Raw genomic sequence first — 54,162 nt, 5'->3', positions numbered from 1 at the left:
AGTATGGGAACTTATAGACTCATACCGTAAGATAACCTTGATTGGAGATAAAGGCTATATAGGAAATAAACTTGCTGCAGAGTTAGAGTATGAAAAAGAAATAACTCTTTTACCAGTTAAAAAGAACAATAGCAAGGTACAATTTCCTACCATACTAAGACAGACTATCTTCAAACTAAGGCGCAGGATAGAGACTACAGCCTCACAACTTACAGGACAACTCAATATTGAGAGGGTATTAGCAAAGTCATATTGGGGTCTTTTATCCAGGATAAAAACCAAGCTTTTAGCTTACAATCTTTGTTATTATATCAATATGCTTATGGGTAAAGACATTGATATAGCAAAGATAAAAGAACTCGTATTTGGATAATTAAACCAGATACTCATTTTAACAGGGATACTATGATTATCTTGATTACCATAATATTCCTTAATACCCTAAATAATCAGTTAGCACAACAGATTATATTATTACTGGATAAGCTCAATCGACGGCATAGGCACAAGGAGAATAACAGATATAATAAGATGCTTCGGCAGCGTATATAACGCATGGAATGCACAAATGTCCGATTTTAAAAAAATCGAAGGTATTTCTGATACTCTGGCAAGAAATATAATAGAAAGGCGCAATGAGAAAAAATTAGCATCGGAGATAGAAAATATTCTATCCAAGGGGATAAAGATAATATCGATTGACGATAAAAGTTATCCTGAAAAGTTAAAGCAGATATATGATCCGCCATATGTCCTTTATGTTAGGGGCAATATGGAGAAATATGAGAAAAATGTCGCAGTCGTAGGATCAAGAAGATGTACGATGTACGGAAGAAATGCCGCTAAAAAATTATCGTTTATGCTTAGCAAATACAATATAGGTGTAATAAGCGGCATGGCAAGGGGAATAGATACACAGGCCCATATGGGTGCCATAGAGAATGGCGGCTATACCTGCGCGGTCCTCGGATGCGGCTGCGATATAGTATATCCGCCTGAAAATAAAAAACTCATGGATGAAATAATAGAGCACGGATCTGTCGTATCTGAATATCCTCCCGGCGTCATGCCGCTTTCCGGAAATTTTCCGGCCAGGAACAGGATAATAAGCGGTATGTCCGATGGAGTGCTGGTCGTTGAAGCCGGTGAAAAAAGCGGAGCACTCATAACTGCTGATTTCGCATTGGAGCAGGGAAGAGATGTTTATGCGATTCCAGGAAGTATATTTTCCAACATGAGCAAGGGTACAAATTTCCTTATAAAGCAAGGCGCAAAGCCTGTAACTGATATATGCGACATACTTGAGGAACTTGGAGTTGACTATCAGGTGCAAAACAATGATAATATTACTTGTCAGCTTACGGCAAAAGAGAAAATATTAATGGATAATATAGAGTGTTCGCCATTGTATATAGATGATCTGGCAAAAAGATGCTCTCTTAAAATAAATGAAATAAATTCTCTTTTAACTATGCTTGAATTAAAAGGCCTGGTAAAGATTATTCCCGGCAGATATGTTTGCAAATTTAGCTGAATTTTAACAATAATAGTTTGATTCAAAAGCTGTTAAAAATTTACCTTTTTTGGTATAATACATAAAAGATAAATTGATGCCGTTAAATAAATTGATTTTGCATATTGAAGCAAATTTCAGCCATTAAATAAATGCTCAAGATATTTTATGTTAGCATCGATATTTAAATCAGCGCAATAAACTATATTTGAACATAACTATTTGGAGGTGGAGCGGTTGACTCAAACCCTTGTTATAGTTGAATCACCGGCAAAAGCCAAGACGATAGGCAAATTCCTTGGCAAAAATTATACTGTTCAGGCTTCCATGGGACATGTGAGGGATCTTCCCAAAAGCCAGATGGGTGTTGATATTGAAAATAATTATAAACCAAAGTACATCAATATAAGGGGAAAGGGAAGCCTTATTGAGAGCATAAAAAAGCAGGCCAAAAAAAGCGATAAAGTGCTGCTTGCCACAGACCCCGACAGAGAGGGGGAAGCTATATCATGGCATCTTTCATATTTATTGAACATCGATGAAAGTACTCCATGCAGGATCGAATTTCATGAGATAACTAAAAATGCGATAAAGGATTCTATAAAGCATCCGAGGGCAATCAATAATAATCTGGTAAATGCCCAGCAGGCAAGAAGGATTTTGGATAGACTGGTCGGATATCAGATTAGCCCGATTTTGTGGAAAAAAGTAAAATGGGGATTGAGTGCAGGCAGGGTGCAATCCGTGGCTGTTAAGCTTATATGCGACAGGGAAAAAGAAATTGACGATTTTGTTCCCAAAGAATACTGGACTATTTCTGTAACACTTGCAAAGAAAGACTCTATTCAAACATTCGAGGCTAATTTTTATGGAGATGCCAAAGGCAAAATAGAGCTAACCGATTCGGAGCAATGCGATAAGATTATTGGGACGGTAAAAAAGGGAAACTTCATTGTAAAAAAAGTTAAAAGAGGCCAGAAAAAGAAGTATCCTTCCCCTCCTTTTATTACAAGCACACTGCAGCAGGAAGCCTATAAAAAATTAGGATTTTCAACCAAAAAAACCATGGCAGTGGCACAGCAGTTGTACGAAGGCATAGATATTAAAGGTGAAGGTACTTTAGGACTTATAACATATATGAGAACTGACTCTACAAGAATCGCAAATGAAGCTATTGCAGAAGCAAGAGAATATATAAGCAGTTCTTATGATGATAAGTATTTACCTGATTCACCGAGAATATATAAAACGAATAAAAATGCTCAGGATGCTCATGAAGCTATACGCCCCACATCATCTAAAAGAAGCCCTGAGACCATAAAGAGTTCTTTAAGCAGCGACCAGTATAAACTATATAAGCTCATCTGGAATAAATTTATTGCAAGCCAGATGACCGCAGCTGTTTTTGACACAGTTATGGTTGATATAGAAAACAACGGGTATATATTCAAGTCAAGCGGAAACAAAATAAAATTTCCCGGATTTATGATAATTTATTCGATAGATGAAGATGATAAAGCTGAAGGCTCAGACATACCTGACATTCATGAAAATGAAATACTGGATGAGAAAAAGATACAGCCAAAGCAGCATTTTACCCAATCGCCGTCGCGTTATACAGAGGCCACACTCGTTAAAATGCTTGAAGAGAATGGAATAGGAAGGCCAAGTACTTATGCCCCTATAATATCGACCATACTTGAAAGAAATTATGTGGAAAAAGAGAAGAAATTTTTAAAACCGACAGAATTGGGGAAAATAGTTAATGATATCGTAAGCCAGTATTTTAAGAGAATAGTAAACGTAGAGTTCACAGCGAATATGGAAAAACAATTTGATGATATCGAAGAAGGGATGAAAGACTGGGTAAGCGTAATCGATGAGTTCTATAAATCTTTTCAACCTGAGCTTAAGCATGCCGAGGATGAGATAAGCAAAATTAAAATTGAAGAAAAGGTTGAAGTTACCGATATAAAATGCGAAAAGTGCGGGAGAAACATGGTGATAAAAAATGGACGCTATGGGAAATTTCTTGCATGTCCCGGATATCCAGAATGTAAAAATACAAAACCATATACTGTAGAGTTAGATGTACCCTGCCCGAAATGCGGGGGAAAATTGATACTCAGGAAGACAAAAAAAGGCAGGAAGTTTTATGGATGCAAAAATTATCCATTATGCAACTTTATGACATGGTATGAACCGACAAATGAAAAATGCCCGAAATGCGGAAGCATGATGGTAAAAAAATATTCAAAAGGCAAGGGCAGCATACTTTCCTGTATCAATGAAAATTGTAATTATAAAAAAGATGTTATGAATAGTACGGATGGTGGCAATAATGGATAATAAAGTAAAAATAATAGGTGCCGGGCTTGCAGGAAGCGAAGCTGCATACCAGCTTGCAAAACGCGGTGTAAAAGTCGACCTTTATGAAATGAGGCCGGTCAAGTATACGCCCGCCCACCATACAGGCTATTTTGCAGAACTTGTATGCAGCAATTCCTTAAGGTCCAATCGATTGGAAAATGCAGTGGGACTATTAAAAGAAGAAATGCGCATGCTCGATTCCATAATAATAAGATATGCCGACAGGTATAGAGTCCCTGCAGGAGGCGCTCTTGCGGTTGACAGGGAGAAATTTTCCGATGGGATAACATGTGAGCTTCAGGAAAACAGAAACATAAATATCATAAGGGGTGAAGTTACAAATATAGACGCAAACGAATATACTATCATTGCGACCGGCCCCTTAACATCTGAAAAATTGTCGCAATCCATAAGGAGACTTATAGAGAATGATTATTTATATTTTTATGATGCCGCCGCGCCGATAGTTACTTATGATTCAATCGATAAGACAAAGGTTTTCAGAGCTTCGAGGTATGGTAAGGGCGAAGATGATTATTTGAATTGTCCGATGTCAAAGGAAGAATATGAGAACTTCTGGCACGAAATTGTGAATGCAGAAACGGCTGAGTTGAAGAGCTTTGAAAAGCAGATAGTATTTGAAGGATGCATGCCCGTTGAGAGCATGGCAAAAAGGGGAAAAGAAACTCTATTATACGGACCCTTGAAACCAGTCGGTTTAATCGATCCAAAGACGGGGAAAAGACCTTATGCCGTTGTTCAGCTTCGTCAGGATAATGCTGCGGGTACACTATATAATATTGTAGGCTTTCAAACGCATTTGAAATGGAATGAGCAAAAAAGGGTTTTCGGATTGATACCCGGCCTTGAAAATGCGGAATTTTTAAGATTTGGGGTGATGCACAGAAATACATATATAAATTCTCCCAAGGTTCTTTTACCTACGCTGCAGTTGAAAAATAATAAAAACATAATGTTTGCAGGCCAGATATCAGGAGTTGAAGGATATGTGGAGTCGGCATCCATGGGGTTGATTTCTGGAATAAATATGAGCCGCATTATAGCAGGTGAAAAAGCTTTAGTGTTTCCTGAATGCACTGCCATAGGTTCTCTGTCTTCTTATATTTCAAATGAAAATGTAAAACATTTTCAGCCGATGAATGTCAATTTTGGACTTATTCCCAAAATTGACGAAAAAATAAAAGAGAAAAGAACAAAGAATATTAAAATTTCTGAAAATTCATTGAAAACTTTAAAAAGTTTTATAAATAATAACATAATTAACATTGTATAAATTTGCATATTATGTTATTATAGCATAAATAATAACTTATTATTTGTATATTGGCTGGATGGAGGTGGCAGAGTGTTTAAAGCAACTACAATTGCGGCGTGTAAAATAGGGAAAAAAGCTGCGATTGCAGGCGATGGTCAGGTAACATTTGGAGATAACACCATAATGAAGCATACCGCCAAAAAAATTAGACGCATATATAAGGATAAAGTGCTGATTGGTTTTGCAGGAGCAGTCGCCGACGCTTTTACTTTATCTGAAAAATTTGAGGAAAAATTAGAGCAGCATAGCGGCGATCTAAGAAGGGCAGCAGTTGAACTTGCTCAGGAGTGGAGGTCAGATAAAGCCATACGCAAGTTAGAAGCTTTGATGATTGCCGTGGATGCAGATGATCTTTTAATTATCTCGGGAAGCGGCGAGGTGATTGATCCGGATGACGGCATAGCCTCTATCGGATCCGGCGGAATGTATGCTCTTGCAGCGGCAAAGGCTTTAAAGGAAAATACGAGTTTGGAACCTAGGGATATAGTTGAGAAGGCCTTGAAGATAGCCTCTTCGATATGTGTGTTTACAAATGACAACATAATCGTAGAAGAGTTGTAAAGGAGTGTTATAATGGAAGAGTTGACTCCTCGCAAAATCGTTGAAGAACTCGATAAATATATAATAGGTCAGGCTGATGCCAAAAAAAGCGTTGCAATTGCGTTAAGAAACAGGTACAGAAGAAGCAAGCTCCCCATGGAATTTCAGGATGACATACTCCCTAAAAATATCTTGATGATAGGTCCGACAGGGGTCGGTAAAACCGAGATAGCAAGGCGATTGGCCAGGTTGGTAAAAGCGCCTTTTATCAAAGTTGAAGCTACAAAATTTACCGAGGTTGGATATGTGGGAAGAGATGTCGAGTCTATGATAAGGGATCTGGTTGAGGATTCCATAAGGATGGTAAAAAATGAAAAGATAAATGATGTGGCCGATAGAGCAACTTCTCTTGCTGAAGAAAGAATTATAGATATATTGCTTCCATCTGAAGATAAATCATCCGATTTTAAAAATCCTTTTGAATTTCTCCTTAATCCCAAGCAGGAAAATGAAGATGAAGATAAAGATGCGGTCGATATCGAAAAACGTGAGAAGATGAGAATAGAAAGGGAAGATTTAAGAAATAAGCTGAAGAACAAAGAGATCGAAGATATGTATATCGATATCGAAGTAGAAGAAAAAAATTATTCTACGATTGAGATGATTGGTCTGGGCAATGAAGAAATGAATGTAAATATGCAGGACATGTTCGGAGGTATTTTCCCGAAAAAGAAAAAGAACAAAAAAGTCAAGATTGAAAATGCAAGGCGCATATTCAAGCAGGAAGAGGCGCAAAAACTGATCGATATGGATGATGTTACCGAGGAGGCTATTAAGAGAGCGGAACAAAACGGTATAGTATTTATTGATGAAATAGATAAGATCGCAGGTAAAAATTATACGGCAGGTCCGGATGTATCAAGAGAGGGTGTTCAAAGGGATATCCTGCCAATCGTTGAAGGAAGCACCGTGATAACTAAATATGGTCCGGTAAAGACAGATCATATGCTTTTTATTTCGGCAGGAGCTTTCCATGTATCAAAAGTTACGGATCTTATACCTGAACTTCAGGGAAGATTCCCTGTAAAAGTCGAACTGGGAAGCCTTACAAAAGATGATTTTAAAAGGATATTGACTGAGCCTAAGAACGCAATGTTAAAACAGTATTCGATGCTGCTTAAAACCGAGGGAGTAAACATTATATTTAGCGATGATGCAGTTGACGAGATAGCAGATACAGCTTATTATATAAATGAGCAGACTGAAAATATTGGCGCAAGAAGGCTGTATACCGTCCTTGAAAAACTTTTAGAAGATATATCCTTCGATGTTCCTGAAGTTTCACAGAAAGAATTTGTCATAAACAAGGAATATGTTATAAATAAGCTTTCAAAAAGCATGAAAAATAAAGATTTATCTAAATATATCATTTAGAAACGATAGGAGGAAATAAAAAATGGCTACACTTCTTGAGAAGACAAGAATGTTAAATAAGATATTACAAAAATCAGCGACAGAACCCGTATCTTTTAATGAGATATGCAATATTTTAACGGAAGTATTGAAATGCAATGTTTACATCGTAAGCAAGAAAGGCAAAATATTAGGTTATAATTTTTCTGAGGGTTTTGAATGTGAGATAGTTCAAGACAATGTTATCAAAGAGATGAAATTCCCTGATGAATTTAACAATGTATTGCTTCATATAGATGAAACAAAAGCAAATACTGTTGTTGAAGGCGAATGCGTTTTTGTAAAGGATGTTAAATGCACAAAGGCTAATAAATTTTCAACTGTAGTACCTATTGTAGGAAACAGGGAAAGATTGGGGACTATGGTTGTCGCAAGATACAACGATCCCTTTGACGAAGACGATTTAGTGTTTGCAGAATATGCTGCAACCATACTGGGAATGGAAATAATACGTTCAAAAAGCGTTGAATCAGAGGAAGAGGAGAGAAAGAGAGCCGTTGTACAGCTTGCCATAGGAACGCTGTCTTATTCCGAATTAGAGGCTGTTGAACATATATTTGATGAACTTAAAGGCAACGAGGGATTGCTTGTCGCAAGCAAAATAGCCGATAAGGTAGGAATAACGAGATCCGTCATCGTTAACGCCCTTAGGAAATTCGAAAGCGCAGGAGTTATTGAATCTCGTTCGCTTGGCATGAAGGGAACGCATATTAAGATATTAAACGATAAATTATTGGAAGAGCTAAAAAAGCTCAAATAGGTGTTGTAAGCCCTAAGCCAAACAAATTTTTAGGGCTTTTTTATTTTGTCCCGGTTAATCCATGATGATTTGGTTATAATACAGATGATATTCTTTGAATATAAATAACATAAGCTCATATTGCGAATCGCACCTCAAAAATAAAGTTGAAGTAAAAAAGCAAATATGATATACTACAAAAGTGGATTTATTACACACGCCCATAATCCTTGAGTTGGTGCCATGTTGTTTGGTCTTTCAAGGAAATGAATGGTGCGGAGGAAAAAACCAGGAGGCGAATATTAAATGAGTATTATTTCAATGAAACAATTGCTTGAAGCAGGGGTACATTTTGGCCATCAAACAAGAAGATGGAATCCTAAAATGGCTGAGTACATCTTTACGGAAAGGAACGGCATATACATTATTGATCTTCAGAAGACGGTAAAGAAGATTGAAGAGGCTTATGAATTTATAAAATCCGTTGTTGCCGATGATAAAGACGTGCTGTTTGTAGGGACGAAAAAGCAAGCACAGGAATCCATACAGGAAGAAGCTTTAAGGTGCAATATGTTCTATGTAAACCAGAGATGGCTGGGTGGCATGCTTACAAATTTCAAGACTATAAAGACAAGAATAGAAAGGCTTAAGAACCTTGAGACTATGGAGCAGGAAGGCACTTTTGACTTGCTTCCCAAAAAAGAGGTAATCAAGCTAAAGGCAGAAAAGGAAAAGCTCCAGAAAAATCTTGGCGGTATTAAAGAAATGAAAAGGCTTCCCGGAGTGTTGTTTATAGTTGATCCGAGGAAAGAAAGAAATGCTATCCAGGAGGCAAAGATACTTGGTATTCCCATTGTTGCAATAGTTGATACAAATTGCGATCCGGATGAGGTCGATTACGTAATACCCGGCAATGATGATGCAATAAGAGCTGTTAAATTGATAACTTCAAAAATAGCTGATGCTGTTTTAGAAGGTCGACAGGGAGAACAAACTGCTGCTGAATAATATTTAAAGGGGTAAGGGTCACAGGCATAGGGGGATTTTCCCTTACCGAAAACTCTTACCCTTATTATTTGCAAATAGAATTTATAAATATATGTGTGAACACTCATGATTTTAGGAATGAAAGGTTCAACATAAAAAATAGTTTTGCTTTGATGTAAACATAGAAAATATTTGGAGGGAAATATATGATAACAGCTGATATGGTTAAAAAACTGAGAGAGAGAACCGGCGCAGGCATGATGAATTGCAAGAGGGCTCTTACTGACGCAAATGGTGATATCGACAAGGCGATAGAAATATTGAGGGAAAAAGGATTGGCTGCTGCTGCCAAGAAAGCCGGGAGGATAGCATCAGAAGGACTTGTTGAAACATATTTATCGCCTGATGGTATTTATGGATCTATTGTTGAGGTTAATTGTGAAACTGACTTTGTAGCCAAAAATGATGATTTTATATCGTTCACAAAGGGAATAGCAAAACAAGCTGCATATTCAAAGGCTAGCAACGTCGATGAACTATTAAATGAAAAATATGCAGAAGGGGAAGGAACTGTAAAGGATGCTCTAACCGGACTTATTTCAAAACTAGGTGAAAATATGAACCTGAGGAGATTTCAGAGGTTTGCAAAAGAGGATAATGAAATCTTAAAAGATTACATACACGGCGGTGGAAGAATAGGTGTCCTTGTTCAATTAGCATGCAAGAATACGGAAGGGCTGGACAATGTGGCAAAAGAAATAGCTCTTCAGGTTGCAGCCGCAAGTCCCCAGTATATCACCAAGGATCAGGTAACTTCCGATGTAATAGAGAAAGAGAAAGAAATATATAAAGCGCAGGCAATAAATTCAGGCAAGAGCGAAGCTATCGCCGAAAAGATGGTAAATGGAAGGCTGCAGAAATACTTTAAGGAAGTGTGCTTGATAGAGCAGCTCTGGATAAGGGACCAGGATTTAACTATAAAGGAATATTTAGATCAAAAGTCCAAAGAGATGGGTGCGCCGATAAGCATAAAAAGGTTTGTAAGGTTTGAAAAAGGCGAGGGCATTGAAAAGAAAGCAGAAGATTTTGCAGCAGAAGTTCAGGCTCAAATAAATAAAGCTTAAGGATTACTTAAAAAAAGAGCACAATATTTTTGTGTTCTTTTTTTAAGACATAATACAAATGGATATTGTAGGAATAACATCTGTGGAGGTATAATAATATATGCAGGTTAAATATAAAAGGATAATGTTAAAATTAAGCGGTGAAGCATTGGCAGGCAAAAAAGGCATAGGCATAGATTTTGATACTGTCAACGAAATTGCATCACAGATAAAGAAAGTAGTTCATTTGGGCGTTGAAGTCGGTATAGTTGTCGGGGGTGGAAATATATGGCGCGGTCGAAATGGAAATAATATGGACAGGGCCTCTGCTGATTATATGGGTATGCTGGCAACTGTCATAAATGGTCTTGCGCTCCAGGATTCCCTCGAAAATATAGACGTCACTACCAGACTTCAGACTGCAATTGAAATGCGAGAAGTTGCGGAGCCATTTATCAGACGTAAAGCCATGAGGCATCTTGAAAAAGGCCGTGTTGTAATATTTGGAGCTGGAACCGGTAACCCGTTTTTTTCAACCGATACTACCGCTGCATTGAGGGCTGCTGAAATCGAGGCCGAAGTGATATTGCTCGCCAAAAAAGTAGATGGCGTTTACGACTCTGATCCTCAAATAAATCCGAATGCAAAAAAATATGATAAATTAAGTTATATGGATGTACTCGACAAGGGTCTCGGTGTAATGGATTCCACAGCGACATCTTTGTGCATGGATAATAATATACCAATACTGGTATTTGGACTTGACAAGCCTGATAATATTATAAAGGTTCTGATGGGCGAAGCTATTGGTACTTATGTAGGTAATTTATAAAATAAGGTGAGAACAATCGTGACTTTAAGTCATAAGAGGTTCGAAAAGTATTATTGGGGGGTAGAGATGTATGTTAGATGAAATGAATAAAGCATCTGAAGAAAAGATGAAGAAAACATTAGTGGCTTTAAAAAAGGAACTTTCATCTTTAAAAGCGGGAAGGGCAAATCCGTCAATACTTGAAAAAATATCTGTGATGTATTATGGCGCATTGACTCCGATAAGCCAGCTTGCTAATATCGCTGCACCGGAACCCCGTCTGCTTACTATTCAGCCATGGGATCCTAAATTGCTAAAGGAAATCGAAAAGGAAATATTGAAGTCGGATCTTGGATTGAATCCTATGAATGATGGAAAGATAATAAGGCTATCCATACCGGAGCTCACCGAAGAGACCAGAAGAAACGTCGTTAAAGTAATCAAAAAGCATGGGGAAGAAGCTAGGATTGCCATACGTTCTATCAGGCGCGAATCGAATGACAAAATAAAAGTCATGAAAAAAGATGGTACGATTACCGAGGACCAGGAGAGGGATGAAGTGGAAAGCATTCAGAAGCTTACGGATAAGTATATAAGGGATATTGACAAAGCTGTTGAAACGAAAGAAAAAGAGGTAATGGAGATATAAATGCTGCCTGACGTTATAGGTTTGAGGCTAAATGACGGTATTATAAAATTGAATAAATCAGGTATCCTGGATAAAAATATAGAGATAATAAATTATGATGAACCCGGAAATAAAAGGATAGGGAATGAAGTTCGAATTATCAGGCTTGATAAGCATTCAGAGAAGATAAAGTTAATCGTCGGCTATTTTTAAACATTGAATAACTTAGCAATAATCCTGATCGCTTTGGGATCAGGATTATTGCTAAGTTATATATAAGTTTACTTAATTATAGCTGCCATGGAGTGATAATATGCATTTGTTTTTTGAAAAAAATAAAACTGAGAATGAGATAGATCTGTATAAACAGATAGATAAAAATAATATACCTGCCCATATAGCTATCATTATGGATGGGAATGGCAGATGGGCAAAGAAAAGAAATCTTCCAAGAGCCATGGGGCATAAGGCCGGCGTAGAAACTATCAGAGAAATAGTCAAGGCATGCTCTAAAATAGGCGTCAAGGTACTGACGTTATATGCTTTTTCTACAGAAAATTGGAAAAGGCCCCCTGACGAAATCAAAACGCTTATGAGTTTGCTGGTACAGTATCTGAGAAACGAAGTCGATGAATTAAACAGAAACAATGTAGTTATAAGGACAATAGGCGATATTTCCAAACTGCCTTTAATATGCCAGCAAGAATTGGACAAAGCCATTGAAACAACAGGAAAAAATAACGGGCTTATTTTAAACCTTGCATTGAATTATGGAGGACGGGCAGATATAATCAATGCGGTTAAAAAGATCGCGGCTCTTATAGCTGATGGCAAACTAAATGCCCGTGATATTGATGAAAGGACTTTCCCTAAATATTTATATACGGGAAATCTGCCGGACCCTGATTTAATAATAAGACCAAGCGGGGAATACAGAATAAGCAATTTTTTGCTCTGGCAGTGTGCATATTCTGAATTATGGTTTTCTGAATCCGATATATACTGGCCTGATTTTAATAAGAAATATCTGTATAAAGCCATCTTGGATTATCAGAAAAGAGATAGAAGGTTTGGTGCAATCAAATAATTTGAAAGAGGGGCATAAAATGCTGAAAAAAAGGGTTATCACTGCTATTATCGCACTTCCTTTGCTATTTGCGGCTGTCATTATAAACAAATATATATTTTTTTGTGCTTTATGCTTGATAAGCATTATAGGCCTATATGAATATTATTCGGCGGCAGGAAAAACCGGTGTGAAACCCATGATTGGCCTTGGAGTTGTATCCGGATTGGTGCTTTTGCTTTTGACTCTGTTTGGTGGCAATATCAATTATATGACGCTTTTTATAGCGATAATCATGCTCATCGTATTATCCGTTCCCATTTTTAACAACAGATATAATTTTTTGAGCTCGGCTGTAACGATAATAGGGGTATTATATTTACCGTTTTTGTTCAGATACCTGTACCTCATAAGGGCTATACAAAATACAGGTGTTTATTTGATATGGTTTGTATTTATTGTCGCATGGATGTCCGATACATTCGCTTATTTTACAGGCAGGGCTTTTGGAAGGAATAAATTATGCCCTGCAATCAGCCCTAAAAAAACCGTGGAAGGTTCCATAGGCGGAATTATAGGGAGCACCGTAGGCTGTATCATCTATGGGCTTTTATTGGCAAAATACAATATAATAGATATTCATGTTATCGATTTGCTGATAATTGGAATTTCGGGAAGTATTATTTCTCAGATAGGCGATCTTGCAGCTTCAGCCATCAAAAGGAATGCAGGGATTAAGGATTATGGCAATATTATGCCGGGACATGGAGGTATTCTCGATAGATTTGATAGCATACTTTTTGCTGCTCCTTTAGTATATTATTATATAGCATATATTATAAGGTGACTTAAATTTGCATATAAAGGCCATGCTTAAAGCTGTAATTTTATGTATCGTAATATTTTTGCTGCTTAAATATCTGGCTCCGCTGTTTTCGCCATTCATAACAGCTGTATTCATAAGCATAATTTTAGAGCCTGTAATAAAGATCCTCATGGATAAGCTATCTTTAAGCCGCAAATTTTCCATAACTATAGCATTGTTATTTTTTTGCATTATTTTTTTTGCAATTATCTATTTTTTAATTCATAATATTTATAAAGAGACCCTGTCGATATTAAAAGACATCCCGAACTTTTATGAAAAGATCAATTACTTTTTGCAGAAATACAATGTATTGATTAATAAATATTTTCATATTAATGAAGATGGGCAGAATATAACTGCCATTGACACAATGAAAGTAATAAATATCTTCATAAACTCCATAGCTAAATTAAAAGATGGGATAATCAAGTCTATACTGGCACTGCCTGATATATTCATGTACATAACATTTAGTTCCGCCGCAGCATTTTTTATTTTGAAGGACAGAAAAATTATAATCGACATATTTAAAAGGAATGTTCCACAAAATATATTTAAAATAACATTAAAAATAAATAGATCGATAATCAATATAATAAAAACCGAGTGTATGCTGATTGTCATAAGTACGCTGCAAACTATAACCGGCTTCTTTATTTTAAATGTAAAATATGCACTGCTGATAGGAATATTTTCAGGTATACTCGATATATTGCCTCTAATCGGACCGGCGCTTATTTTCATTCCGTGGGCATTATATAGTATAATATGTGGTGATGTCATTTTTGCTGTTTCTCTTATTTGCCTCTATATCATAATTGGAATCACGAGGCAGATGCTCGAGACGAAATTTATAAGCGGTAAGCTTGATTTGCATCCGCTTATAATATTGTTGTCCATATATATAGGTCTTAAATTTTTTGGATTTTTAGGTGCCATATTCGGCCCGCTGTTTGCATTGATTATTAAAATGATATATGAAGAAAGCATAAATCAAAAGCAGGTGAATATATGAAAAACATATCTATACTTGGTTCTACAGGTTCCATTGGAACACAGGCGCTGGATGTAATAAAGAACAACCGCGACAAGTTCAGGATTGTTGCTCTTGGTGCAAATAAAAATATCGATTTGCTGTATAAGCAAATACTACTGTTTAATCCGTCTGCCGTATCGGTTGGAGATTATGAAGGCGCAAAAAAACTTAAAAATATGCTCGGTCACACTAAAACTGAAATTTTTTATGGAGTTGAAGGATTAAATACTATTGCACAGATGGACGATTCAGATGTTGTACTTACGGCTGTGGTAGGTATTGCAGGGCTTGTTCCGACGCTGAAAGCAATAGAAAAGAATAAAATAATCGCCCTCGCAAATAAAGAAACACTTGTTGCAGGAGGAGCATTGATTAAAAATGTATTAAAAAAGTCGAAATCGGAGATCATTCCAGTAGACAGCGAACACAGCGCCATATTTCAGTGCTTGAAATCTTCAAATAATTTGAATGAAGTGGAAAAAATAATATTGACGGCATCGGGGGGACCTTTCAGGGGCAGAAAAGTAAGGGATCTAAGCAGCGTCAGTCCGCAGGATGCGATTAAGCATCCAAGATGGAATATGGGTAAAAAAATTTCTGTTGATTCAGCTACTCTGATGAACAAGGGATTTGAGATTATTGAAGCTCATTGGCTTTTTGATATTGGTTTTGATAAAATAGATGTGATAATCCATCCTCAGAGTATAATACATTCGATGGTGGAATATCGGGATGGTTCGATAATAGCGCAGCTTGGTGCGCCGGACATGAGAAACCCGATTCTATATGCCCTCGGATATCCAAAAAGGCTGATTTGCTCAGGGAAAAGGCTTGATCTTTTAGAGATCCATGAAGGCCTGACATTTGAAGAACCGGACATTGAAACTTTCAGAAGTCTGAAGTTGGCATACGATGCCGGATTAGAGGGAGGAACGATGCCGGTGGTTTTAAATGCTGCAAACGAAGCTTGTGTGAACTTATTTCTAAAGAATGTTATAGGGTTTTTAGATATACCGAGGATAGTTGAAAATATGATGGATAAACATAATAAAATAAATAATCCATCCCTGGAGGAAATATTGGAGACGGATAGACGTGTAAAAAGTGAAATTTATAAAAAGTATAAGGTGGTGTTCTAATGACAACATTATTAGCCGTAATATTTGTTTTCGGGCTGCTTATTTTAGGCCATGAGTTCGGACATTTTATGCTCGCAAAGTTAACCGGTATAAAGGTAAATGAATTTTCATTCGGCATGGGACCAAGGCTTTTAAAATTCGGGAAAGGTGAAACTGAATATTCATGGAGGATATTTCCCATAGGCGGTTTTGTAAAGATGCTTGGAGAAGATGAACAGGTGGATAACCCGAAATCCTTCAGCAGCAAATCCACCCCTGCCAGGATATCCGTTATCGCTGCAGGGCCTATAATGAATATAATAATACCGATAATCATTTTTGCCGGCATAGCCATGTTCTCAGGTTATGCAAAGCCTGTAGTCAAGGATTATGCGAAGCCTCTCAGCGGTTCAAACATCACATATCCGGCTAAAAGTGCCGGCATCATGGCAGGAGATAGAATAACCCACGTAAACGGCAAAAAGATATTGGTTTACGATGATTTTAGAATGTTTATGTATCAGAATAAGGGAAAACCCTTCGACGTAACGGTAAACAGGGGCGGCAAGTCGGTAAATTTGCATATCGTACCCGTTTTTGACAAGAATTATAATTCATATATGGTAGGGATTGAGCCATATTTCGGGAGGGCCAGTCTGCCTGAAGGGATACAGTATGGATATTTAAACACGGTATCCATTATAAAACAAATGGGTGGATATCTTAAAGGTGTCGTCATGGGCAAAGCATCTGTAAACGATATAAGCGGCCCTGTGGGAATAATAAAATATACGGGTGAAGCTGCAAAGGCAGGTTTTAGCACTCTGCTGTTCTTTACAGCGCTTTTGAGCATAAATCTTGCTATTATCAACCTTATCCCGTTTCCGGCTCTTGACGGAGGATGGCTGATCATTTTGATAATTGAGGGGATTACCAGAAAGAAACTGGATGCCGATAAAGTTGGCATTGCCAATTTTGTAGGATTTGCATTTCTTATGGTACTTACGATACTTATAACTTTCAAAGATATTTTCAAATTCAGTGGTTTTTAGCTGGTGAAAAAATGGCAAGGAAAATAACGAAAAAAATTAAAATAGGGAATATATATATAGGCGGAGATAGCAAGATTACGGTTCAATCCATGACAAATACCGATACAAAAGATGTCAAGGCAACTGTGAAGCAGATAAAAGAATTGGAAAGGGCCGGTTGCGACATAATAAGGGTAGCGGTCCCCGACATGGAAGCGGCGAAGGCCGTGGCTGCGATTAAAAAAAATATTTCGATACCCCTCGTTGCAGATATACATTTTGACTACAGGCTTGCCATTGCGGCGATTGAAAACGGTGTCGATGCATTAAGGATTAATCCGGGTAATATAGGAAATGCGGATAGGGTCGCACAGGTGGTGAATGCGGCAAAAGATAAAAATATTCCTATAAGGATCGGGGTCAATTCAGGCTCTTTAGAGAAGGACCTTTTGCAAAAGTATGGGAAGGTATGCGCAAAAGCTTTAGTCGAAAGCACCCAAAAGCATATAGATATTCTTGAAAAATTGAACTTTTTCAATACAGTTATATCTATAAAATCGTCGGATGTTCCGATGATGATTGAATCATACAGGCTTATATCCGAAAATACCGATTATCCCCTCCACCTTGGAGTAACGGAGGCGGGTACTATTAAAATGGGTACAATCAAGTCCGCAATCGGCATCGGAACATTGCTGGCAGAAGGCATAGGCGATACCATAAGGGTATCTCTGACAGGTGATCCCATATTGGAAGTAAATGTCGGCAGGCAAATTTTAAAATCCCTTGACATCTTAAATGAGGGAATAGATATAGTATCCTGCCCCACATGCGGAAGGACTAAAATAAACATTATAAAAATTGCAGAAGAAACCGAAAGAAGACTTAAGGGTATCAATAAAAACATCAAAGTTGCAATAATGGGTTGTGTGGTTAATGGGCCTGGAGAGGCCAAAGAGGCCGATATCGGCATAGCAGGCGGCATAGGGGAAGGCTTGATATTCAAACACGGTAAAATTATAAAAAAAGTCCCTGAAGAAAAGCTGGTGGATGAACTTATTGAACAAATCGAAAAAATGTAAATGGTAAAATAGAACAGATGACTGCTGTTCTATTTTTATGAAAATGCGCAGGGTGAATTCTTCATATTTGAAGAATAGTCTTGATGTACCCAATGCGCGGCAAATGAACTTTACTGGAGGGTTTAAAATGTCCAAGAGGATGATAGATGTATTATCCGGCATAAATATGAATAAAGATATCATGGATATATTAAGCGATATGGATATAACCAAGGTAGGAGTCAATTTGGAAAGCAGGCGATGGGATGTTTACATAAATACCGAAAAAAACATCGATGATAAAATTTCAGATGAGATTGCAAACATGATAAAAAATAAATATAAAATCGCCTATGATATCAATATACTATATCCACACCCACAAAAAGCAGCTCAGAGTATCGACCTATATAAAATCGATCATGACGGCATAGGTGAAATAATAGATTATATATCCAAAAAGATACCTTTTGCAAACGGCTGGATTAAAAATGCTGCAAGAAGCATAGACGGCAGCAAGTACATATTTAAGGTCGAAAACAAATTCGGATATGAATTTTTACTGTCCAAAAACTGTGATAAATTGATAGAGGAATTTATATTAAACAGGTTTAATCTGAAAGTCAATGTAAAAATACAGCTTATGCAGGAAAAATCCGATGTAGAAGATTATTACAAAAAGAAAAAAACCGAAGATGACATGATAATATCCAAGGCAATTAGCGATGCGCGGAAAAATAATAATACGGCGCCCAAAAGGGAAGCTGAAGATACAAAAAAAGCTGTCATACTGGGCAAAAGAATAAGTGACGATCCTGTTCCCATTAAATCAATAAACGAGTCGTCAGGGAAAGTTTGCATTGAAGGCGACATATTCGATTTGAAAATAATAGAAACAAAAAGCGGTAGGACTATTATAAGCTTTAATATTACCGATTATGGCAGTTCCATTACAGTCAAGGTTTTTACAAGCGACAAAAACAGTACTGTTCTAAAAGACAGGATAAAGATAGGACTTCACTTAAAGGTTAAGGGCGATGCTTCTTTCGATAAATATGCCAGAGAGGTTGTAATGCTTGCATCGGATTTGCAGGAGACATCTGCCCCGAAGCGTTTGGACACTGCGCCCCAAAAAAGGGTTGAACTGCATCTGCATACTCAGATGAGCGCCATGGACGGTTTAAACTCCGCATCAGACCTTATAGCGCAGGCGGCTTCGTGGGGGCATAAGGCTATTGCCATAACCGATCATGGAGTAGTGCAGGCCTTTCCCGAAGCCGCACAGGCAGCTAAAAAAAATAACATTAAAGTCATTTATGGCGTTGAGTCGTACCTCGTATATGATAGCGCTCCCATTGTACTTAATGCAAACGACATGGACATTGATGGGGAATACGTGGCATTGGATATTGAAACTACCGGCTTGAACTCATCAACGGATAAAATAATTGAAATAGGCGCTGCAAAGATAATAGGCGGCAAAATAACAAAAGAGTTCAACGAACTTATAGATCCTGAAATAAATATACCACAGAATATTACCGAGCTCACAGGAATCAAAAACGATATGGTAAAGGGCAAGAGAAAAGTAAACGAAGTGCTGAAGGATCTGTATAAATTTATAGGCAATGCCGTAATAGTTGCGCATAATGCTAAATTTGACATGGGATTTATCAAAAAAAGAGCAGAAAAAATCGGTATCCATATAGATAACCCTGTAATCGATACTTTGACTCTTTCAAAGCTCCTATTTCCGAAGTTTAAAAAATATAAACTCGATATAGTGGCAAAACATCTTAACATAACACTGGAAAACCATCACAGGGCATCCGATGATGCAATATGTGCCGGTATGATACTTTTAAAATGCAATGATATTTTGAAGGAAAAGGGAGCTCGTACTATTTCGGATATCAACAGAATCTTTACAGGCAAACAGGATTACAAGAAAATGCAGACTTACCATACTGTTATACTTGTTAAAAATTACGAGGGTCTTAGAAACCTGTATAAATTGATTTCAATTTCACACCTCAAATATTTTTACAGAAAACCGAGAATATTAAAAAGCGTTCTCGATCAGTACCGCGATGGATTGATAATAGGTTCGGGATGTGAAGCCGGGCTGCTTTACCGGGAAGTTTTAAGAGGCGCCTCGGATGAGGAGCTATTGCCTATAGTCAAGTTTTACGACTATTTGGAGATACAACCTCTTGCAAACAACGAGTTTATGATAAGGGAAAATAAAGTAAGAGATGAAGACGAGCTTAAATCTATAAATAAAAGGATAGTAAATCTTGGCATAAAATATAAAAAGCCTGTTGTGGCAACAGGGGATGTACATTTTTTAAATTCATATGATGCGGTTTTCAGAAAAATTCTGATGCACGGACAAGGCTATGAAGATGCCGACAGGCAGGCACCGCTATATTTTAAGACGACGGATGAAATGCTTGAGGAATTCTCATACCTTGGCGATAAGATTGCAAATGATGTCGTAATAAAAAATCCGAATATCATCGCCGACATGGTCGATACGATACTTCCCATACCTGATGAGACATTCCCTCCCAAAATAGAAGGCGCCGAAGAAGATATTAAAAGCATGGTTTTAAAAAGGGCTCATGAAATATATGGCGAGGTCTTTCCGGATATAGTACAAAAAAGGCTGGACAAGGAATTGAATTCTATAATAAGCCACGGATATGCGGTTCTTTATCTGATCGCTCAGAAATTAGTTTCAAAATCCAGAAGCGATGGATATCTTGTGGGTTCAAGAGGATCCGTAGGGTCTTCATTTGTCGCTACGATGTCCGGTATTACAGAGGTAAATCCGCTTCCTCCCCATTATGTATGCCCGAAATGCAAGCATTCGGAGTTTGTTACAGATGGTTCATATGGCTGCGGCGCCGATATGCCCGATAAGGTGTGCCCAAAGTGCGGTACAATGATGAACAAGGATGGCCATGACATACCCTTTGAGGTATTTTTGGGCTTTGAAGGCGATAAGGAGCCTGATATAGATTTGAATTTTTCAGGCGAATATCAGCCTGTCGCACATAAATATACGGAAGTATTGTTCGGAAAGGGACACGTATTCAGGGCAGGTACAATTGGAACAATTGCCGATAAGACTGCATATGGGTTTGTGAAAAACTATCTTCAGGATAAAAATATATATGCGCCTCAAGCCGAAATCGACAGGCTTACTAAGGGATGCACCGGCGTCAAGAGGACTACTGGGCAGCATCCCGGAGGAGTTATGGTTGTTCCCAGGGATAACGAAATATATCAGTTTACTCCTATACAGCATCCTGCGGATGATGTTAATTCGGATGTCATTACCACACATTTCGATTACCATTCTATAAGCGGCAGGCTTTTAAAACTGGATATACTCGGCCATGATGATCCGACCGTAATCAGGATGCTCCAGGACTTATCCGGCATAAATCCTACAACCATTCCTCTGGCGGATAAAAATGTGCTTAGGCTATTTACATCTCCTGAGCCTCTTGGCGTAACGAGTTCGGATATTAACTGCGAGGTAGGCACATTGGGTTTACCTGAATTCGGTACCAAATTCGTGAGGCAGATGCTCGTCGATACAAAGCCTAAGACATTCTCGGATCTCGTAAGGATAAGCGGACTTTCCCACGGCACCGATGTATGGCTGAACAATGCGCAGGAGCTTATAAGGAACGGAACTGCTACGCTGAAGGAAGTGATATCTACAAGGGACGATATCATGCTCTATTTGCTTAAAAAAGGTATGAAGCCAAAGAGCGCATTTACCATAATGGAAAGAGTAAGAAAAGGAAAGGGCCTGAGAGATGAGGACATACAGGAAATGAAGGACTGCGGTGTTCCCGAATGGTATATCGGTTCATGTAAAAAAATCAAATATATGTTTCCAAAAGGCCATGCTGTCGCATATGTCATGATGGCTATAAGGATTGCATATTTTAAAGTATACATGCCTTTATATTTTTACGCCGCTTATTTTACGATCAGAGCGGATGAGTTCGATGCAGATATAATCGTAAACGGTGAGGAATCTGTGAAAGAAAATATCAAAAGAATAGAAGATATAGGAAATGAAGCTTCCCAAAAAGAGAAAGGTCTTCTTACAATACTTGAAATCGCACTGGAAATGTATAAAAGGGGATTGAAATTTTACCATGTAGATATATATAAATCCGATGCCGTCAAGTTTTTAGTAATCGATAAAGGACTTCTTCCACCTTTGAACTCTCTTCAAGGGCTTGGTGAAACAGCGGCAAAAAGCATCACAGAGGAGAGAAAGAAGGGAAAGTATATATCAATAGAAGACTTAAGAAATAGAGCCGGTGTATCGAAAACGGTAATAGAAATACTGAAAAAACACGGATGCCTTGAAGGCATGCCCGAAACAAATCAGCTGACTTTATTTTAGTACAGGAATGTCGCAGCAAGATTTATTTTTTCAGTATTGAAACACGTATAATTTCGTGTTATACTTATACTGTATTTTTAGCATAATAGATTGTTGAGCATAAGAGTGGGTTTTCCCACTCTTTAATATTGTAAGGGATGTATATAAAAAGCGCTTAATAGGAAAGTATAAATATAATGTAATATTAAGGATTTTGAGGTGTATTATGATCAGAAAAAAGATGGACCGTTATATTGAGGACATTGTAAAGCCCATAACAGATAAGCTTGGCATAGTACTTATAGATGTTGAATATAAAAAAGAGGGAAATAATTATGTGCTAAGGCTGGTGATCGATAGTAAAAACGGTGTTACGATAGATGATTGTGAAAACGTCAGCAAGCTTGTAAGCGATAAACTGGATGAAGATGATCCTATCGAAAATAGCTATAGTTTGGAGGTACAGTCCCCTGGCGAAAGAGTACTGAAAAGTGACAGGGAGTTTGACTACTTCAAGGGCAGGAATGTGGAAGTAAAGCTTTACGAACAGATGCAGGGAAAGAAAATTTTTGACGGAAAACTTATAGGCCTTGAAAATGATTTGATAAAAATTGAAGATCATGATAAAATATATGAATTTCAAAAAAATAAAGTTTCCAGTGTCAGACTCAAAATTATTTTTTAAGGAGGGATATTATTATGAATGGGGAGTTTATTGAAGCGATAACACAGCTTGCAAGAGAAAAAAATATAAAACAGGAAGTATTGATTGAGGCATTGGAATCCGCACTTGTATCGGCATATAAGAAGAATTTCGGTTCGGCCCAGAATGTCAAGACTGCTATAAATCCCGAAACCGGCGATGTACATGTATATGCCCAAAAAACAGTAGTGGATGAAGTATACGATAAGCTTTTGGAGATCGATATAAATGATGCAAAGGCAATAGATAATAAATACAAGCTTGGTGATGTCGTTGATATCGAAGTTACGCCAAGAAAATTCGGCAGGATAGCTGCCCAGACGGCGAAGCAGGTGGTCGTACAAAAGATCAGGGAAGCTGAAAGAGGTATATTGTATGAAGAATTCTCCAATAAGGAAAATGATTTGATAATAGGTACGGTTTTAAGGAAGGATAAGCAAAACGTATATATCGATCTCGGAAAAATAGAAGCTTCTTTAGGGCCTGGAGAACAAATGCCAGGCGAAGAATATAATTTCGGTGACAAGTTAAAACTCTATATAGTAGAGGTAAAGAAAACAAACAAAGGACCGCAGGTTATCGTTTCAAGGACTCATCCAGGTCTGGTAAAAAGGCTTTTCGAGCAGGAAGTGCCGGAAATATTTGAAGGTATTGTTGAGATAAAAGGTATTGCAAGGGAGGCAGGGTCAAGGACGAAAATCGCCGTATACTCTCACGATGAAAATATCGATCCTACCGGAGCTTGCATAGGCCAGAGGGGAACAAGGGTCCAAAACATAGTAGATGAATTAAAGGGAGAAAAGATAGATGTCATAAAGTGGAGCAAGGATCCAGAAGAATTTATCGCAAGTTCCTTAAGCCCAGCGAAGGTAATATCCGTAACACTGAACGAAAAAGAAAAATCTGCAAAGGTAGTCGTTGTAGATTATCAATTATCCCTTGCTATCGGAAAAGAAGGGCAAAATGCCAGACTGGCTGCTAAGCTGACAGGATGGAAGATCACATAAAGAGTCAGACGCAGATCAAGGAAGAAGTAGAGGAAAAAGAGGAAGAAGTGAGCAATAAAGAGTAGGGAGGTTATTGTATGTTGAAGAAAAAAAAAGTCCCTTTAAGGAAATGCCTGGGTTGTCAGGAGACCAAGCCTAAGAAGGAGCTTTTGAGAATCGTGCGGTCCGCGCATACTAATGAAATCAAAATCGACCTTACGGGCAAACTATCAGGAAGAGGTGCATATATCTGCAATAACCTTGACTGCCTTGAAAAGGCCTATAAGGCTAAAAGAATAGAAAGAGCACTTGAAAGCCCGATCTCCGATGATGTTTATAATGAACTGAGAAAGGAGATAACACCTGATGAATGATGCTAAGTTTTATTCATTCTTAGGTATAATAAAAAAATCAGGGAATTTATCTTCAGGATATAATACATGTGAGATTCAAATAAAAAAGGGGAAAGGGAAAATGGTTTTGGTTGCAGAAGATGCATCGCATGGCACGCAGGACAAATTTGTAAATATGTGCAAGGCTAATAACATACCTTTTATAATCCATGGAAACAAAGGAGATATAGGCAGCAGCATAGGTAAAATGCCAACATCGGTTATCGTAATAAATGATGAAAATATGTCAAAGGTGGTTTTAAATATGCTGAGATAATTATTACGGGGGTGAATAAGTATGGCTAAATTAAGAATATATGAGCTGGCGAAACAGCTCAATGTAGCTAGTAAGGATATAATAGAGATTTTAAAAGAGTATAATTTTAATATAAAAAATCATATGAGCGTCATAGACGATGATGCCCAGAAAATAGTAAAAGAATATTTTCAGGTAAGAGATGAAAAAAAGGAGCAGATTAAAGAAAATATAATCGATGAAAGCGCCGAAGACGGTGTAGCAAAGACTGCAAAAGTACAAAAAATAAAAAGCAGAGATACAAAGACGAAGAAAATAGATAGAAAAAGCCAGGAACTTAATAAGGATAAGGATAATGACACCCGTGAAAGGGTGAATAAGGAAGCAAAGAAAGAAGCCATAAAATCTAAGACGATAAAGATTCCTGATGCCATTACAGTAAAAGAGTTGTCTGAAAAAATGGGCAGGCAACCGTCCGAGGTAATAAAGACATTGATTGGATTAGGCATTATGGCTACTATAAACCAGGAGATAAATTTTGATGTCGTAAAAAAATTAGCTGAAAAGTTAAATATCAAAGTTGAGAAAGAGGAACAGAAAAACATAGAAGAAGAATTGATAAATGATGTTCCTGATAAACCTGAAGATTTAAAGATGAGACCTCCTGTAGTTACAATCATGGGCCATGTTGATCATGGAAAGACATCACTTTTGGATTGCATCAGGAAAACCCATGTCACACTCACTGAAGCAGGAGGCATAACACAGCATATTGGAGCATACACGGTAAATATAAAGGGAAACAAGATAACCTTTTTAGACACCCCCGGTCATGAAGCTTTTACGTCTATGAGAGCCAGAGGAGCAATGGCCACCGATGTAGCTGTTTTAGTCGTAGCTGCCGATGATGGCGTAATGCCTCAGACAGTTGAGGCCATAAACCACGCAAAAGCCGCTGATGTTCCTATAGTAGTTGCGATTAATAAAATAGATAAAAACAATGCAAATCCAGATAAAGTTAAACAGGAATTGACCGAGTATGGATTGGTTGCAGAAGATTGGGGCGGGGATACCATATGTGTTCCTGTATCCGCAAAAACAAAACAGGGAATCGATACGCTGCTTGAAATGATACTCCTTGTTGCCGAAATGCAGGAATTAAAAGCAAATCCCAATAGACCGGCAAAAGGTATAGTTATTGAATCAAAACTGGATAAGGGAAGGGGACCTGTTGCTACCGTCCTTGTAAAGAACGGTACATTAAAGGTTGGAGACCCGATGGTTGCGGGATTCACTTATGGAAAAGTCAGGGCTATGTTCAATGACAAGGGAAAAAGCGTCAGAGAAGCGGGCCCTTCGATACCTGTTGAAGTCTTGGGCTTTAATGAAATACCTGATGCAGGGGATATAATGTATGTAATAGGTGATGAAAAAGCCGCAAAGCAAATAGTTCAAAAAAGAGTCGACGAGAACAGAAATAAAATGATAAACGATACAAATAGAGTATCTTTGGAAAACTTGTTCAGTCAAATTGAAGAAGGAAAGGTTAAAGAATTAGATATTATTATAAAAGCCGATGTTCAGGGTTCTGTCGAAGCATTGGAGCAATCCCTTTTAAAACTTTCCAATGAAAATGTTAAAATAAAGGTAATTCATGGAGGTGTCGGGGCAATAACCGAATCTGATGTCATTTTGGCATCGGCATCGAATGCCGTAATCATCGGTTTCAGTGTCAGGCCTGAAACAAAGGCAAGAGAGCTTGCCGAAAAGGAAAAAGTCGATATCAAGACTTACAGGATTATATACGAGGCTATAAATGATGTTGAAGCCGCTATGAAGGGAATGCTTGAGCCTGAGTATAAGGAAGTTGTTGTTGGAAGGGCCGAAGTGAGAGCCCTGTTCAAGGTTTCAAATATCGGTACCATAGCTGGATGCTATGTCACGGAAGGCAAAATAGCAAGAAGCAGCCAGATAAGAGTGATAAGGAACGGAATAGTGGTTCACGAAGGAACTTTAGCATCATTGAAGAGATTCAAAGATGATGTGAAAGAAGTAGCCATGGGCTTTGAATGCGGCCTCAATATCGACAAATTCAATGATATCAAAGAAGGGGACATTTTAGAAGCATTTGAAATGCAGCAAATAAAAAAAGAATTATAAATACCGGAAAGGTGGTATTTTGATGGGATTCGAAAGAACAGACAGGATTGCAGAGGAATATAAAAGAGAGGTAAGCAGCATTATAAGAGATGAAATTCGCGATCCAAGGGTTGCTGAATTTACAAGCATTACATCCGTAAGCATAACGAGAGATTTGAGATATGCAAAAATCTATGTAAGCGTTTTGGGCGATGAAAAACAGCAAGGCGATACCATTACGGGCTTAAAAAGCGCAGCAGGATATATAAGGCGGGAAATGGGCAAAAGGGTTAAGCTCAGGTATACGCCTGAAATAATATTTGAGCTTGATAAATCGATAGAACACGGCATATATATTTCAAACCTCATAAAGAAAGCCAACAAAGCGGGTGATGATGCAAAATGACGGCAGCTAAAATAGCCGAAATACTTAAGGAAAAGAGCAATTTTGCGATTACTTTTCATGTAATGCCCGACGGTGACAGCGTAGGATCTTCTTTGGCTCTTTATAATGTATTGAAGCGTTTGAATAAAAATGTCGATGTTTTCAGCAGCGACAAGGTGCCTGATGTTTTCTCATATCTTCCAGGATATGATTCAATTAAAGACTGCAGCTTGATAGGCAAAAATGCTTATGATGCATTGATTATAATCGATTCGGGAGATTATGAAAGAATAGGGAAATGCGCGGATATTAAAGCAAATATCACCGTAAATATCGACCATCATGCGACAAACGACCTTTATGCCGATATAAACTTCGTAGATATGAATTCGGCTGCTGCAGGCGAGCTCATATATCAGATCATAAAACTGATGGAACCTGAAATACAAAAGGATGAAGCGGCTTGCCTGTATACTGCTATTCTTACAGATACTGGGGGGTTCAGGTATTCAAATACCACGCCCTTGACGCATCTGATTGCGGGAAAGCTTATTTCAACAGGCATAGCCTTTAGCGGCATACATGACATTATATACAGAAATTTTGAATATGATTCGATTAAACTGCTGGGAAAAGCATTGGAAAGCATTGAATTGCACTACAGAGGCAGAATAGCTTTTATGAAACTTTTAAAGAGCGATATAGGCAATATCGATATAAGCAATATATCGACTACGGATTTTATTAATTACGGAAGGGATATAAAATCTGTTGAATGCGCTGCTTTTATTAAGGAAACGGGAGCCGGCGAGTTTAAAGTAAGCTTGAGGTCCAAAAATTATGTCGATGTCAAATCCGTCTGCGAAAAATTCGGAGGCGGCGGACATATAAGGGCTGCAGGATGTACAATAAAGGGAAATTTTGAGAATGCTAAAAAAAGTATTCTCGACGAACTGGCTAAAGCTTTAAAGGAATGATAAAATTTGGATGGCATAATCAATATATTAAAACCCCCCAATATGACATCTCAGGATGTCGTATCTTACGTAAAAAAAATATTGAATGTTAAAAAGGCCGGACATACCGGCACCCTTGATCCCGGTGCTGCAGGGGTACTTCCGGTATGCATCGGAAAAGCCACGCGGATATCCGAATACCTTATGAATGATAAAAAGACTTACAGGACGGAAATGTCCATAGGTTTTAAAAGCAATACACTGGATAAGTATGGGGATATAGAAAAAGTACCCTATAGTCCTGAGGATAAGGATAAAATATATGATGCATTTAATAATTTTAGGGGGAAAATAGAACAGATACCTCCTATGTTTTCAGCAGTCAAGGTAAAAGGAAAGAAATTATATGAACTGGCAAGATCCGGAATAACTATAGACAGAGCACCGCGATCGATATTCATATACAGCATCGATATCATAAATGTGGAAGGCAATAATATCCTTTTTGACGTTACATGTTCAAAAGGTACCTATATAAGGACGTTATGCAGCGATATAGGCAAACTTTTATCAAGCGATGCAATAATGACTTTTCTTTTGAGATGCCGGACAGGCCCCTTTACTTTAGACAATTCCGTGACATTATTTGAACTTGAACAATATGTACATGAAAATAACGTTGAAGCAGTATTATTTCCGGTGGAAAGCGCCCTTCCTGATTGCAGCAGGGTATATATAGACGACGCATTATTTTGCAAGGTTAAAAATGGCGTCGGATTTCATATAAACGAGGCACTCAGATATGAAAAGAGAAAAAGAGAAGATATCATCCTCATATTTAACCGGTGCAATAAATTTGCTGCTGTAGGAGCCATAGACGCCGAAGGACACGTTAAAGTAAAAAAAGTTTTCTTAAGGTGAGATAATCATGAACATAATAATGGGCGATATTGATGACAGAGCATTTTCAAATATACATACTGCCTGCGCTTTAGGCTTTTTTGACGGTGTCCATATCGGGCATCAAAATTTAATAAGAGTTTTAAAAGATATGGCTTTCAGGCAAAACCAGAAAACCGTGGTATTTACATTTGAAAAACATCCTATGACAATTTTAAATAAGGGTAAAGCCCCGGAGCTTATTACATCCAATTCTGAAAAAGCGCGCATAATAGGCGGGCTGGGCATAGATATATTGTATTTTACCAAAGTTGACGAGGGTTTTTTAAATATGCAGCCTGAGGATTTTATAAATGATATCTTGATAAAAAAGTTTAATGTATCGACAATAGTTACAGGCTTCAATTTCAGGTTTGGAAAAAACGGCAGGGGAGATTGCGGTTTTCTTATGAAGTTTTGCAAAGAAAGAAATATACGGTTTAAAGTTGTTGAGCCTGTTTCTATCGATGGCATGATTGTAAGCAGCACATTGATAAGGGAACTTATCAAAAACGGAAATATAAAAACCGCCAATAAGCTTTTAGGAAGGCATTATCTGATGGAGGGCAGGGTTATCCACGGGAAGAGGAGAGGCCATCTGCTCGGGTTTCCGACTGCAAATATAGATATAGATAAAGGAATGATTGCTCCTAAAAACGGGGTATACATTACAAAAACGGAAATAGACGGTACTCTTAAGGCAGGCATAACTAATATAGGATACAACCCTACGTTCGGAAACAAAAAAATATCTGTGGAAACTAACATAATGGGCTTTGATTCGGATATTTACGGAAAATATATCAGGTTATATTTTTATGACATGATAAGGGAAGAGATTAAGTTTAATAACATATCTGAACTTAAAAATCAAATAAGCCATGATAAGGATATCGCATTAAAATATTCTGAATAGAACTAATTTTCATTCAAAATTTTGTGTCACTGTTAACAGGGAGATGATATAATAGTATAAGAAAGGCAGGTGAAAATCCTGTGACTCTCCACATTATGCAATCAATGCAAAGTTTTAAAGAACGAGAAGCAAAATTGTCTGAATCCAAGAATCGGGATGTTTAATGGAAAGAAAGCCATAATTTATCCGAGATTATCGGCGTTAATTTATCGGTATATATAAGTGGAAGTCAATTGGAAAATATATCAGATCAAGAATTAAGCAGTATTCAATCTAATATCGCTTATTTAATTTACAGGGATGACTGCAATAAATATATAACTGTATCCAACGTGAGTTTTAGGAAATAAAAACATATCAAAATATTTAATCTAATACTGCAAACAAACCACATAAAAAAATAAGAAAGGTCCTGCATCAATATGATAAGCCGGGTAACAACAGGAAACGATCATATTAACCGTTTGTTTAAAGGCAATGTAAAGCCTATTCTTTCAGAAGACATGCCGATCGCTGAGAATCCCCTTGTCAAACTTGAAAGAGTCACGTATCGATATTCCGGAAACGGTGGAATCAGCGACGTATCTTTTGAAATCAATAAAGGTGACATCGTCATAATAAATGGGCAAAACGGTTTGAAAAGTTTATTTCTATTGCTGAAGATGCAGTAATGCCATTTCATGATGCCCATACATTTATATATCGGATGAATAGTGGTTCCAGGATTAAAGCGATCCCGTTAGAATTTTTATGGCTTGAAGATGGAATGATAATTAGCGATAATACAGGCATGTCAGCAGAAACAAGAATTTAAGCAGTGAAAAGTTCGGGAAGGAACTTGAACCCAAACTAAAAATTAATCAAATAAAACTGGATCAATATTGAAGAATAATTATTTTTGTTTACATTGGTAAATTGTTTTGTTATAATATTTATGTAGTTTCAGGAAATTAACCATTGGCTGTGTTATTCGAATCTCCGACGATTGCACAGTAAATGGCGATTTAGTAAATGAGGAGGTGACATAAATTGGATAAGGCCCAAAAGCAAGAAATAATTGACAAGTACAAATTACATGATGGTGATACAGGCTCGCCGGAAGTGCAGATCGCATTATTGACAGAAAGGATCAACCATCTTACAGAGCATTTAAAGATCAATATAAAGGATCATCATTCAAGAAGAGGGCTGCTGAAAATGGTTGGACAGAGAAGAGGACTGCTTAATTACTTAAAAGATAAGAATATCGAAAGATATAGGGCAATTATTGATAAACTTGACATTAGAAGATAACATAAAGAGCGGTAATTACCGCTCTATTATTTTAGCGTCTCTTCTGTTGTTTTTAATGAAAATTTTAATAGCAATTGGGAAAAATATAATAGAACCGAAGGGAGGTTTTATGTTTGGTACATAATTTTGAATTAGAAATTGCAGGAAGAAAATTATCAGCGGAAACAGGAAAAGTCGGAATGCTTTCAAACGGAGCCGTTGTTGTAGAATATGGTGAAACAGCCGTTCTGGTAAATGCAAACGCCTCTGAGGAACCAAGAGAAGGGGTCGATTTCTTTCCGCTCAGCATTGAATACGAGGAAAGGTTATATTCAGTGGGGAAAATACCCGGTGGATTTGTTAAAAGAGAGGGTAAGCCTACGGAGAAGGCTATACTTTCAGCAAGAGCAATAGATAGGCCAATAAGGCCTCTTTTCCCGAAGGGATATAGAAACGACGTACAGGTCATCTGTACCGTTATGTCTGTTGATCCCGACAATGAACCGGATATATTGGCCATCAATGGCGCATCCCTTGCACTTAGCATTTCGAATATCCCGTTTGAAGGGCCTGTAGCCGCGGTGGTAGTAGGATATATAGATGGACAGTTTATTTTAAATCCGACAGCTGCCGAGAGGGAAAAAAGCCTGCTGCATCTGACAGTAGTTTCGACTAAAGAAAGGGTAATTATGATCGAAGCAGGTGCAAAGGAAATAGATGAAGATACGATGTATAAGGCAATAATGTTCGGATTTGAGAAGGATCAGGCAATAATAAAGTTCCAGGAAGATATAGTAAGTGAGGTTGGGAAAGAAAAGATTGTTCCGGAAATTCATCATGTCGAAGATGAAATAGATAAAGCCGTAAGGGAGTATGCAAAAGATTCTGTAGATGAGGTTATGCATATTCAAGATAGGATTCAAAGGGAACAAAAGACAGATGAGATGAAGCAAGACGTATTTGAACATTTTGCAGAGGCTTTTCCTGAAAAGGAAGCCGATATGGATGAAGTCTTATATAACATGATGAAAGAATCTTTGAGAAAAATGGCTCTCAATGAAAACAAAAGGATAGACGGAAGGGCCTTTAGCGAGGTAAGGCCTATCAGTTGTGAGGTTGGAGTGCTTCCAAGGACCCATGGTACCGGGCTATTCACGAGAGGCTTGACTCAGGTTCTTACGGTGGCTACCCTTGGTGCCATAGGGGATGCCCAGATGCTTGAGGGGTTGGGAAACGAGGAGTTTAAAAGATATATACATCATTATAATTTTCCGCCTTATTCTACAGGCGAAGTAAGAGTTTTAAGAGGGCCGGGAAGAAGAGAGATCGGCCATGGAGCTCTGGCGGAAAGAGCATTGGAGCCTGTGATTCCAAGCGAGGCAGAATTTCCTTATACTATCCGTCTCGTTTCTGAAGTTTTAAGTTCAAATGGTTCCACTTCCCAGGCAAGTGTATGTGGAAGCACACTGTCATTGATGGATGCAGGCGTGCCTATTAAAGCTCCTGTTGCCGGCGTAGCCATGGGTATGATATCCAATGATGATTTGAGCGAGTTTAAAATACTTACGGATATTCAAGGCGCTGAGGATTTCTTCGGAGACATGGATTTCAAGGTTGCAGGTACGGCAAAGGGAATAACGGCAATACAGGTGGATACAAAAATACACGGCCTTACAGGCGATGTTATAAGTGAAACATTGAAAAGGGCAAGAGAAGGAAGAGTATTCATACTTGGCAAGATGAACGAATGCATAAGCGAACCGAGAAAGGAACTTTCAAAATATGCTCCTAAGATTATTACAACCACTATAGATCCTGACAAAATAAGGGATGTTATAGGTCCGGGCGGAAAAATAATAAACAAGATCATAGCTGATACGGACGTTAAAATAGATATCCAGGATGATGGAAGGATATTTATTTGCGCACAGGATGCCAAATCCGGTGAAAAGGCTTTAAAGATAATACATGGATTAACCCATGAAGTGCAGCCTGGAGAAGTTTATTTAGGGAAAGTGAACAGGATTGTTCCATTCGGCGCATTCGTAGAAATTCTTCCGGGCAAGGAAGGGCTTGTTCATATATCAAAGCTGGATTTTGGAAGAGTAAACAAGGTTGAAGACGTGGTAAATATCGGTGATGAAATACTCGTTAAAGTCACGGATATAGACAATCAAGGAAGGATAAACCTTTCAAGAAGAGATGCGCTTAAGGATAAGGAAAGGAAAGAAAAACAAGAAAAAGATAAGCAAAAAGGCTTTTAATATAAGCCTTTTTTTATTGCAAAACCGGTAAAATACAGATGCCAGACGCAGAGCATATATTCTCAGGGCGTATATATATTATTCAATTGCCGATGAAATACAGGATAGGAAAGCAGTTAAATATTCCGATTGTAATTTGAAATCAGAAATAAATAGAATTATGCTATTTTGAACACTCATTCGCCAGATTCAAGTTTTGTAAGTTCTAAGGCCAGCAGCCTTGAGAATCCAAGAACTTATTAAAACTCTCATAATGCTCATTCGTTGTTCAAAATAACATAAGCTCATATTACCCATATATTTTTCAATAATATTGTATTAATCAAAAATATTATATATAATTATAGTTATGCTGATTTACTGCAAGCTTCAGGAGGATATAATGTATACAAAGGATAAACTAAAATCGGGAATAACAATTGTTACAGAGGACATTCCTTATGTAAATTCCGTAAGCATAGGGGTATGGATAGCTAATGGTTCAAGAAACGAAAATAAATATAACAACGGGATATCTCACCTTATAGAGCATATGCTTTTCAAGGGAACTCCCAATAGAAGCGCGAGAAAGATCGCAGAAGATATCGAGGGTATCGGAGGCCAGATAAATGCTTTTACGGGAAAAGAAGCAACTTGTTTTTACGTAAAAGTGCTGGATGAACATATTGATATTGCTATCGATGTCCTTTCCGATATGCTGCAGAATTCCACATTCAAGGATGAGGATCTCACGAGGGAAAAGGGAGTAATCTCAGAAGAGATAAATATGTATGAAGATTCCCCTGAGGACCTTGTACTCGATCTTTTATCCCAGGCAATGTGGCCCGATACATCTATCGGTTATCCGATACTCGGCACCTTTGATACATTAAAGTCAATCGGCAGAGAAATGATAATAAAATATATGAAGGATTATTATACGGCTGATAATACAGTCGTTTCTGTTACGGGTAATTTTGATAGGGAACATCTCATAAAAATGCTGGAGATGAAATTCAAAAATCTTGAAAGAAAAGGTAAAATACCCCAATACGACAAACCGGAGTTGAATAATTCTGTATTGTACAAGGCAAAGGATATAGAACAGATTCATTTATCCTTAGGCCTTCCGGGAATCGAAATAGGCAATGATGACCTTTATACTCTGCTTATCATAAACAATATATTCGGTGGGGGAACAAGTTCGAGGCTCTTCCAGGTGATAAGAGAAGAAAAAGGGCTGGCATATTCTATATATTCCTATCCCTCATCATATAAAAATACGGGGGCTTTTTCGATATATGCAGGCCTGAACCCAAAATATATTGCTGAAGTCGTTAAACTTATCAGAGAAGAAATAGAAAAAATGAAAATCACAGGCATAAACGAAGAGCAACTGAAAAAGTCCAAAGAGCAGCTTAAGGGCAATTATATTTTAGGATTGGAAAGCATAAGCGGTAGAATGTTCGGTATGGGCAAGTCTGAGCTGCTTACCGATAAAATCTACGAGCCCAAGGAGATAGTTAGTAAGATAGATCATATAAACATAGACGATGTCAACAGGGTTATAAAAAATATATTCGGCCGCGGCATTATAAGTGCGGCGGCAGTAGGAAAACTAAATAAACATTTTGATCTTGAAAGGATACTGGTACAATAAATTGGATATTTTAAGATTATTGATTAAAAGAACTGAAAATGCAATGGATTTACCGCTGCCGGGCTATATGTCGGAGGAGGCTGCAGGCCTTGATCTATATGCTAACATAGAAGATGAAATATGCATTGAACCCATGAAATTCAAATCCATACCGACAGGAATCATGATCTGCATGCCAGAAGGATATGAAGCCCAGATAAGGCCAAGAAGCGGATTAGCCTTTAAATACGGCATTACCGTGTTGAACAGCCCAGGAACAATCGATGCTGATTTTAGAGGCGAAATAAATATCGCGCTTATCAATTTCGGAGAAAGCAATTTCTGCATAAAGCGCGGCGATAGGATTGCACAGATGATTATCAGCAAAGTTGAGCATATCAAAATCAAGGAAGTGGACAGCCTCCCCGAGAGCAAAAGAGGGGATAATGGTTTTGGCTCCACAGGCATATAATTTATATACCCTTATAAGTATATAAATAATCCCTTCCACGTATAATTTAAGGAGATTATTTTATATAATGTGGGGGTTTTGATATGATATTCAAATTTGACAGCAATACTCCGGAGGAAAGGCCTACAAAAAAGAAATTGAGTGAAATCGGAGGTCAGGAGATAATCAATTTATACGACGGTGAAAAATTGGGTATCGTGGCTGATGTCGATTTATTGATAGATGAGGCTACTGGTAATATACAGGCCTTACTGATTCCTGAACAAAGGGGTTCTTTCTCTCTTTTTGCAAACAAGGGCCATGTTGAAGTACCCTGGAGCGCGATCAGAAAAATTGGACAGGATACCCTGATAGTTGATATAGACGAAGGGATGAAGAGAACAAGATTTTAAATACAGGTTAGGTGGATGATAAACTTTGAAGATAATTATTCAAAAATTCGGCGGGACTTCAGTTTCCAACGTTAATCACAGGGAAATGGTAATAAAAAAAATACTGCAAGCTAAAAATGACGGGTATTCTCCCGTTGTAGTTGTGTCAGCGATGGGAAGAAAGGGCGACCCTTATGCTACAGATACGCTTTTAAGCCTTATAGATGCTTCCAATACGGCCATAGACAAAAGAGAAACCGATATGCTTATGTCGTGCGGCGAAATCATATCGGCATGTGTATTGTATTCGATGCTTAAATCAAGGGGCGTAAAATGTATCGCCATGACAGGCGGCCAGGCCGGTATCGTAACAGATGACAGCTTTGGCAGCGCGTCTGTCATAAAAGTTAACGCCGATAATATATACAATTATCTGACCGATGGCTTTATACCGATTATTGCAGGATTTCAAGGAGTTACCGAGACAGGCAATATTACGACGCTTGGAAGGGGCGGGAGCGATACCACGGCTGCCATATTAGGAGAAGCCCTGAAAGCTAAGGAAATAGAAATATTTACCGATGTAGATGGAATAATGACGGCGGACCCGAGGATCGTACCGGATGCCAAGGTAATAGGCAATATGACATATAACGAAGTATTCCAGTTTGCTGACGAAGGGGCAAAAGTCATACATCCGAGAGCTGTTGAGCTCGCGATGAGGAGTAATATACCTCTTGTAATAAAAAATACCATGTCCGATGCTCCGGGCACGTTCATCGCAAATAACTATAAAGACGGCTTAAATAAGCATCTGGTCACAGGTATTACTTATATGCCTAACAGGACTCAAGTTTCCATCGAAAACGATGCTATCGATACGGAGACTGTATTTAATAATCTCGCTGAAAATAAGATAAGCATAGATCTTATCAACATCTTTCCGACTTACAGCATTTTTACAATAGATAAGGAATGCACCGAGAAGGCTGTACATATACTAAACAAACTCAATATAAAATACAGAATAACTGAAAATTGCAGCAAAGTATCTGTAATAGGAAGCTCAATCAGGGGTATACCTGGGGTAATGGCAAGGATAATCAAGGCGATGAAAAGGAATAATATCAATATATTACAGACTTCCGACTCTCATACCACCATATGGTGTCTTGTAAAATACGATGATACGGTAAAATCCATAAACGCGCTTCATAAGGAGTTCGGCCTGTCGGATTAATGGATCGGTATTTATAGCCTTGGGGTGTATATTATATATAGATGCGCCGGTTCAATTATACCATTGAATATAAAATTTTATGATGGTTAAAATATATTCATCAGTATAATTGGAAGTGATTTGATGTCATCAGATACAGGCAATGTAAAATCCGATAAGCAAGATGAAAAAAACGTCGACAGCCGGAACAAAGAGTTAAATAATATTAAAGAACTTGGCAATACTGATCTATCCTTAATAAAAAGCAACATACAATGTCTTACAATAATCGGGCAAATAGAAGGCCATGCCGTACTTCCTCCCCAGAATAAATCGACAAAATACGAACATGTTATACCTCAACTTGTTGAGATAGAGGAGAACAAAGATATAGAGGGACTGCTTATAATTTTAAATACTGTCGGTGGTGATGTCGAAGCAGGCCTTGCCATCGCTGAAATGATAAATAGTTTGAGCAAGCCTACAGTTTCACTGGTAATAGGAGGAGGACACAGTATAGGAGTACCCCTTGCAACCGCTGCCGATTATTCGTTTATTTCACCTACAGCTGCAATGACTGTCCATCCTATAAGGATGAACGGGCTTGTAATCGGGGCGCCCCAGACATTCGAATATTTCAGGAAGATGCAGGATCGGATCCTGTCATTTATAGAACGGACTGCTAATATAACAAAGAAAAAGCTTCTCGATCTAATGCAAGAGACGGATGATCTTCTTAACGATATGGGTACGATACTTATTGGCAAACAAGCCGTAAATATCGGCCTTATCGATGAGGTAGGCGGATTAAGCGATGCGATAAAAAAGCTAAAGCAGCTTATCGAAGACAATAAGAAAGGTCAGAAATAGTACATAGGGGTTTACAGGCAAAATAATTTAATCTGCTCAGATTCGAGCAGATTAAATTATTTTGCCTGTAAAAAATTAACGTAAAGGATTTTTTTATACGGCGTAGAATATTATATAAAAGATAACGGATATTATTTATTGGCGGTGATATTTTGGACAGAATTAAAAGCAGAAAAAAGCGCAAAAATAAAAAAATACCCTATGAAGTATATGGATTGCTTTTGATATCTTTATCTATATATGCTTTCATAGTTATATACTATAATATAAAAAACATAATACCCCTGGCTCTTGATAACCTAATTAAGGGATTAACGGGTTTTGGGGCATACCTTATACCGTTTTTCATTTTCTTTGCAGGAATCAGCTTCATAATAAAACGGGAAAAGAACGAATCGAAATTTAAGTTTTATATGCTATGTTCGATATTTATACTTTTCCTTTCCCTGATTGAGATAAACCATTCTCTAAAATTCGGGAATGTTTCATTTATAGATAAAATATCCGGTTCATATAAAAATGGTTTGAAGGGAATAGGCGGAGGCAGTATAGGTGAAATACTTTCATATTTGACGATTAAACTGTTAGGCACTGCCGGATCATATATTTTTATATGTACTTTTATATTAATAAACGTCCTGCTGATTACTAAAATGTCGTTATATAATATATTATCCGACATTAAAAATAAGACCGGCAACATGCTGGACAGCATCAAGGATGCAAGAGCTAAAAGCAAAAACCATGCAAAAAAAACGAAGAACGATAAAAATAAAGATGAAGACAACGAGAAAATGAAATATATAGATGAAGTAAATAAGAAAATAAAAATACTCGACTTTTTTAAATCCTCCGATATGAAACAGGATAGTGGAAATGATATAAATATTGTAGATGGAAAAGATAAGATTGAAAGGGAAGAAAAGCCAGAACAGATTGAAAGCGGCTCAAATGCAAGCGAAAACAATGTCGTAGATGAAATAAAAAATGGCAGCATACAATCAACGGCAGATTATGTCTATCCCCCTTTAACATTACTAAATGATCCGGATACTCCCAAATCCGTCAATGACAAAAAGGAGCTTATAAATAATGCAAAGACCCTTGAAGATACCCTTGAAAGCTTCGGGGTGGAAGCCAGAGTCGTTCAGGTAAGCAGAGGCCCTGTTATTACAAGGTATGAGCTGCAGCCAAGTCCCGGCGTCAGGGTAAGCAAAATCGCGAATCTTTCGGATGATATAGCATTAAACCTTGCTGCTTCCGCCGTAAGGATAGAAGCACCAATACCCGGAAAAGCGGCGGTAGGTATCGAGATACCGAACAAGGAAATGAATACAGTATATTTAAAGGAAATAATCGAGTCTAAAGAATTTGCTGGCCATGAGTCTCCTTTGACTTTTGCATTGGGGAAGGATGTAGCTGGAAATTGTGTCGTTTCAGATCTTGCTAAAATGCCTCATCTGCTGATTGCGGGTGCTACGGGCTCCGGAAAGAGCGTTTGCGTGAATGCCATGATTACCAGTTTGATATATAAATCTTCTCCAAAAAAGGTTAGAATGCTTATGATAGATCCAAAAGTCGTTGAATTGAGTACATATAACGGTATACCTCATTTATTGATACCTGTTGTTACCGATCCTAAAAAAGCAGCGTCGGCTCTAGGCTGGGCAGTTCAGGAGATGGTGAATAGGTACAAGCTATTTGCAGATAATAATGTAAGAAACATTGAAAGTTTTAATGACCTGAAGGCTAAGGAATCGCCGGAGTCGGTGCTTCCAAAGATCGTTATAATAATAGACGAGTTGTCGGATTTAATGATGGTCGCGCCGAATGATATTGAAGACTGTATATGCAGGCTTGCACAGATGGCAAGGGCTGCGGGAATGCATCTCGTCGTTGCAACCCAAAGGCCCTCTGTCGACGTACTTACAGGTGTTATCAAGGCTAACATACCCTCGAGAATATCATTTGCCGTATCGAGCCAGATAGATTCAAGGACTATACTGGACATGGCCGGTGCCGAAAAACTTCTTGGAAAGGGTGATATGCTTTATTATCCTGTAGGAGAATCAAAGCCCGTAAGGATACAGGGAGCATATGTAAGTGAAAAAGAAGTGGAACAGATAGTTAAATTTATTAAAACAAAATCAGATTCGGAATATAAGGAAGACATTATTGATGAAATAGAAAGCCCTTCCGAGACTCCAGGCGAAGTTGATGAGCTGCTTCCTAAGGCCATAGAGATAGTTATAGATTCCGGGCAGGCGTCTATTTCCATGCTTCAAAGAAGGCTCCGGATAGGATACAACAGAGCCGCAAGGCTTATAGACAATATGGAGGAAAGAGGCATCATAAGCGGATATGAGGGAAGCAAACCAAGGCGGGTTTTGGTGTCTAAAGAGGAATACAAGAGTATGGTATAGCCTATTACCCAGGAAATGGTATATAAGTATACAAATGCTATTATGTTTACCGGAATACGTATAAAGTATATAAAATATACACCCCAGTAATTGTTTAATTTTGACATGCAAAAAAATATATATTATACTCTTTATATATATAAATTCATGAACTAATGATTTTTGGAAGGAGAGACATCAGTGGGCTTAAAGCTTAATGTCGGAATGGTATCTCTTGGATGCGATAAAAACAGAGTGGACTCTGAAATCATGCTTGGTATCCTGTCCGGCGAAAGATACAATATAGTAAATAATGAAAGGGACGCTGATATATTAATCGTAAATACCTGCTGTTTCATAGAATCCGCAAAAGAAGAATCTATTAATACAATTTTAGAGCTTGCAGAGAATAAAAAGATAGGAAAATGCAAAGCTCTTATCGTTTCAGGATGCCTCGCTGAGAGATACGCCGACGACTTGCTGTCGGAAATTCCTGAAATAGATGCTGTAATCGGTACGGGAAATTATCTTGAAATAGATAATTTGATACAAGCTGTGTTAAAAAACGAAGAACGGGTTAAACGTATAAATAATATAAATTATAATATCGATTTCAACAAAAACAGGATACTTACCACCCCACAGTATACTGCATATGTTAAGATCGCCGAAGGCTGCAATAATAATTGCAGTTATTGCATTATACCAAAGCTCAGAGGCAATTACAGGAGCCGTTCTATCGAAAGTATACTAAATGAGATCCGTTATCTTGCAAAAAACGGCACTAAAGAAGTAATACTGGTGGCTCAGGATACATCAAAATATGGTATTGATTTATATGGGAAAAGATCTTTATCCCGGCTTATCGGCAGTATTTCAAAGATAGACGGGATACAGTGGATAAGAATACTATATTGTTATCCTGAAGACATTGATGATGATCTAATAGCTGAAATAAAAAATAACGATAAGGTATGCAAATATCTTGATATACCCATACAGCATGTCAATAATGAAATACTTAAGAAGATGAGAAGGGCTAGCAGCAGGGAAAGCATAGCGGCACTTATAGAAAAACTGAGAAAAAATATACCTGGGATTATAATAAGAACATCCCTTATTGCTGGATTCCCTGGGGAAACAGAAGAACAGTTCAAGGAACTTTATGATTTCTTGAAAGAATATAGCATTGATAGGGTCGGTGTTTTTATATATTCCAGGGAGGAAGGAACTGAAGCATTTTACTTTAAAGATCAAATAGATAAAAAGATAAAAGTATCCAGGCAGATGAGGCTTATGACGCTGCAAAGGGGAATATTGCGGTCTTTGAATAAACAAAAAATCGGAAAAGTCTATCGCGTTTTAGTGGAAGATATAAAGGATGATTGTATGATTGGAAGGACATATGGGGATGCTCCTGATATAGACGGTTTGGTATACGTAAAGGATAATATAGATAATATTAAAAAGGGCGATTTTATGGACGTAAAGATTACTGGCATATTAGATTACGACCTTGTAGGAGTGGTTGAGCATGAATTTAGCTAATAGACTTACTTTGCTAAGGATATTTCTGGTCCCTGTTTTTTTAATACTTATATCTACGAGAATAAAGTACGGAGTTTTAATTGCTACTATCGTATTTATAATTGCAGCACTAACGGACAAGTTGGACGGTTATATCGCCAGGACAAAAAATCAGATAACGACCTTGGGCAAGTTTATGGATCCTCTAGCAGATAAATTGCTTATTGCGGCGGCTTTAATATCGCTTGTAGAATTAAAAAGCCTACCTGCGTGGCTTGTAACTATAATAATTGCCAGGGAGTTTGCCGTTACAGGTCTTAGAGCCGTAGCTGCAGCAGAAGGCGTAATAATTGCAGCCAGCTGGTGGGGAAAGATAAAAACTACCGTACAGATAATTGCGATTATTTGGGCGCTGTTAGATTTACCTTATTATCAAATTTTAATCTGGCTGGCGGTTGTTATAACTTTGATATCAGGCATAGACTATTTCTATAAAAACAGGAATGTGTTTAAATTTCAAAAGTAGGGTTTGATCATGCCTGATTATTTTTTTGCTTTATGGATAGAATTACTAATAGTTTGTTATATGCAATATTTGACCGCGAGTAAAAATTAGTGTACTATTTATATAGAACATTTGTTCGTAGCGCCTTATCAATAAGTTTAAATCCAGGAGGTATAAAATGAATAACGAAAAGATTAAAGCTCTTGAAGAAGCTATGACTCAAATAGAGAAACAGTTTGGGAAGGGTTCAATTATGAGGCTTGGTGAATCTGCAAAACTGAACATCGACGTGATACCGACAGGTGCGCTGGATCTGGATATTGCATTAGGGGTCGGGGGCCTGCCAAGAGGAAGGATAGTTGAGATATTCGGACCGGAATCATCAGGGAAAACAACAGTTGCGCTCCACGTAATCGCTGAAGCGCAAAAAATGGGAGGCACATCTGCGTTTGTAGATGCAGAGCATGCGCTTGATCCTGTTTATGCAAAGAATTTGGGAGTGGATACCGACAACCTTGTCGTATCCCAACCGGATACGGGCGAGCAGGCGCTCGAAATTACCGAAGCTCTTGTAAGATCCAATGCTGTAGATGTGATTGTAATTGATTCCGTAGCAGCCCTGGTTCCAAGGGCAGAAATAGAAGGAGAAATGGGCGACTCACATGTTGGCCTTCAAGCACGTCTGATGTCACAGGCTTTAAGGAAACTTGCGGGAGCTATCAGCAGGTCAAAATGCGTTACGATATTCATAAATCAACTGCGTGAGAAAGTCGGAGTCATGTTTGGAAACCCCGAAACGACTCCAGGAGGAAGAGCGTTGAAGTTTTATGCATCCGTAAGGCTTGATGTAAGGAGAATAGATAATATAAAGCAGGGGGACAGCATCATAGGTAACAGGACGAGAGTGAAAGTAGTAAAAAACAAAGTCGCCCCTCCATTCAAGCAGGCAGAATTCGATATCATGTATGGTACTGGTATTTCAAGGAGCGGTTGTTTGCTCGATACAGCCGTTGCAAATGATATCATACAAAAAAGCGGCGCATGGTTCTCTTACGGCAATACGCGGTTAGGCCAGGGCAGGGAAAATGCAAAGCAGTATTTAACTGACAATGTGAAGGTTTCAAATGAAATAGAGAAGAAAATCAGGGATAAATATAATCTAAAGGTAATAAGTCTTGATGGCACTCCCGCACAGGATAACAGTAAAGAAGCATCTGCAAAATAATAAAAAGTCCTCTTGATTGAGGGCTTTTTTATAAATATAGGTTTGAACACTCCTGAGTTTGGTCATGAGAGGTGCAAGGTGGCATTTATGATAATTACATCAATAGTAAACAAAAAAAACAATAAGTGCGATGTTTATGTGGATTATGAATTCAGCTTCAGTACTGACTATGAGCAGATAATCAAGCTGGGTATAAAAGAAAATGAATGCATCGATGAAGAACATTTAAATGAAATAATTTTAAAATGCCAGTCCAAATCGGCATTTGATAGGGTCCTAAAGTATCTTGAGTACGGAGATAGAAGCGAGAGTGAAATATATAATAAGCTGAAAGAGTTAAAATATGATAAAAGAACTATCGAAAAAGTCATATTGAAGCTTAAGGATTTTGACTATATTAATGATTTGAGGTATGCAAAGGAAATATTAAGTGAAGAACAAAAATTAAAGCATTCAAGCATAAGAAAGATCGCCTGGAAACTTGCAAATAAGGGCATAAAACGGAATATAATATCGCAGGTCATGGCTGAAGCCGATAATATTGATCTGGAGGCGGCAATAGCATTGGCTAAAAAAAGAATGAAGAGTTCAAATGCCGATGCAAATGATAAAAAATTCATACAAAAGACATACAGATATTTGGTAGGCAAGGGCTTTGATTATGATACTTCGATAAAAGCGGTGGATGCCTGCTTAAAATATAATAAAGATGATTTTTGACAACCGTTTAAATGATGCCGGAATACGTCCAGGTTATTGAAAATAATATTCTTTAACTTAAAATACGTACCTCCAAAACGGCATTATATTAACTTGACATAAATTTAAAAAAGATATAAAATTGAAACAAATACTGGTTAATATGTTAGTATTTTTTGCCATTACTGAAAACATTAATTGATTTGCCTGGAGTTTTAGTTAAAACCGGGGTGCATCTCGGTTTTATATTTTGTGATTATTTGTTTTGGGGACATCCTTAAAAATATTCTGAATTTAATTCTCAGGAAGAGGAATGTCCCTTTAATTAATGAAGTAAGGAGGTGTTATGATATACTTTTAAGAATTGTAAGCTATGTAGTAATTGGTATAGCGACTTTTTTCACAGGGTATTTTGTAAGAAGATATATTTCTGAAGGAAAGATATCAAATGCAGAAGAGGCAGCAAAAAAGATAATTGCTGATGCCGAAAAAGAAGCTGAATCTAAAAAAAGAGAATCGATTCTTGAAGCAAAGGAAGAAGTTCATAAATTAAGAAGTGAACTTGACAGGGAGACAAGAGAAAGAAGGTCTGAGCTTCAAAGGCTTGAAAGAAGGCTTCTAATAAGAGAAGAGACCCTTGACAAAAAAGTAGATGCTGCAGAAAGAAAAGAAAATGACTTGAACAAGAAACAGGAAGATGTTCAGGTGCTGAAAAATGAAATTTCAGAATTATACAAAAAAAGAGTTGCCGAGCTTGAAAAACTTTCTGGTTTGACCTCAGAAGAAGCAAAAGAGTTATTATTGAATGATGTTAAAAAGGATATTAAGCACGAAGCTGCTATGATGATAAAGGATATCGAAACTAAAGCAAAAGAGGAAGCAGACAAAAGGGCAAGAGAAATAATATCTTGCGCAATACAAAGGTGTGCTGCAGACCATGTTGCTGAAACTACAGTATCCGTTGTTGCACTTCCAAATGATGAAATGAAAGGCAGGATAATAGGAAGAGAAGGCAGAAACATAAGGACATTGGAAACATTGACAGGTATCGACTTGATTATAGACGATACGCCGGAGGCCGTAATATTATCCGGATTTGATCCTATAAGAAGAGAAGTTGCAAGAATAGCGCTTGAAAAGCTTATAACCGATGGAAGAATCCATCCTGCAAGAATTGAAGAAATGGTTGAAAAAGCAAAAAAAGAAGTTGACAATGATATTAAAGAAGAAGGAGAACAGGCGACATTTGAAACAGGTGTCCATGGTCTGCATCCTGAATTGGTAAAGCTATTGGGAAGGTTGAAATACAGAACAAGTTATGGACAAAATGTACTTAGACATTCCATAGAGGTTTCACACCTTGCCGGCTTAATGGCTGCAGAACTTGGAGCAGACGTACTGCTTTCAAAACGGGCCGGTCTTTTACATGACATAGGTAAAGCGGTAGATCATGAAGTAGAAGGTCCCCATGCTGTAATAGGGGCTGATATTGCGAAGAAATATCATGAGTCACAAAACGTTACACATGCTATATTGGCTCATCATAATGATGTTGAGCCTCAAACTGTCGAGGCCGTTTTGGTACAGGCTGCAGATGCAATCTCTGCTGCAAGGCCTGGAGCAAGAAGGGAAACCCTTGAAGCATATATAAAAAGGCTGGAAAAATTAGAGGCTATAGCTAATTCGTTTGAAGGTGTCGAAAAATCATATGCAATACAAGCAGGTAGAGAGATCAGAATCATGGTTAAACCGGAATCAATAGGCGATGCAGAGGCAGTTCAGATGGCAAGAGATATTGTCAAAAAGGTTGAAAATGAACTTGAATATCCCGGGCAAATAAAGGTTAATGTTATAAGGGAGACAAGAGCAATAGAATATGCAAAGTAATTTCCTATGCTGATTAAATTAAATTAGAATTCAGCATAATAAAAATGAAAATAATTAGATAATAATCGATGATAATAGGCAGATAACACAGCATTATATAGTGTCTGCCTATTATTATTTTTGGATTTTTATGCTTGAACCTACATCTTAATGCCGAATTTACACTAATATTAAAATATTAAAAATATTTTAATAAAAAAGAGGATATCATTTACTCGTGTAGAAATAGGTAGTATATAGGTCTATCAGTGAGATTACAAATAATGACGGAGGGGTTTTAATTATGGATGTATTAAAAGTTTCAGCAAAATCAAATCCAAATTCTGTTGCGGGTGCATTGGCAGGAGTTATCAGAGAAAGGGGAGGAGCAGAGATGCAGGCGATAGGTGCAGGGGCGATCAATCAGGCCGTAAAAGCAATTGCTATTGCAAGAGGGTTTGTCGCTCCAGGAGGATTGGATCTCGTTTGTATACCTGCTTTTACGGATATTCAAATAGATGGTGAAGAAAGAACAGCAATAAAACTGATAGTACAACCGAGATAATTTTAGAGTCCATTTATCCATGTATCGCAAATAGTTTCTACAGATTAAAGGTACACTTGATCAGTATATTGAAAAGTGTACCTCTTTTTTATCTATAAAATGCTGTATAATATTATTTGTAATAACTAAACTTGGCTATTAAAAAACAGGAGGATCTTCATGCTTTATAATCGTATTGTCGTAAAAGTTGGGACATCAACAATCACTCATTCAACAGGAAAATTGGATTTGCGGATAATCGATAAACTATCAATGGTATTATCGGATATCGCAAACAGAGGTATAGAAGTGGTACTCGTGACTTCCGGAGCAATAGCTACAGGAATGACAAAAACAGGTCTAAAGAAGAAGCCGGAGGATATTGCTGCAAAGCAGGCGATGGCAGCTATAGGCCAGGGTTTACTGGTACATATATATGAAAAAATGTTTTCCGAATACGGAAAGGCAATAGCTCAGATATTATTGACAAAAGAAGATATTTTTTATGATGACAGGAATGCAAATGCAAAGAATACGTTCAATACACTGCTAAAACTTGGAATAATACCTATAGTGAATGAAAACGACACAGTTGCAACAGACGAGATTAAATTCGGAGATAATGATGTTTTATCCGCATATGTCGCAAAAATAATAGATGCTGATTTATTGATTATTTTATCCGATATAAACGGTTTATATGACAGGGATCCGAATCTTGAAGGCGCAAAGCTGATAGAGCGGGTAACCCATATTGACGATACTATAAGGCTTATTTCAAAGGGAACGAACTCTGCCTTTGGTACGGGAGGAATGAAAACCAAAATAAATGCAGCCCAAATAATGTTCGATAATAACATTACTATGGTGATTGCAAACGGTCGCAGGATCGAAAACATATATGATATTATTTCAGGTAAACAAGTAGGTACTATATTTTCGAGGGAGGATAGTTGATATGGAGGATATAATAATAAAAGCCAATGGTGCAAAAAATGCATCAAAAGAAATTGCGAAGGCTTCAACAAAAGATAAAAATACCTGTATTGCAAATATGATAAGGGCGCTTAAGGAAGATAAGGAATATATACTGTCGCAAAATAAAGAAGATGTTAAATGTGCGAAAGCAAGTGGTATGAGAAGCGTACTCATCGACAGGCTTGAATTAAATGAAAAAAGATTTAATGCTATGCTGGAAAGCCTGAGACAGATAATATCGCTAAAAGATCCTGTTGGTGAAATATTATCAATGAATAAAATGCCCAACGGCCTGCTTATAGGACGGATGAGAGTGCCCCTTGGAGTAATCGGGATAATATATGAATCGAGACCTAATGTTACAGTTGATGCGGCGGCATTATGCATAAAATCAGGAAACGCTGCATTTTTAAAAGGCGGAAGCGATGCCATAAACTCGAACATAGCTATCGTAAAGTCATTGCGAAAGGCACTAACCCGATCATCTCTGCCGGAAGACTGCATATCAATCATAGAAGATACATCGAGGGATACTGTAAATAAATTTATGAAACTCAACGGTTACATCGATGTTCTTATCCCTAGGGGAGGAGCAGGCCTTATAAAATCCACGGTTGAAAACGCCACGGTGCCTGTAATTGAGACTGGAACCGGCAACTGCCATATATATGTCGATAAGTACTGTGATATGGATATGGCAGAAAGAATCGTCATAAATGCGAAGGTAAGCAGGCCGGGAGTATGCAATGCCGCAGAGAAACTTCTTGTCCATAAGGATATAGCGCAAATATTTGTTCCAAGAGTAATAAAAAGTTTAAGATCCAATGGAGTTGAAGTCAGGGGATGCGAAAAAGTAAAAAGTATTTGCAGTGATGTCATACTTGCTGATGAAAATGACTGGTATAAGGAATATCTTGATTATATCATGGCCGTAAAAATAGTTGATAGTATAGATGAAGCAATAGAACATATAAACAAATATGGTACAAAACATTCGGATGTCATCGTTACAGAAAACTATTTAAATTCACAAAGATTTTTATCCGAAGTTGATTCGGCTGCCGTTTATGTAAACGCATCCACCAGATTTACCGACGGAAATGAATTCGGTTTGGGAGCCGAAATAGGGATAAGCACTCAAAAGCTCCATGCAAGGGGGCCTATGGGGTTAAGGGAATTGACTTCCGTAAAGTATATTATTTATGGAAACGGCCAGATAAGAGAATAGGGAGATGAAATGTATGCACGAAATATATGAAAACCCGCTTATTGTAAGATATGCGGGCAGGGAAATGAGCGAGATCTTTTCCGCCGACAGGAAATTTAAAACGTGGAGGAAATTATGGATTGCTCTTGCCGAAGCTGAAAAGGAATTGGGTTTGAATATTACGGACGAACAGATAAATGAAATGAAAAAATTTCAGGACGATATAAACTATGAAGTCGCTGAAAAAAGGGAAAAAGAAACCAGGCATGACGTCATGTCGCATGTATATGCATATGGGGTGCAGTGCCCCAAGGCAAAACCTATCATACATCTTGGCGCCACAAGCTGCTATGTCGGCGATAATACCGATCTTTTATTGATGAGAGAAGCACTGAACCTGATAAAGAAAAAAGCCGTGAACGTAGTCTATAGCTTAAGCAAATTTGCAGTCAAATACAAGGATCTGCCGACCCTTGCCTTTACGCATCTGCAGCCTGCGCAGCTTACGACCGTAGGTAAAAGGGCATGCCTCTGGATACAGGACCTTCTCATGGATATCGAACTGTTGGATTTTGAAAAAGACCACATGAAATTTCTCGGCGTAAAGGGTACTACCGGCACTCAGGCAAGCTTTATGGATTTATTCGATAACGACAGCGCCAAAGTTAAAAAACTTGATAAATTGGTAACGGAAAAGATGGGATTCGAGACTTCATTCTATGTTACCGGCCAGACATACCCGAGAAAAATAGACAGTAAAATACTCAATGTTCTGTCGCAGATAGCACAGAGCGCCTATAAATTCAGCAATGATCTGAGGATATTACAGGGCCTCAAGGAGATGGAAGAGCCCTTTGAAAAAAGTCAGATCGGTTCTTCTGCCATGGCTTATAAAAGAAACCCCATGCGAAGCGAAAGAATGTCGTCGCTTTCAAGATTTATAATCGTGACGGCGATGAATCCGGCTATCACAGCATCCACACAGTGGCTTGAAAGGACCCTCGACGATTCGGCAAACAAGAGGATAACAATACCTGAAGCATTTCTGGCATGCGATGGCGTTTTAAATCTATACTTCAACATCTCATGCGGTATGGTTGTATATGAAAAAGTGATAAACCAGCATATTTTAAATGAACTTCCCTTTATGGCCACGGAAAATATGCTGATGGAGGCTGTAAAAATGGGCGGAGACAGGCAGGAGCTCCATGAAAGGATAAGGGAACATTCTATGGAAGCCGCGAGGATGGTAAAGCAGGAGGGCCTTTCAAACGATCTTATAGACAGGATTTGCAGCGATCCGCTTTTTAAATTGAACAAGGAAGATGTATATAGGGTATTAAAACCTTCAAACTTTACGGGCAGGGCTTCGGAACAGGTCGATGAATTCGTTTCTGACTGCGTCAAGCCTGTAATCGAAAAAAACAAAAATTTATTAGGCATGGATAATAAAATAAATGTATGATAAATAAGCAAAGGAAGGGTTGTTATGTTTAGAAAGGTTGGATTTATCGGAGCGGGGAATATCGCATCTGCAATGATTCAGGGTATTATAAATTCAAGTTATATAAAAGCCAGGGATATATATATAAGCAACATACATAAGGACAAGGCGGATTTACTGGCTGCAAGGTTTAAAGCAAATGCTGCAGATAACAACATCGATTTGGTCAAGAAATCGGATGTAATCGTGCTTTCAGTAAAACCCGATATATATAAATCGGTATTGAATGAAATCAGAGATGTCGTTACGGAAGATAAACTGATTGTCACTGTGGCCGCAGGAATAACAATCGATTATGTCAAAGGTTTTTTAAAGAAAAATATCAAGGTCGTAAGAACGATCCCGAATACGCCCGTACTTGTCGGCGAGGGGATGATTATAGCTTCTTATGCTCCTCCTGTCGACGGACATGACATGGAGTTTATAAAGAACATGCTTTCAGGATGCGGAATGGTCGAAATTATGGAAAATGAAGAACTGATGGATGCGGTAACTGCTTTGTGCAGTTCCGGTCCTGCATTTATCGATATGCTCATAGAAGCGATGGCAGATGCTGCGGTATATTTAGGGCTGCCCAGGGATAAATCGTATGTTATGGCGTCACAGACAATACTGGGCACATCTATGATGGTTATAGAAACGAAGGAGCATCCCGGAAAACTTAAGGATATGGTTTGCTCCCCCAAAGGCACAACTATCGAAGGTGTAAGGATATTAGAAGAGAAAGGGTTTAGAAGTGCCATAATCGAAGCTATTATCGCAACCTGTAATAAAGCAAAAAAGCTAAGTGAGCAATAGATTAAGGACCAATGGAATTGTCCCATTGGTCCTTATATTATAATAGTATTATTTCTTAATGGATGGTGAGATAGTATGTTTGCTTGGGCATAATGGGGCGGGCAAAACTACTTTGATTAAATGTCTTGCGTCTTTGCTGTACCCATCGGAAGGTACTATAGAATATAACGGCATTAATATATATAGTAACATTAAGGAATATAGAACTAAAACCAGTTATCTTCTGGGAGGTAAAAAGGGATTATATAATAGGCTCTCAGGCAGGGATAATGTTGAATACATAGCTGCATTGAAGGGTATTTTTGGTGATAATCTTCAATCTGACATTGAAAAATATTTTGATGAACTTGGAATTTTGAAATTTATAGATGAAAGAGTAGAAAATTATTCGAGAGGCATGAAACAGAAGGTACATTTGATCAATTCATTAATTACCGATTCACAAGTGATATTTCTGGATGAACCAACATCTGGAATGGATTCGATAGCAGAGAGCAAGGTGTATGAAGACTACAACTTTTTAACTAGTGGGAAAACAGCGTTATTTATATCACACCGCTTGGCAAGCACATTATTCTGCTCAAAATAAATCGGCGATATTTATCTCCCATAGATTGTCTTCATGTAAATTTTGCAATAAAATAGTTGTAATCGACGACGGTTCAATAATTCAGCAGGACTCACATGAGCAATTAATAGAGGAGGGCGGCAAAACCTACAATTATGGAATGCGCAAGCACAATTTTATAATAAATAATACAGTTTTAACGGCTTTAATTCGTAATTTGAACTTATGTTATTTTGAACACTCATTCGGCAGATTCAAGTTTTAACGGGTGTTTTATGGAAAAAGCAGTAATAGAAATAATATTGGAGGTGTAATGTTTATGATTGAACAAGACTATTTAATGAGAATCATAAAGGACTTGGTGAGGGCTTTGGCAAAGATTCTTTTAAACAAAGAAACAGCTGTTTACGAATTGCCAACGGATAAGGCAGATTATTCACAAACCGATTACTTACATATGCAGTTAACTGATTTAATAAATCAGGGGAAAATAAATGAGGCTGAAAATCTGCTATACGAAAAGTTGGATGCTAAAAATAAAAAGTACATAGAATTAGCTTTGGACTTTTACGAAAGGTTAAACAATCTTGATGAAGGCTTTTTAAAAAGATGTAATTTCTCTAAAGAAGAAGTCGAGCAAGGCTTGCAAACAATTGCTAAAGAATTTGGGGTACCGTTACAAATATGATTCTGTGGTTTTCGTTATAAGGTTAAAGGATTTTAAAATCAGTCAGGCAATTTATGTATAATTAGTTGTATAATGGAGTTAGTACGCGACTGTAATATTTTTTGTATCTTGAGAAATTGTTGAGTACTAATAATTATATGTTATTATCAAAATAAAGGGAGATTAAATATGTCTTCAAAAGTCAAAAATTATGGGGTATGCGATATTGTTACAATTCCGCTGCATTATAGGGCTGTGTAAATAATTTTGTGTATTCTCTCTCCTTAGACAAATAATTGGCACATTAATATATAATAGTTAAGTATACTTTTACCATTTTCGGTATATTATATACCTATCTTTTCCTTTCGTTTCGCCCGTTCCTGGGAGAATTAAAGCGCTAAACCTCAGAGGTTTGGGGGACAGAGTCCCCAAATTATGCCCCTTTGTTTAAGACTTTATCAAACAAAATATTAAGTTGATTTATGATAAGATCCCAATCTGGATATACCCTGGTCCATTTCCTGCTTACTTTCTCAGTGGCCAGATACAGCATCTTCAAAAGGCTCTCATCATTGGGGAATATGAGCTTTGCCTTGGTAACTTTCCTGAACTGGCTGTTCAGGCTCTCTATTGCATTTGTGGTATACATGATTTTTCGGATATATTCAGGAAACTCAAATAACGTTGCTATGTTATCCCAGTTATCCTCCCAGCTCTTTATCGCACTTGGATATTTGTTGCCCCATTTTTCCTTCGGTACTTCAGAAATCAAAACTGCATAAGTCGTAGCTTTCAGAAAATATTTGGAGCAATACTATAAAATAGCAAATTCTACGGAGCTAGGGACACGTTCTTATGTTGTTAATCATTGCATGGATAATAACATCTATTGCTTATATGACACGATTTTGAGTATAATATTCTATAAATACGATTTGAAAATAAAAATAAGAATTATTCATTAGCCACTGCATCCGTTTTTGAATAGAAGCTAATATAATATGTTAGAATTGTACCTATTGTTACAAATTATTAGATAATTGAAAATAATATTACAAAAATAAAGGGTATCTTTATAATAGCGAGAAGTTAACAAGCTTAAACAGCGAAAAAGAAGATATTTAAGACTTGAATATATATGGAAACAGTGCTAAATTATAACTGTAAGAAATTCCAATAGATAAAACAATATCACTTCAAAATTTACTTGCTTTATATAAAATTATCGAATCAATTTCTTATAAGACATCTTTAGTTTATAGATAATTAAAACATCATAACAGTCCTAATTGAAATAAAATTGCGCAGTCGAGTTTAAAAGAGAGAGGATGATAGCGTATATTTTTTCATATTCATATATACTAAAGAAAAATATTTTAATTAGCTATTAAATTAACTCGTTGTGCTAGCTTTTTTACTGGTAAAAATTGCGAATGAAAAACCCCAGCAAAATATTGTAACCTATCATTAATCGCAAAACTAAGATAGGGGGGCAATACATGCTGGAGCTTAATAAAGATTATTCTATCAAAGAAATTGTGAACTTAAAAGACTTTGTAACTATCGCCTATGTTTTAATAGATGATATTTACCAAAAAGTCACTCCAACACATATTATAAACCGTTGTAATATCAATGATTCTATCATGAGTGACAGTGAAATAATTACCATTAATATAGTTGGCGAATTACTCACGATAGACTCTGAAAAAGCCTGGTTTAGTTTCTGTAAGAAAAATATGAGAGACTTATTTCCAAGATTCTGTGATAGGACCCGGTTTAATAGAACTCGAAGGAACCTACACGCAGTAATTGAG

Annotated in this window: 49 protein-coding genes and 2 pseudogenes; 50 read left to right on the top strand and 1 reads right to left on the bottom strand. The window is 37.6% G+C overall.

The window, feature by feature from the left end; genetic code table 11:
• From QME45_06320 to QME45_06080, 49 genes and pseudogenes are all read left to right on the top strand, one after another.
• On the top strand, positions 1 to 373 hold a 373-nt coding region (locus QME45_06320; GenBank protein ID MDI6618279.1), incomplete at its 5' end, for a transposase.
• A gap of 195 nt (positions 374 to 568) precedes the next feature.
• Positions 569 to 1,534, top strand: a complete 966-nt coding sequence (gene dprA / locus QME45_06315; GenBank protein ID MDI6618278.1) for a DNA-processing protein DprA — start codon at positions 569 to 571, stop codon at positions 1,532 to 1,534.
• A 216-nt stretch (positions 1,535 to 1,750) separates the two neighbouring features.
• Positions 1,751 to 3,862, top strand: coding sequence for a type I DNA topoisomerase (gene topA / locus QME45_06310; GenBank protein MDI6618277.1), 2,112 nt, complete (start codon positions 1,751 to 1,753; stop codon positions 3,860 to 3,862).
• Positions 3,855 to 5,177, top strand: coding sequence for a methylenetetrahydrofolate--tRNA-(uracil(54)-C(5))-methyltransferase (FADH(2)-oxidizing) TrmFO (trmFO, locus tag QME45_06305; protein MDI6618276.1), 1,323 nt, complete (start codon positions 3,855 to 3,857; stop codon positions 5,175 to 5,177). Before topA ends, trmFO begins: the two co-directional genes overlap by 8 nt.
• 72 nt (positions 5,178 to 5,249) lie before the next feature.
• Entirely contained in the window at positions 5,250 to 5,780 is a 531-nt protein-coding gene (gene hslV / locus QME45_06300; GenBank protein MDI6618275.1) for an ATP-dependent protease subunit HslV, read from the top strand.
• A gap of 12 nt (positions 5,781 to 5,792) precedes the next feature.
• Complete coding sequence (gene hslU, locus QME45_06295) at positions 5,793 to 7,193, top strand: ATP-dependent protease ATPase subunit HslU (protein ID MDI6618274.1); 1,401 nt, start codon at positions 5,793 to 5,795, stop codon at positions 7,191 to 7,193.
• A 22-nt stretch (positions 7,194 to 7,215) separates the two neighbouring features.
• A complete protein-coding gene (gene codY, locus QME45_06290; protein ID MDI6618273.1) occupies positions 7,216 to 7,992 on the top strand; it encodes a GTP-sensing pleiotropic transcriptional regulator CodY in 777 nt (258 codons plus the stop codon).
• A 285-nt stretch (positions 7,993 to 8,277) separates the two neighbouring features.
• Positions 8,278 to 8,979 (top strand): 30S ribosomal protein S2, encoded by a 702-nt coding sequence (gene rpsB / locus QME45_06285; GenBank protein ID MDI6618272.1) that lies wholly within the window; start codon positions 8,278 to 8,280, stop codon positions 8,977 to 8,979.
• 185 nt (positions 8,980 to 9,164) lie between these two features.
• Complete coding sequence (gene tsf / locus QME45_06280; protein MDI6618271.1) at positions 9,165 to 10,082, top strand: translation elongation factor Ts; 918 nt, start codon at positions 9,165 to 9,167, stop codon at positions 10,080 to 10,082.
• 100 nt (positions 10,083 to 10,182) lie between these two features.
• Positions 10,183 to 10,893, top strand: a complete 711-nt coding sequence (pyrH, locus tag QME45_06275; protein ID MDI6618270.1) for a UMP kinase — start codon at positions 10,183 to 10,185, stop codon at positions 10,891 to 10,893.
• A 70-nt stretch (positions 10,894 to 10,963) separates the two neighbouring features.
• Positions 10,964 to 11,521, top strand: coding sequence for a ribosome recycling factor (gene frr / locus QME45_06270; GenBank protein ID MDI6618269.1), 558 nt, complete (start codon positions 10,964 to 10,966; stop codon positions 11,519 to 11,521).
• Complete coding sequence (locus tag QME45_06265) at positions 11,522 to 11,713, top strand: hypothetical protein (protein MDI6618268.1); 192 nt, start codon at positions 11,522 to 11,524, stop codon at positions 11,711 to 11,713.
• Between the two features lie 100 nt (positions 11,714 to 11,813).
• Complete coding sequence (locus QME45_06260; protein MDI6618267.1) at positions 11,814 to 12,587, top strand: isoprenyl transferase; 774 nt, start codon at positions 11,814 to 11,816, stop codon at positions 12,585 to 12,587.
• A 19-nt stretch (positions 12,588 to 12,606) separates the two neighbouring features.
• Positions 12,607 to 13,413: a phosphatidate cytidylyltransferase gene (locus tag QME45_06255; protein ID MDI6618266.1), complete on the top strand. Its 807-nt coding sequence runs from the start codon at positions 12,607 to 12,609 to the stop codon at positions 13,411 to 13,413.
• 7 nt (positions 13,414 to 13,420) lie between these two features.
• On the top strand, positions 13,421 to 14,449 hold the full coding sequence (gene ytvI, locus QME45_06250) for a sporulation integral membrane protein YtvI (GenBank protein ID MDI6618265.1): 1,029 nt from the start codon (positions 13,421 to 13,423) through the stop codon (positions 14,447 to 14,449).
• Positions 14,446 to 15,609 (top strand): 1-deoxy-D-xylulose-5-phosphate reductoisomerase, encoded by a 1,164-nt coding sequence (locus QME45_06245; GenBank protein MDI6618264.1) that lies wholly within the window; start codon positions 14,446 to 14,448, stop codon positions 15,607 to 15,609. The genes ytvI and QME45_06245 overlap by 4 nt, the downstream gene beginning before the upstream one ends.
• Positions 15,609 to 16,640 (top strand): RIP metalloprotease RseP, encoded by a 1,032-nt coding sequence (rseP, locus tag QME45_06240; GenBank protein ID MDI6618263.1) that lies wholly within the window; start codon positions 15,609 to 15,611, stop codon positions 16,638 to 16,640. The genes QME45_06245 and rseP overlap by 1 nt, the downstream gene beginning before the upstream one ends.
• Positions 16,641 to 16,651: 11 nt before the next feature.
• Positions 16,652 to 17,701: a flavodoxin-dependent (E)-4-hydroxy-3-methylbut-2-enyl-diphosphate synthase gene (gene ispG, locus QME45_06235; GenBank protein MDI6618262.1), complete on the top strand. Its 1,050-nt coding sequence runs from the start codon at positions 16,652 to 16,654 to the stop codon at positions 17,699 to 17,701.
• A gap of 127 nt (positions 17,702 to 17,828) precedes the next feature.
• Positions 17,829 to 22,115 (top strand): PolC-type DNA polymerase III, encoded by a 4,287-nt coding sequence (locus QME45_06230; protein MDI6618261.1) that lies wholly within the window; start codon positions 17,829 to 17,831, stop codon positions 22,113 to 22,115.
• Between the two features lie 205 nt (positions 22,116 to 22,320).
• A complete protein-coding gene (gene rimP / locus QME45_06225; GenBank protein MDI6618260.1) occupies positions 22,321 to 22,779 on the top strand; it encodes a ribosome maturation factor RimP in 459 nt (152 codons plus the stop codon).
• A gap of 14 nt (positions 22,780 to 22,793) precedes the next feature.
• Positions 22,794 to 23,869: pseudogene (gene nusA, locus QME45_06220) on the top strand (transcription termination factor NusA).
• Positions 23,870 to 23,884: 15 nt separating this feature from the next.
• The gene (locus tag QME45_06215; protein MDI6618259.1) at positions 23,885 to 24,157 is read left to right on the top strand and encodes a YlxR family protein; all 273 of its coding nucleotides are present in this window, start codon (positions 23,885 to 23,887) and stop codon (positions 24,155 to 24,157) included.
• Positions 24,150 to 24,452 (top strand): ribosomal L7Ae/L30e/S12e/Gadd45 family protein, encoded by a 303-nt coding sequence (locus QME45_06210; GenBank protein MDI6618258.1) that lies wholly within the window; start codon positions 24,150 to 24,152, stop codon positions 24,450 to 24,452. The genes QME45_06215 and QME45_06210 overlap by 8 nt, the downstream gene beginning before the upstream one ends.
• Positions 24,453 to 24,473: 21 nt before the next feature.
• Entirely contained in the window at positions 24,474 to 26,591 is a 2,118-nt protein-coding gene (gene infB, locus QME45_06205; GenBank protein ID MDI6618257.1) for a translation initiation factor IF-2, read from the top strand.
• 22 nt (positions 26,592 to 26,613) lie between these two features.
• Complete coding sequence (rbfA, locus tag QME45_06200; protein MDI6618256.1) at positions 26,614 to 26,976, top strand: 30S ribosome-binding factor RbfA; 363 nt, start codon at positions 26,614 to 26,616, stop codon at positions 26,974 to 26,976.
• Complete coding sequence (locus tag QME45_06195) at positions 26,973 to 27,932, top strand: bifunctional oligoribonuclease/PAP phosphatase NrnA (protein ID MDI6618255.1); 960 nt, start codon at positions 26,973 to 26,975, stop codon at positions 27,930 to 27,932. Before rbfA ends, QME45_06195 begins: the two co-directional genes overlap by 4 nt.
• A gap of 6 nt (positions 27,933 to 27,938) precedes the next feature.
• Positions 27,939 to 28,832, top strand: a complete 894-nt coding sequence (gene truB / locus QME45_06190) for a tRNA pseudouridine(55) synthase TruB (protein ID MDI6618254.1) — start codon at positions 27,939 to 27,941, stop codon at positions 28,830 to 28,832.
• Between the two features lie 7 nt (positions 28,833 to 28,839).
• On the top strand, positions 28,840 to 29,766 hold the full coding sequence (locus tag QME45_06185; protein ID MDI6618253.1) for a bifunctional riboflavin kinase/FAD synthetase: 927 nt from the start codon (positions 28,840 to 28,842) through the stop codon (positions 29,764 to 29,766).
• 422 nt (positions 29,767 to 30,188) lie between these two features.
• Positions 30,189 to 30,437, top strand: coding sequence for a hypothetical protein (locus QME45_06180; GenBank protein MDI6618252.1), 249 nt, complete (start codon positions 30,189 to 30,191; stop codon positions 30,435 to 30,437).
• 358 nt (positions 30,438 to 30,795) lie between these two features.
• A complete protein-coding gene (rpsO, locus tag QME45_06175; protein ID MDI6618251.1) occupies positions 30,796 to 31,059 on the top strand; it encodes a 30S ribosomal protein S15 in 264 nt (87 codons plus the stop codon).
• A 113-nt stretch (positions 31,060 to 31,172) separates the two neighbouring features.
• On the top strand, positions 31,173 to 33,302 hold the full coding sequence (locus QME45_06170; GenBank protein ID MDI6618250.1) for a polyribonucleotide nucleotidyltransferase: 2,130 nt from the start codon (positions 31,173 to 31,175) through the stop codon (positions 33,300 to 33,302).
• A gap of 382 nt (positions 33,303 to 33,684) precedes the next feature.
• Positions 33,685 to 34,941: a pitrilysin family protein gene (locus tag QME45_06165; GenBank protein MDI6618249.1), complete on the top strand. Its 1,257-nt coding sequence runs from the start codon at positions 33,685 to 33,687 to the stop codon at positions 34,939 to 34,941.
• 1 nt (position 34,942) lies between these two features.
• A complete protein-coding gene (gene dut / locus QME45_06160) occupies positions 34,943 to 35,392 on the top strand; it encodes a dUTP diphosphatase (GenBank protein MDI6618248.1) in 450 nt (149 codons plus the stop codon).
• Positions 35,393 to 35,475: 83 nt separating this feature from the next.
• The gene (locus QME45_06155) at positions 35,476 to 35,784 is read left to right on the top strand and encodes a YlmC/YmxH family sporulation protein (protein MDI6618247.1); all 309 of its coding nucleotides are present in this window, start codon (positions 35,476 to 35,478) and stop codon (positions 35,782 to 35,784) included.
• Positions 35,785 to 35,809: 25 nt separating this feature from the next.
• Entirely contained in the window at positions 35,810 to 37,003 is a 1,194-nt protein-coding gene (dapG, locus tag QME45_06150; GenBank protein MDI6618246.1) for an aspartate kinase, read from the top strand.
• Positions 37,004 to 37,126: 123 nt separating this feature from the next.
• On the top strand, positions 37,127 to 37,852 hold the full coding sequence (locus QME45_06145) for an ATP-dependent Clp protease proteolytic subunit (GenBank protein MDI6618245.1): 726 nt from the start codon (positions 37,127 to 37,129) through the stop codon (positions 37,850 to 37,852).
• A 152-nt stretch (positions 37,853 to 38,004) separates the two neighbouring features.
• Positions 38,005 to 40,275: a DNA translocase FtsK gene (locus QME45_06140; protein MDI6618244.1), complete on the top strand. Its 2,271-nt coding sequence runs from the start codon at positions 38,005 to 38,007 to the stop codon at positions 40,273 to 40,275.
• 204 nt (positions 40,276 to 40,479) lie between these two features.
• Entirely contained in the window at positions 40,480 to 41,802 is a 1,323-nt protein-coding gene (gene rimO / locus QME45_06135; GenBank protein MDI6618243.1) for a 30S ribosomal protein S12 methylthiotransferase RimO, read from the top strand.
• The gene (gene pgsA / locus QME45_06130) at positions 41,789 to 42,307 is read left to right on the top strand and encodes a CDP-diacylglycerol--glycerol-3-phosphate 3-phosphatidyltransferase (GenBank protein ID MDI6618242.1); all 519 of its coding nucleotides are present in this window, start codon (positions 41,789 to 41,791) and stop codon (positions 42,305 to 42,307) included. Before rimO ends, pgsA begins: the two co-directional genes overlap by 14 nt.
• Positions 42,308 to 42,464: 157 nt before the next feature.
• The gene (gene recA, locus QME45_06125) at positions 42,465 to 43,511 is read left to right on the top strand and encodes a recombinase RecA (protein MDI6618241.1); all 1,047 of its coding nucleotides are present in this window, start codon (positions 42,465 to 42,467) and stop codon (positions 43,509 to 43,511) included.
• Between the two features lie 87 nt (positions 43,512 to 43,598).
• Complete coding sequence (locus QME45_06120; protein MDI6618240.1) at positions 43,599 to 44,231, top strand: regulatory protein RecX; 633 nt, start codon at positions 43,599 to 43,601, stop codon at positions 44,229 to 44,231.
• Between the two features lie 330 nt (positions 44,232 to 44,561).
• Positions 44,562 to 46,097: a ribonuclease Y gene (rny, locus tag QME45_06115; GenBank protein ID MDI6618239.1), complete on the top strand. Its 1,536-nt coding sequence runs from the start codon at positions 44,562 to 44,564 to the stop codon at positions 46,095 to 46,097.
• Between the two features lie 283 nt (positions 46,098 to 46,380).
• Positions 46,381 to 46,641 carry a stage V sporulation protein S gene (locus QME45_06110; protein MDI6618238.1) on the top strand — a complete coding sequence of 87 codons (261 nt, stop codon included), beginning with the start codon at positions 46,381 to 46,383 and terminating at the stop codon, positions 46,639 to 46,641.
• Between the two features lie 159 nt (positions 46,642 to 46,800).
• On the top strand, positions 46,801 to 47,577 hold the full coding sequence (proB, locus tag QME45_06105; protein MDI6618237.1) for a glutamate 5-kinase: 777 nt from the start codon (positions 46,801 to 46,803) through the stop codon (positions 47,575 to 47,577).
• A 1-nt stretch (position 47,578) separates the two neighbouring features.
• Entirely contained in the window at positions 47,579 to 48,826 is a 1,248-nt protein-coding gene (locus tag QME45_06100; protein ID MDI6618236.1) for a glutamate-5-semialdehyde dehydrogenase, read from the top strand.
• A 13-nt stretch (positions 48,827 to 48,839) separates the two neighbouring features.
• Positions 48,840 to 50,270 (top strand): adenylosuccinate lyase, encoded by a 1,431-nt coding sequence (gene purB / locus QME45_06095; GenBank protein ID MDI6618235.1) that lies wholly within the window; start codon positions 48,840 to 48,842, stop codon positions 50,268 to 50,270.
• A 24-nt stretch (positions 50,271 to 50,294) separates the two neighbouring features.
• The gene (proC, locus tag QME45_06090; GenBank protein MDI6618234.1) at positions 50,295 to 51,107 is read left to right on the top strand and encodes a pyrroline-5-carboxylate reductase; all 813 of its coding nucleotides are present in this window, start codon (positions 50,295 to 50,297) and stop codon (positions 51,105 to 51,107) included.
• Between the two features lie 58 nt (positions 51,108 to 51,165).
• Positions 51,166 to 51,696, top strand: coding sequence for an ABC transporter ATP-binding protein (locus tag QME45_06085; GenBank protein MDI6618233.1), 531 nt, complete (start codon positions 51,166 to 51,168; stop codon positions 51,694 to 51,696).
• Between the two features lie 298 nt (positions 51,697 to 51,994).
• Positions 51,995 to 52,363: a DUF6483 family protein gene (locus QME45_06080; GenBank protein ID MDI6618232.1), complete on the top strand. Its 369-nt coding sequence runs from the start codon at positions 51,995 to 51,997 to the stop codon at positions 52,361 to 52,363.
• 415 nt (positions 52,364 to 52,778) lie between these two features.
• Here the strand turns inward: QME45_06080 and QME45_06075 are convergent.
• A pseudogene (locus QME45_06075) lies at positions 52,779 to 53,099 on the bottom strand (transposase).
• Between the two features lie 745 nt (positions 53,100 to 53,844).
• Between QME45_06075 and QME45_06070 the strand changes: the two are divergent.
• A partial coding sequence (locus tag QME45_06070) for an IS982 family transposase (GenBank protein ID MDI6618231.1) occupies positions 53,845 to 54,162 on the top strand: 318 nt, incomplete at its 3' end.

The sequence above is a fragment of the Clostridiales bacterium genome, from assembly GCA_030016385.1.
Classification (GTDB): domain Bacteria; phylum Bacillota; class Clostridia; order Clostridiales; family Oxobacteraceae; genus JASEJN01.
This window is presented reverse-complemented; position numbering and strand designations above follow the sequence as displayed.

What these genes read in the sequence shown, in the direction of transcription:
- frr (MDI6618269.1), top strand. Translation starts at nt 10,964, where the DNA reads ATGTTAGATGAAATGAATAAAGCATCTGAAGAAAAGATGAAGAAAACA.
- QME45_06185 (MDI6618253.1), top strand. Translation starts at nt 28,840, where the DNA reads ATGAACATAATAATGGGCGATATTGATGACAGAGCATTTTCAAATATA.
- QME45_06255 (MDI6618266.1), top strand. Translation starts at nt 12,607, where the DNA reads ATGCTGAAAAAAAGGGTTATCACTGCTATTATCGCACTTCCTTTGCTA.
- QME45_06180 (MDI6618252.1), top strand. Translation starts at nt 30,189, where the DNA reads ATGATAAGCCGGGTAACAACAGGAAACGATCATATTAACCGTTTGTTT.
- rimP (MDI6618260.1), top strand. Translation starts at nt 22,321, where the DNA reads ATGATCAGAAAAAAGATGGACCGTTATATTGAGGACATTGTAAAGCCC.
- ispG (MDI6618262.1), top strand. Translation starts at nt 16,652, where the DNA reads ATGGCAAGGAAAATAACGAAAAAAATTAAAATAGGGAATATATATATA.
- QME45_06100 (MDI6618236.1), top strand. Translation starts at nt 47,579, where the DNA reads ATGGAGGATATAATAATAAAAGCCAATGGTGCAAAAAATGCATCAAAA.
- QME45_06120 (MDI6618240.1), top strand. Translation starts at nt 43,599, where the DNA reads ATGATAATTACATCAATAGTAAACAAAAAAAACAATAAGTGCGATGTT.
- QME45_06195 (MDI6618255.1), top strand. Translation starts at nt 26,973, where the DNA reads ATGACGGCAGCTAAAATAGCCGAAATACTTAAGGAAAAGAGCAATTTT.
- QME45_06155 (MDI6618247.1), top strand. Translation starts at nt 35,476, where the DNA reads ATGATATTCAAATTTGACAGCAATACTCCGGAGGAAAGGCCTACAAAA.
- codY (MDI6618273.1), top strand. Translation starts at nt 7,216, where the DNA reads ATGGCTACACTTCTTGAGAAGACAAGAATGTTAAATAAGATATTACAA.
- pyrH (MDI6618270.1), top strand. Translation starts at nt 10,183, where the DNA reads ATGCAGGTTAAATATAAAAGGATAATGTTAAAATTAAGCGGTGAAGCA.
- QME45_06145 (MDI6618245.1), top strand. Translation starts at nt 37,127, where the DNA reads ATGTCATCAGATACAGGCAATGTAAAATCCGATAAGCAAGATGAAAAA.
- QME45_06165 (MDI6618249.1), top strand. Translation starts at nt 33,685, where the DNA reads ATGTATACAAAGGATAAACTAAAATCGGGAATAACAATTGTTACAGAG.
- QME45_06110 (MDI6618238.1), top strand. Translation starts at nt 46,381, where the DNA reads ATGGATGTATTAAAAGTTTCAGCAAAATCAAATCCAAATTCTGTTGCG.
- QME45_06265 (MDI6618268.1), top strand. Translation starts at nt 11,522, where the DNA reads ATGCTGCCTGACGTTATAGGTTTGAGGCTAAATGACGGTATTATAAAA.
- trmFO (MDI6618276.1), top strand. Translation starts at nt 3,855, where the DNA reads ATGGATAATAAAGTAAAAATAATAGGTGCCGGGCTTGCAGGAAGCGAA.
- QME45_06085 (MDI6618233.1), top strand. Translation starts at nt 51,166, where the DNA reads ATGGATGGTGAGATAGTATGTTTGCTTGGGCATAATGGGGCGGGCAAA.
- infB (MDI6618257.1), top strand. Translation starts at nt 24,474, where the DNA reads ATGGCTAAATTAAGAATATATGAGCTGGCGAAACAGCTCAATGTAGCT.
- rpsB (MDI6618272.1), top strand. Translation starts at nt 8,278, where the DNA reads ATGAGTATTATTTCAATGAAACAATTGCTTGAAGCAGGGGTACATTTT.
- rbfA (MDI6618256.1), top strand. Translation starts at nt 26,614, where the DNA reads ATGGGATTCGAAAGAACAGACAGGATTGCAGAGGAATATAAAAGAGAG.
- QME45_06260 (MDI6618267.1), top strand. Translation starts at nt 11,814, where the DNA reads ATGCATTTGTTTTTTGAAAAAAATAAAACTGAGAATGAGATAGATCTG.
- rseP (MDI6618263.1), top strand. Translation starts at nt 15,609, where the DNA reads ATGACAACATTATTAGCCGTAATATTTGTTTTCGGGCTGCTTATTTTA.
- recA (MDI6618241.1), top strand. Translation starts at nt 42,465, where the DNA reads ATGAATAACGAAAAGATTAAAGCTCTTGAAGAAGCTATGACTCAAATA.
- dprA (MDI6618278.1), top strand. Translation starts at nt 569, where the DNA reads ATGTCCGATTTTAAAAAAATCGAAGGTATTTCTGATACTCTGGCAAGA.
- proB (MDI6618237.1), top strand. Translation starts at nt 46,801, where the DNA reads ATGCTTTATAATCGTATTGTCGTAAAAGTTGGGACATCAACAATCACT.
- QME45_06245 (MDI6618264.1), top strand. Translation starts at nt 14,446, where the DNA reads ATGAAAAACATATCTATACTTGGTTCTACAGGTTCCATTGGAACACAG.
- rimO (MDI6618243.1), top strand. Translation starts at nt 40,480, where the DNA reads ATGGTATCTCTTGGATGCGATAAAAACAGAGTGGACTCTGAAATCATG.
- QME45_06210 (MDI6618258.1), top strand. Translation starts at nt 24,150, where the DNA reads ATGAATGATGCTAAGTTTTATTCATTCTTAGGTATAATAAAAAAATCA.
- purB (MDI6618235.1), top strand. Translation starts at nt 48,840, where the DNA reads ATGCACGAAATATATGAAAACCCGCTTATTGTAAGATATGCGGGCAGG.
- QME45_06080 (MDI6618232.1), top strand. Translation starts at nt 51,995, where the DNA reads ATGATTGAACAAGACTATTTAATGAGAATCATAAAGGACTTGGTGAGG.
- pgsA (MDI6618242.1), top strand. Translation starts at nt 41,789, where the DNA reads ATGAATTTAGCTAATAGACTTACTTTGCTAAGGATATTTCTGGTCCCT.
- QME45_06230 (MDI6618261.1), top strand. Translation starts at nt 17,829, where the DNA reads ATGTCCAAGAGGATGATAGATGTATTATCCGGCATAAATATGAATAAA.
- tsf (MDI6618271.1), top strand. Translation starts at nt 9,165, where the DNA reads ATGATAACAGCTGATATGGTTAAAAAACTGAGAGAGAGAACCGGCGCA.
- hslU (MDI6618274.1), top strand. Translation starts at nt 5,793, where the DNA reads ATGGAAGAGTTGACTCCTCGCAAAATCGTTGAAGAACTCGATAAATAT.
- proC (MDI6618234.1), top strand. Translation starts at nt 50,295, where the DNA reads ATGTTTAGAAAGGTTGGATTTATCGGAGCGGGGAATATCGCATCTGCA.